The following is a 56850-nucleotide window of genomic DNA, read 5'->3' on the forward strand; positions in this document are numbered from 1 at the left end:
GTCTGCATGACCCGCAGCTCCTGGAGCAGGTCGTCGAACTTGCGATCGAGGCGTTCCTCCTCGGTCTCGTCGCGGCCGTCCACCGTCAGTGGTCCCGCAGGGCGCGGACCAGCTCGGACTTCTTCATCGACGAGCGGCCCTCGATCTCGAGCTCCGCGGCGCGCTTGCGGAGGTCGGCGACCGTCCAGTCGTCGTACGACGGCGACGAGCCGCCCTTCCTCCCGACGGCCTTGCGTGACGTGTTGGCCGCGGCGTTGGCGATCCGCGCGGACTTCTCCTTGCTGTTGCCCTCGTCGCGCAGTGCCTCGTAGAGGTCGTCGTCCTTGACGCTCGGACCGGGCTTCTTCGTGGCAGGCATGGCGCACTCCTCTCGGGTGGGTCGGGTCGACATCTCACCCGTTCCCTCCGAGGCCCGCCACGATGCGTCTCGCTACCGTGGCGGCATGACCGACCGTGCCCTGCTCGACGAGCTCATCGCCCAGGAGCAACGCCTCGTCTTCGACGCCTTCGGTGCCGACGACGCGTGGGAGCTCGGCGCCGCGCTGCGGGAGACCGCACGCGACCGGGGCCTGCCGGTCGCCATCTCCGTGCGACGCAACGGCCAGCGGCTCTTCCACGCCGCGCTCTCCGGGGCGTCCGCCGACAACGACGGCTGGCTCGAGCGCAAGTGCGCGGTCGTCGACCGCTACGGCTGCTCCTCGCTCCGGGTCGGCGAGCAGTTCCGGGTCGCGGGCAAGTCCTTCGAGATCGACTCGCTCCTGGACCCGACCGTGTACGCCGCCCACGGCGGCGCCTTCCCCATCCTGCTCCGCGGCACGGGCTGCATCGGCACGGTCGCGGTCTCCGGCCTCCCGCAGCTCGACGACCACCGGCTGGTCGTCGAGGTGCTCGAGCAGCGTGTCGCGTCCTCTCCGTCACCCTAGGGCGCCGGAGGCCAACAGACCGACCACCAGGACCGCGACGCCCAGCCGGTAGAAGACGAAGAGGTCGAAGCTGTGCCGCGACACGTAGCGGAGCAGCCACGCGATCGTGGCGTAGGCGACCATGAACGACACGACGGTGCCGACGACGACCGGCCCGGTGCCGACTCCCCCACCGACCGCGTCCTTGAGCTCGTAGAGTCCCGCCCCGGTGAGCGCCGGGATCGAGAGGAAGAAGGACAGTCGCGTCGCGGCCACCCGGTCGAGCCCCCGGATCAAGCCCGTGGAGATGGTCGCTCCCGACCGGGAGAAGCCGGGGAAGAGCAGGGCCAGCACCTGCGCCGTACCGACCACGACGGCGTCGACGAGCGTGATCTCCGACTCCGGTCTCGTGTGCGAGCCCACGCGGTCGGCCACCCACATGAACGCACTGCCGGCGACCAACGACGCGGCGACCACCCACAGCGAGGCGAGCGGCCCATCGATGTAGGACTTCGCAAGCAGCCCCACGACCACCACCGGGACCGTCGCCCACACGATCCACCACGCGAAGCTGTAGTCAGGGTCGGTACGGCGCTCCCGGCTGACCAGGCCCCGCAGCCAGGCCGTCGCGAGCCGCAGGATGTCGCGCGCGAAGTAGACGAGCACCGCGGCGATGGCCCCCATCTGGATGACCGCGGTGAAGCCGACGACGCTGTCGTCGGCGACGTCGAGACCCAGCAGTCCCTCGACGATCTTGAGGTGCCCGGTCGAGGAGACCGGGAGGAACTCCGTCAGGCCCTCGACGACGCCGAGGAGCGCGGCCTGCCACAGGTCGATCACGCGTCGGCATCCACGGGGATCGGCCGCTGGATGTCGTGGCCCGAGCGGTGCGCGTAGGCGACGAGGACGGCGATCGCCACGGCCAGGATCGCGGTCAACCGCAGGTCGCCGAAGCCCAGCCCGCCGCCGATCTCGTGGTCCTTGCCGATCCAGTCGGCGAACGACGCACCGAGCGGACGGGTCAGCACGTACGCCGTCCAGAAGCACAGCGTCGCGTTCGCGCCGAGCCGCCAGGCGACGAGCGGCACCATCATCGCGGCGAGGAAGAGCAGCCCGGCAGCGAAGAAGCCGAGGTCCATCGTCAGGCCGACGAGGTCGCCGACCGCCGTACCGAGGGCGAACGTCGCCAGGACGGTCGCCCAGTAGAAGCGCTCCCGTCTGCGGGTGTCGATGTGGTGGATCGACAACGTGCCCTCGGACCGGTGCCACCACGTGAACAGCACCGCGACGGAGCCGGCGTAGAACGCCGAGGTGACGTAGTAGGACAGGCCGGTCGCCACGTGCAGGACGTCGGCGACGATCGTCCCGAAGACCGCGATCATCGAGACGCAGAACCAGTACGTCGGTGCGTGGTAGCGGTCCGAGCGCAGCTGGAGCCACAGGGCGAGGAAGAACCCGCCGACCCCGATGACTCCCCCGAGCACCAGGCTGGTCTCCCCGAGGCCGTCGGAGGCGGCCTCGCCCATGCCGGTGGTCAGCACCTTGATCACCCAGAAGAGGGCGGTGATCTCCGGGACCTTGGCGGCGACGGGTTCGAGGCGCGAGCGGCGGGAGCGGGCGGTGGTGGGCGCGTCGAGAGCGCGGGAAGTCGAGGGCACGGCCGCACGCTAGGGACCGCTCCCTGCACACAACCTGACTGCTGGCACGGCTGTGGCCCGGCAGGCGGTCATCCGCCCGCCGGGCCACCGGCAGACCAGGGTCAGTCGGCGGTCTCGCCGTCGCCGTCGCCGGCGTCGCTGGCGTCCTGGTGACCCGGCTCGTTCGGGTTCGCGTCGGGACCGGTGTCGGTCGCGTCGTCGTTGGTCTCGGCCTCCTCGGCACCGTCGACCTCGCCGACCTCGGTGCCGTCGTCGTCGATCTCACCGTCGCCGTCCGACTTCTCGGTCTGCGAGTGGCCGGAGCCGCGGGGCGAGTCGGCGGTCGCGGTCATCACGCCGCCGATCCCGACGGCAGCGATGACGGCGGTCGCGGCGACCAGGGCCGCGTTGCGCTTGAGGTGCTTCATGTTTCCTCCTGTGGGATCTGAGCTGACACCACCACTGTCGGCCGCCGTCGCTGTGAGGCCGCTGAGAGAACCTGAGAGCGCTGTCAGGTCGATGCGTCACCCTGGGCGCGTGCGAGTGCTGCTGGTGGAGGACGAGAAGACGCTGGCGCGCGCCCTCCAGCGCGGGCTGAACGCCGAGGGCCTGCTCACCGACGTCGAGCACGACGGGCAGTCCGGACTGGCTAGCGCACTGTCGACGACGTACGACGTGGTGGTCCTCGACATCATGCTGCCGGGGCTGAACGGCTACGACGTGTGCAAGCGGATGCGCGAGGCCAACGTGTGGACGCCGGTCCTGATGCTCAGCGCCAAGGACGGGGACTACGACCAGGTCGATGCGTTCGACCTGGGGGCCGACGACTACATGGTCAAGCCGTTCTCGTTCGCCGTCCTCGTGGCACGCCTGCGCTCGCTGATCCGTCGGGGCGTCGTCGAGCGACCACCGGTGCTGACGGCCGGAGACCTGCACCTCGACCCGTCGACCCGCGCCGTGGGACGCGGTGAGGTGGAGCTGTCGCTGACCCCGCGCGAGTTCGGGCTCCTGCACTTCCTGATGCGGCACAAGGGCCTGGTCGTCTCGAAGCTCGACATCCTCCAGGCGGTCTGGGACGTTCACCATGACGGCGCCGACAACCTGGTGGAGGTCTACATCCGCTACCTGCGCCGCAAGGTCGACGTGCCGTTCGGACGCTCGGCCATCCAGACCGTCCGCGGCTCCGGCTACCGGCTCGCGAGCGACGGCGGATGACACGGGTGGGTCGACGGCGCCGCGTCTCCGTCCGGATGCGTACGGCGATCGCCGCGTCGCTGGCCGTGGCGGTCGCCCTGATGGTCGTGTCGGTCGCCGGGGTCGTCCACCAGCGTCACCAGCTCGTCGACGGCGTCGCCGTCGTCGCCCAGGACCAGGCGGAGACCGTCGCCGCGGCGTTGGCTGGCGGCGCGTCGCCGGCCGAGGCCGTCGCCACGCCCGCCGGCGGCGAGTCGGTGCTGGTCCAGGTGCTCGACGCCGACGGCACCGTGCTCGCAGCCAGCCACTCGCTCGAGGGCGAGCCGGCGCTGGTCGCAGCCTCCGGGTCGACCCAGCCGACCCGGCACGTGCTCTCGGGCCTCGACGACGAGGAGGACCGGTACCTCGCCCTGGTCGTCACGGCGACGGACGGGCGATCGGTGGTCGCGGCCCAGAGCCTGGAGACGGTCGACAACGCCACCCGGTCCACGATCGGGCTGCTCGCGGTCGGTGACCCGTTGCTCGTGCTGCTGGTCGCGCTGCTCACCTACGTGCTTGTCGGCCGTGCGCTGCGGCCGGTGGAGAGCCTGCGCGCCCAGGCCGCGGAGGTCACTGCTGCCGACCTGTCTGCGCGGCTCCCGGTCCCGACCACCGGAGACGAGGTCGAGCGCCTGTCCGTCACCCTCAACGAGATGCTCGCCCGGCTCGAGACGTCCGTCGACGCACAGCGTCGCTTCGTCGCGGACGCCTCGCACGAGCTGCGCAGCCCCGTCGCGACGATCCGGACGCTGCACGAGGTCGCCGAAGTCGCCGGTACCGGCGCGGACTGGTCGTCGGTCTCGGCGGACGTGCTCGCCGAGACCGAGCGGCTCGAGCGACTGGTCGCCGACCTGCTCCTGCTCGCCCGGTCGGGCACGTCCGCGCCGCCGGCGTACGAGCTGCTCGACGTGAGCGAGGTGGTGCGCGCTGAGGCCGGGCGGGCCCGGCGGGTGGCTGTGGCGACCCGCATCGAGCCGGACGTGCTCGTCGTGGGCCGTCCCGACGCACTGGCCCGCGCCACCCGCAACCTGCTCGACAACGCCGAGCGGCACACACGCTCGCTGCTCGCGGTCACCCTGACGGCCACCGCCGCGACGGTACAGGTCCGGGTCCGGGACGACGGCGACGGGGTCCCGCCCGCCGACCGGGAGCGGGTCTTCGAGCGGTTCGTGCGGCTCGACGAGGCCCGCACCCGCGACGACGGCGGATCCGGGTTGGGGCTCGCGATCACCCGTCTGCTGGTGCAGGAGCACGGCGGCACCATCCGGCTGGAGGACGCGCCGAACGGCGGCGCCGAGGTCGTCATCGAGCTCCCTCGGGCGTCGGTCGAGGTCTGACCCGGCAGTCAGGTGGGTGGCAGGCGGGCGTTCGTAGCGTGCGAGCGTGATCCCGTCCCTGACGCCGTACCTCACCAGCCTCGGCCCCGCTGCTCTACTGGTCGTGATGGTGATCGTCTTCGCCGAGACCGGTCTGCTGGTCGGCTTCTTCCTGCCGGGCGACTCGTTGCTGTTCACGGTCGGCGTGCTGACCTCGGCGGGCGTGCTCGGGCTGCCGTTCGGGCTGGTGGCGCTCGGCGTCCTCGTCGCGGCGTTCGTGGGCGACCAGGTCGGCTACCTGATCGGGCGGCGCGGTGGCCCGCGGGTGTTCAGCCGCCAGGAGTCGCGGTTCTTCTCCCAGGCCCATGCCGACCGGGCCCAGGCGTTCTTCGCCCGGCACGGCTCGAAGGCCGTGGTGCTGGGCCGGTTCGTCCCGGTCGTGCGCACCTTCACGCCGGTCGTCGCGGGTGTCGGCCGGATGCCGTACCGACGGTTCCTCGTCTACAACCTCGTCGGCGCCCTGGCCTGGGGCGTGGGCGTGCTGACGGCCGGCTACTTCCTCGGCGGCGTGCCCTTCGTGGCGGCCCACGTGGAGGTGATCGTGCTCGGTGTCGTCGCCCTCTCGCTCGTCCCGGTCGCGATCGCGGCCGTGCGGCACCGCCGATGCGGCGACCCGTCGGAGATGATGGCGGACGAGGACCCGTCGCCGGTCCCGGAAGCTGCGGCGGGCGCTCGCGGACGCTGACCGACGATCGGGTCGACCCACGGAGGACCTCGTGCACTCGCTCCACCGTTTCCTGTGCCTCGTGTTCGCGACCTGCTCCCTCGCCGCGTGCGGTGGGACGGAGGGCGGCTCGACGAGCCCGGCCAGCCAGCCGACGACCGCGGTCACCAAGCTGCTGGTCGTCGTCGTCGAGAACCACTCGCTGGCCGAGATGCGTCGCGAGATGCCGTACACCTTCCGCCTGGCTCGGAGGTACGGCTACGCCACCCACTACCGGGCGATCACGCACCCGTCGCTGCCCAACTACCTCGCGATCGCGGGCGGCAGCACCTTCGGTGTCACCGACGACTCCTCGCCGGCCAGTCACCCCGTCCACGGCCGCTCGGTCTTCGGGCAGGCCCGCGCGCTCGGCAGGACCGCGGGCGTCTATGCCGACGGGATGCCCGGGCGTTGCGCTCGCGAGCCCGGCGGGGGTCGCTACGCGGTGAAGCACAACCCGTGGGCGTACTTCGTCGACGAGCGCCGGGCATGCCTGCGCCACGACGGCTCGATGGCTGGGTTCGCCGCGGATGCCGCGGGTGGCGACCTCCCGAACGCCGGCATGGTCGTGCCGAACCTGTGCCACGACGCGCACGACTCCGACTGCACGCTCGCCGATGCCGACCGGTGGCTGCGGTCCACCCTGAGGCCGGTGCTGCGCGGCCCCGACTTCCGGTCTGGCCGGCTGGCGGTCGTGGTGACGGCGGACGAGGACGACAGCTCCCAGGGCAACCGCGTGCTGACGGCCGTGCTGCACCCGAGCCAGCACGCGCACGTCGTCCGCGCGCGTCTCGACCACACCAGCCTCACTCGCCTGTACGACGAGGTCCTGCGAGCGCCGCTGCTGCGCGGTGCCCGCCGGGCACCGGACCTCGCTGCAGCGTTCGACCTGCCCGTCGGGCCCTCCTGATCCGACCCGGTCCTAGCCGCGCGGCAACCGGATCACGAACCTGGTGCTGACGTCGTCCGGTGCCACCGCGACGTCACCGCCGACCGTGCGCGCGATCCGGCGGGCGATCGCCAGCCCGAGCCCGGCGCCGGAGCCGGAGGCCGACGTACGTCCCGGCTCGAAGATCCGCTCGGCCTCCTCGCGCGCGACGCCCGGTCCGTCGTCGTCGACGTAGATCTCGATCGCACCCGACGTCCCCCGGGCGGTGACGTGCACGCGCGCGCGGGCGAACCGCAGGGCGTTCTCGACGACCGGGCTGACCGCCCGGACGGCGAGTGCGTGCGGCAGTCCGAGCCGCGCATCCGTGACGTCGACGTCGAGCGTCCGCTCACCCGTGCCGGCGTGCTCGGCGACGTCGCGGAGCACCTCGGCCAGCGAGCAGTGCGACGCGGTCACGATCTGTGCCTCGTTGCGGGCCAGCTCCAGCAGCGCGGTGATCGTCGCCGACATCCGCTGGCTGGCGGCCGAGATCTCCTCGACGTCGCGCTGGGTCTCGCCCGGCAGGATGTCGCGCAGGAGGATCAGGTCGGCCATCCCCTGGATGGTCGTCAACGGGGTCCTCAGCTCGTGGGCCAGCTCCGAGGTCAGCCGCTGCTCCGACCGGATCGCCGAGGCGACCTTCTCGAGGAGCTGGTTGAGGGTCGCCGCCAGGGCGGTGAGCTCGTTGTCGGGCTCGCCGAGGTCGAAGCGCCGGCTGAGGTCGTGCTCGCTCCACTCCGCGGCGGTCTCCGCCATCACCGTCACCGGGCGCAGCGCGCGCCGGGTCGTCCAGGCCGCGATCGCGGCGGCCGCGATGGTCGTCAGCAGTCCGGTCACCAGGGTCACGATCAGCGCGAGGCGCTCGGCCTCTTCGTAGGGCTCCAGACGCTCGGTCACGATCACCACGCCGGACGCGCCACCGGTGGCCGTGAACGGGTCCGCGAGGATGCGGCCGTGCTCGGCGTGGGTCTCGACGGTGCGCGTGTCGACCGTGGCGAGGTCGGCGTAGTGCTCGCTCAGGCTGTCGGGCGGGTCGCCGGCGACGAGGGTGCCCTGGTCGTCGTACACCGCGACCCCGGCGTCCAGCTGGGTGCTGGGGACGACGAGCTCACCGGACGAGCCGGTTGTCGCCGAGCTGATGACGGCGTCGGCGCGGTCCTGGAGGACCCGGTCGACGTCGCTGTTGGTGATCCGGGCGAGCACGACCTGCACGACCAGCGCGAGCAGCAGCATCGCCACCGCCGTGATGCCGGCGGTCAGCAGGATGATCTGCCGACGAAAGGAGCGCGGCGGGCGTGGCCACCTCACCGGATGCGGAACCCGACGCCGCGCACGGTCTCGATCGAGACCGGCGAGCCGATGGACTCGAGCTTGGTGCGGATCCGGCGCATGAAGGAGTCCACGGTGTTCTCGGCCACGACGGCTCCTTCCGGCCAGGCTGCCGCGATCACGGTACGCCGCCGCACCACCTCGTCGGGCCGCGACGTGATCGCGGCCAGCATCCGGAACTCGGTCGGTGTCAGCAGCACCTCCCCGGACGGCGTACGCGCTGCGTGGCGGGCTGGGTCGAGGTCGAGGCCCGCCGTCGTGGACAGCGGCGGCCGGCCGCGGCGGCCCAGCGCCTCGAGCCGGGCGATCAGCTCCTTGAGCTCGAACGGCTTCGCGACGTAGTCGTCGCCGCCGGCACCGAAGCCGGCCAGCCGGTCGTGGGTCGCACCGAGGGCGGTGAGGAAGAGGACGGGCGCGTTCTGGCCGGCCGAGCGCAGCGCCTGGCACACGTCACGGCCGTCGGAGTCGGGTAGCCCGATGTCGACGACCATCACGTCGATGCCGCTGTCGGCGCCGAACAGCCTCAGCGCCTCGCCGCCGTCGTGCGCCATCACCGTCTCGTGCCCGGCGAAGCGCAGGGCCTCGGCGAGGAGCCGGCGGATGGCCGGGTCGTCCTCGCACACTCCGATGATCATGCCGCCCATTCTCGACCCGCCAACCTGCCAACAGCCTGAACGCCCGGGCGGGAGCGGCGGGTCGGGTAGACGGTGAGCATCCCGAGACCGACCGCCGCGATCCCGATCGCCAGCCCGGCGACGTCGTCGACGACGAAGTGCCAGCCGAGGTAGACCGTCGCGACCACGGTGAGCACGAGGTATCCGGCGAGGACGGCCGCGGTCCGCCGCAGGCCGTAGTAGACCGCCATCAGCACGATCACGGTCGTGACCCCGACGTGCAGGCTCGCGAACGCTGACACCTGGGCGAACGCGTCATGGGCCGACGGGTCCGCGAGCAGGTGGGCGCGTTGCTCCATGTAGGCGGCCTGCGTGGTGGTGACGATCGTGTGCGGCAGACCGGCGAAGTCCTGGGGCCGGTCGTCGAAGGGACCGAGCGACGGGACCAGGTAGTAGGTGGCCACGCCGAGGATCCACACCCACATCGCCGACGCGAGGAACACGGCACCGTCGCGCAGGCGGTCGACCCCGACGACGGCGGCGACGAACGCGATCGACACCAGTGTCGGGAACGACTCGTAGACCACCACCAGGACGTACGCCGACCAGTGCTCACCGAGCACCGAGTGCAGCAGCACCGCTGGCGAGTGGCCGAGGAAGAGCGCTTGGTCGACACGGGTCAGCGCGTGGTCGCGGGGTGCGTTGAGGACGTCCCAGCTCTTCAGGTTGTGATAGCTCGCATAGACGACGTGGTAGGCCAGCAGCGCGGCCGCCGCGACGAGCAGACGCCGAGCGGGCCAGCGACGCCGCAGCGTCTCGAGCACCGGGCCGGGTGCGCGTTCCCCGCGCGGCACCCGTCGTACGGCGTCCAGGACAGCGAGCACCGCGAACGTCCCGGCCGTGATCGCGATCCGGACCCGGAAGATCTCTCCACCCGGGTCGCGGACCGGGATCCCGACCACGGAGGAGCGCCAGAGCGTCACCAGGGCGAACACGAGCGCGATCGCCCACATCCGCAGGAGCCAGCGCGGGACGGGCGAGAGGAGGGCGGGCACCCGCAGAGGTTCGTGCCACGGACCTGCAGCCCGCCTGACCAGGACGTGCCAGACAGTCAGGTGGCGTTCAGGAAGCGCGCCCGACCCTGGGCGCGTGACCATGACGACGACCGGACGCTGGGTGCTCGGCGTCTGCCTCGCGCTCGCCCTGCTGACCGTGGTGCTCCCCCTGGCGACCGGCGTTCCCTGGGCCAGCGCCTGGACCGTGGTCGCCGCCATCCCAGCGCTGGAGCTCGCGGGGCTGGTCGGCCTCTGGGCGCTGGGACTGCTGTCCCACACGATCACGCTGACCGCCGCCCTGCCGACGCTGACGCACCGCCGGGCGCTGACGCTGAGCCTCACCGGCAGCGCGGTCGCCAACGTGCTGCCGCTCGGAGGCGCCGCCGGCATCGCGCTGAACGGGCGGATGGCCAGGCAGTGGGGGTACGGCGTCGACCAGTTCGCCGCCTTCACCGTGATCACCAACGTCTGGGACGTGCTCGCCAAGCTCGCGCTCCCCCTGACCGTCGTCCCCGTCATCGCCCTCGCCACCGGGGTCTCGATCGGGCCCGTTCTCGGCCCCGCGATGCTCGCCTCCGTCGGCCTCGCCGTCGCGTGCGCGGCGATCGTCGCGGTGCTCTCCGGGCCGTCCGTCGCCGGGCTCGTCGGCGGCCTCCTCGAGCGCGCGGCGCACGGCGTGCTGCGGGTGGCGCGCTCCTCGCGCCGGGTGCGCCTGCGCGCCGCGCTGGTCGATCTCCAGGCGACCTGCAGCGCCGTCGTACGGGCTCGGTGGATGCGGCTGAGCCTCGGCATGGTGCTCTACACGGCACTGCTCTTCGCTCTGCTCTGGGCCTGCCTCGCCGTCACCGGCGCCGCGCTGGCACCGGCTGCCGTGCTGGCCGGGTTCGCCGTCGAGCGCCTGCTGACGCTGGCCGGTCTGACCCCGGGCGGGGCCGGGGTCGTCGAGGTCGGCCTCACCGGAGCCCTGATCGGTCTCGGCGGCGCGGCGGCGAGCGTCGTCGCGGGCGTGCTGCTCTACCGCGCGCTCACCTACGGCCTGGAGATCCCGGTCGGAGGTGCCGGGCTGGCGGTGTGGCTCTGGCTCCGACGCCGATCCGCGACCGGACCCGTCGAGGCGGTGGCGTGATGCGGATCGTCCACGTCAGCGACTGCTACCTCCCGCGTCTCGGCGGGATCGAGATCCACCTGCGTGACCTGGTCCAGCACCAGCGCGCGGAGGGCCACGACCCGCACGTCATCACGACGACACCAGCGGCACCCGACGTCGTCGACGAGCCGTGGGTGCACCGCGTCGAAGCCGCCACCGGCCCCCTGGGCGGGCTGGTCCGTGCCGACGCGGACCTGCGTCGACTGCTCGAGGACCTGACCCCCGACGTCGTCCATGTGCACGTCTCGGTGCTGTCGCCGTTCGCCTCGACCGCGGCCCGGCGTGCCTCGTGGCTCGGCTTCGCGACGCTGGTGACGGTCCACTCCATGTGGTCGCGTCTCGGCCCGCTGCCCGCAACGGCGCACGCCCTGCTGCGACTCGGCTCCTGGCCGCTGGCCTGGTCGGCGGTGAGCGAGACCGCGGCCGCACCCCTGCGCAGGATGCTCGGCCCCGGCACGCCCGTGCACGTGCTGCCCAACGCCGTCGACCCGGCGTCCTGGCGGCCGGGTGGCGTGCCGGGCCCACCCGCCGTCCCGACGGTCGTGAGCGTGATGCGGATGACGCGCACCAAGCGCACGCTGCCGCTGGCCCGGATCCTGCTCGACGTACGCCGACGGGTGCCGGCCGAGGTACCGCTGCGGGCCGTGCTCGTCGGCGACGGCCCGCAACGACCCGCCCTGGAGCGCCTCCTGCGACGGCACCGGATGGACGACTGGGTCGAGCTGCCCGGCCGCCTCGACCGCACGAAGATCCGCAGCGTGCTGGCCGATGCCTCCGTCTTCGTCGCACCAGCCGAGCTCGAGTCGTTCGGCATCGCCGCTCTCGAGGCCCGCACCGCCGGACTGCCGGTGGTCGCCAGCTCGCTGAGCGGCGTCACCGAGTTCGTCGAACACGAGCGCGAGGGACTCCTGGGCGCCACCGACGGCATGCTCGCCACCCACATCGCCCGACTGGTCACCGACGCGTCGCTGCGCGAGCGGATCGCGCAGCACAACGCGACCGTGCCCCCGCGGCACGACTGGGTCGAGGCCCGCCGTCGCACCCACGAGCTGTACGCCCAGGCGGCCGCCACGGCGCGGATGCCCGTCCGCGGCCTGGCCCGGGTGAGCGCAGCATGACCGGCGCCCGCTTCACCGTGGTCTCCTTCCACGCGCATCCCGACGACGAGGCGCTGCTGACCGGCGGCACCCTCGCCCGCGCCGCGGCGGAGGGACATCGGGTGGTCCTGGTCGTGGCGACCGCCGGCGAGGCCGGCCTGGCCTCGCCGCTCGAGCTGGCCGATCTCGCCGAGCGCCGCACCCGCGAGCTGGCGGCGTCCGCGGCGGCGCTCGGCATCGCCCGGGTCGAGGTGCTCGGCTACCGCGACTCCCGGTTCGCCGAGGTCGACCTCGACGAGGCCGCGAACCGCGTGGCGGACATCCTGCGAGCGGAGCGGGCAGATGTCCTGACGACGTACGACGCGGCCGGCGGCTACGGCCACCCGGACCACGTGCAGGTGCACCGGGTCGGGCGGCGCGCGGCCGAGCTGGCGGGCACCCCGGTCGTGCTGGAGGCGACCCTCGACCGCGGCCTGATCGACCGCGTGGTGCGGACCCTCCGACATCTGTCGCGCGTGGTGCCCGTGCCGGAGCTGCCCGACACGAGCCGTGCGTTCACCGCACGTGCCGACCTCACCCACGAGGTCGACGTACGCGCCCACCTGGACGCCAAGCTCGCCGCCCTCCGGGCCCACGCGTCACAGGCCGGCGGAGGGCCCCGCACGCTCGCCCTCCTGCTCCGCCTCCCGAAGCCGCTGGCCCGGCGAGTCCTCGGCCGCGAGTGGTTCCGCGAGGTCGGACGACGGCCTGGCGAGCACCTGGACGACGACATCTTCGCCAGCCTCCGACGGTCAGGTGCCTGGCAGGTTCCCGGCGCCACTCTCGCACCATGACCACCACTCCCGCGCGACGCTGCCTCGTCGTCGTCCCCACCTATGACGAGGCGGAGACCATCGAGGCCTTCCTCGACCAGGCGCTCGCTGCGACCACCGAGATCGACGCCGACGTCCTCGTCGTGGACGACAGCAGCCCCGACGGCACCGGGATGCTGGTCCGGCGGCACCCGGCGTTCGGGCGCCGGGTGCACCTGCTGTCGCGGGAGAGCAAGGACGGACTCGGGTCGGCGTACCGGGCCGGATTCGCGTGGGCCGCCGAGCGCGGGTACGACGCGGTCGTGCAGGTCGACGCCGACGGCTCGCACCCCGTCGACCGGATCACGACCATGGTGCTCGCGCTCTTCCGGCACGACCTGGTGATCGGGTCCCGCTACGTCTTCGGGGGCTCGACCGCGGGGTGGACGACCGGGCGACGGCTCCTCTCGACGGGCGCCAACCGCTACGCCCGCCTGGTGCTCGGACTCCGCACCCGGGACGCGACCGCCGGCTTCCGCGCGTGGCGCACGACCGCCCTCCTCGACCTCGGCGTGCTCGACTCGGAGTCGAGCGGCTACTGCTTCCAGATCGAGAGCACCTGGCGCGCCGAGCGGGCCGGCGCCCGGGTCCTCGAGGTGCCGATCACCTTCACGGAGCGCCGCGCCGGCGCCTCCAAGATGTCGCGGCGGGTCGCCGAGGAGGCCCTGGTCCGCGTCCTGCAGTGGCGGGCCCGCGAGATCGCGGGCGTGGCCGGCCCCGCCCGCGCCGTCGAGGCCGGCAGTGCCGCCTGACGCCGGGTCGACCCGCGCTCGGCGACTGCTCCCGAGCCGCGAGGTCCTGACCTTCCTGGCCGTGGGCGGCGCCGGGTACGTCGTCGACGTCCTCGCCTTCAACTGGCTGCGCGGGCAACCTCTGACCGGCAGCCTCGACCCGGCGGTCTCGAAGGTGCTCGCCGTCTGCGTGGCCATGGTCGTCACCTATCTCGGCAACCGGCTGCTGACCTGGCGGGACCGCTCGAGCGACACCCGCCGCGAGGTGATCACCTTCGTCGTGCTCAACCTGATCGGGCTCGGCATCGCCGTCGCGACGCTCGTCCTCAGCCACGATGTCCTCGGCTTCACGAGCCCGCTCGCCGACAACATCTCGGCCAACGTGATCGGCCTCGGCCTCGGCACCGCCTTCCGCTACTGGTCCTACCGGCGCTTCGTCTTCAACACCGCCCCCGAGCCACGCGCGACCCCGGTGCCCGTCGCGCCGCCCTTGCTCGCCTGGGACGAGCCCCAGCGCGTCCACGTCGTCACCGGCAGCTACGGGGCGGGCCACGACGCCGCCGCCCGTGAGATCGCCGAGCGTCTGACGACCGCCGGCCACCACGTCCGCACCTGGGACGTCGTCGACCTCTTCCCCCTCGGGCTCGGCCGGCTGCTCCGGTCCGCGTACGTCCTGCAGCTGCGGATCGTCCCCGGGTCCTGGGGAGCGATCCTGCGTCGGCTCGAGCCGGGCACCCGGCCACACCGGCTCGCGGCCCGCCTGCTCGCGATCCCTGGCACCCGGATCCTCGAGCGCGTCGCCGAGGCCGATCTCGTGATCTCCACCCACCCGTTCGCGAGCCAGGCACTCGGCCGGCTCCGCGCGACCGGACGCCTGTCCGTCCCCGCGGTCACCTACCTCACCGACGCATCGGTGCACCCGCTGTGGGTGCACCCCCACATCGACCTGCACCTGGCCCTGCACGAGGTCACGGCCGCGCAGGCACGACACCTGGGCGGCCGGACCACCGTCATCCAGCCGCTGCTGCCGGAGTCGTGCCTGCGCCGGTCGTCCGAGAGCGCCGCCGACCTGCGGTCGCGGCTCGGGCTCCCGGTCGAGGCCGACATCGCCCTCGTGGTCGGCGGTTCCGAGGGCGTCGGCGACCTCGAGCGGTCCGCGCTCGACATCGCCGCCACCGGGCTGGCCGTGCCCGTCGTCGTCTGCGGACACAACGAGTCGCTGCGGCGGCGGCTGGACGCCCACCCCGGCATCGTCTCGCTCGGCTGGCGCAGCGACATGCCGGACCTGCTGCGCGCCAGCAGCTGCGTCGTGCAGAACGCCGGGGGCTTCACCACCCTCGAGTCGCTCGCCGCCGGCGTACCCCTGCTCAGCTATCGCTGCCTGCCCGGCCACGGCGAGACCAACGCCGCCGCCCTGGAGGCGTCCGGTCTCGCCCCGTGGGCGCGCGACCCGGAGGCCCTGCCCCTGCTGCTCGCCCGCGCCGTGCTGGCCGATGGCGCTCCGGCCCTTCCGGTCACCGCGGCACCCGACCTCGTCGGCGCACTCTCGGGTGCTCCCCTGGCGGTGGCCGGATGAGCTCCGCCGTCAACGTGCTCGTGGCCGGGGTCGGGCCGCTTCGGCGTCGGGTCCGCCCCGGGCTCGCCGGCATCGGCCCCACACCCCACATCGCGCTGACGTACGACGATGGGCCGGACCCGGTCTCGACGCCGGCGTTCCTGCGCCTGCTGGACCGGACCGGCCAGCGCGCCACCTTCTTCGTCCTCGGCGAGCACGCCGTGCGGCACCCCGTACTGGTCCGGGAGATGGCCGCGGCCGGCCACGAGCTCGCGGTCCACGGCTGGGACCACCGGTGCGTGCTGCGCGAGCGCCCCGACGCGCTGCGCGAGGGAGTGCGGCGGACCGCCGGAATCCTGGGCGACCTGATCGGCGCGCCCGTCCGCTGGTACCGCCCGCCGTACGGCGTCCTCAGCCCGGCGGCGCTCGCGGCGGCACGGGACACCGGGCTGCGCACCGTGCTCTGGTCGGCCTGGGGCCGGGACTGGGAACGCCGGGCCACCCCGAGCCGCATCGTCACCACCGTCGACCGGACCCTGCGACCCGGCGGCACCCTGCTGCTCCACGACACCGACCGGACCGCAGCAGCCGGTTCGTGGCGGCGGACCCTGGCGGCGAGCGAGCTGCTCCTCACGCGCTGGGCCGCGACCGGCGCCGACGTCGGCCCGCTGCGTGCGCACGGGTTGCGACCGGAGCGGGTGCCCGCATGACGTCCGTCCTGGCCCACCCGGTCCGTCCACCCGACCCGACCGGGCTGGTCCCCCGGCGGGGTGCGGTCGCCCTGGTCGCGGCCGTCGCCGCGCTGCTCTGGCTGCCGAACCTCGCCCGCCCGCTCTCCTCCGACGAGGGCGGCTTCCTGCTCGTCGCCTCGCAGTGGTCACCCGGCACCTCGTTGTACGGCGACTACTGGGTGGACCGGCCACCGCTCCTGATCGCCGTCTTCCGGCTGGCCGACCTGGGCGGCGGCCTGCTCGCCCTCCGCGTGATCGGGCTCCTGGCCGTCATGGTGTCGGTCCTGCTCGCCGGACGGATCGGCAGCGTCGCGGCCCCCGGCGTACGCCGCGCCCCGGTGCTGGTCGCCGCGACGGCCGCGGTCTTCGTCACCACGCCCCTCTTCGGGGCCAGCGAGGTCGACGGCGAGCTGCTGGCGGTCCCGTTCGTGCTCGCGAGCGTGCTCTGCACGCTGGAGGCGCTGCAGCGACCCGGCTGGCGGTGGTGGGCGGGCGCCGGTGCGACGGCGATGGCTGCCGTGCTGGTCAAGCAGAGCATGGCCGACGGCTTCGTCCTGGCCGGCGTCGCGGTCCTGTGGCTCGCCACCCACCGGCGGGCGCGCGACGCGGTCGACGCGATCGCCTACGTCGGGCTCGGCGCTGTCGCCTGCCTCGGGGTGGCGCTCGCCTGGGCCGCCGCGCACGGCACCGGGCCGATCGGGCTGTGGCACGCGGTCGTCACCTTCCGTGCCGAGGCCGCCTCGGTGATCTCGGCGAAGTCGAGCCCGGCGACGTCCCACCGGGCCCTTGCCCTTGCGACGTCGTTCCTCGCGAGCGGTGCGATCGTCGTCCTCCTGGCGGCCTTCCTGCCGAGGGGACACCGCCCGGTCACCGGACCCGACCTCCGGGTCCTCGCGACCGCCGTCCTCGGCTGGGAGGTGATCGGGATCGCGTTCGGCGGCAGCTACTGGCTGCACTACCTGCTCGGACTGGTCCCCGGCCTCGTGCTCGCGGCGAGCGCTGTCGCGGCGTACCGGCCTGCCCGTCGTCGCCTCCTCGTCGCAGGGCTCGCGTATGCCGCCGTCGCGGGGATCGTGTCGACCGCTGGCCTGGCCGTCCACGACAGCACCGTCCCCTCCGACGTCTCGGTCTCCCGCTACCTCGCCGCTCACAAGGCGCCCGGCGACACCGGCGTCGTCGGGTTCGGCAACCCGGCGATCCTCGAGGCCGCCGGCCTGGACAGCCCCTACCCCCAGCTCTGGAGCCTCCCGGTCCGGGTGCTCGACCCGAGGCTCGCCGACTTCACCCGGGTGATCGCCGGACCGCACGCACCGACCTGGGCGGTCGTCAACGGCACCTCCCTCGCCACGTGGGGCGTCGACGCGAGCCGTGCGCAACCGGTCTTCGACCGCGAGTACCGGCTCGTCGACGTGGCAGGCGACTACCGGGTCTACCACCTGCGGTAGCGGCCTACACCAGCGTCGCGACGACCACCCGGCCGACGACCACCAGCCCGGTGGTCCACGCCGCAGCGGTGGCGACCGACGCGGCGGCGTACGTCGCCGTCGTGCGGGCCCGCCCGAGGAGGTGGAGCGGGTCGCGCTGCGGCGGCGTGCCGCCGAGCCGGGCGACCTGATCGCCGGCGGTGGCCGCGACGGCCAGCCACAGCGCCACCACGGCCGCGGAGAGGTGGACGCCCTCGACGTACGTCGCCGCGCCGACCGCGGCCACCAGGCAGTCGGCGCCCGCTCCCAGGCGCACGCCGACACCGTGCTCGGCCACCAGCACGGCCATCAGCACCAGCAGCGCCGTCGACTCGTAGACCGGGACCATCCACGGGACGCTAGGCGTGGGCACCTGCCGCGCACCTGACTGCGACCGGTCAGGTTGTCGGCAGGCTCCGCAGTCAAAGGTGCCACCATGACCCAGCACCCGACGACAGTCGAACGCGGCGACGTTGCTCGCCAGATGCTCAACAAGGTCCCCGAGGTAACCATCTGGTTCTGGGTGATCAAGATCCTCTGCACGACCGTCGGCGAGAGCTTCGCCGACTGGATCAACATGACGCTCGGCGTCGGCCTCGTGAACACGGCGATCCTCTTCACCGGGATCTTCGCGGTGGTCCTCACGGTGCAGATGCGCCTGCGCCGCTACGTGCCGTTCCCCTACTGGCTCACGGTCGTCGTCGTCAGCGTCACCGGGACCCTCTACACCGACATCCTCACCGACCAGCTGGGCGTCCCGCTCTGGTTCAGCACCACGGTGTTCGCCGCGCTGCTCGCGGTCGTCTTCGGGGTGTGGTGGGCGCGTGAGCGGACCCTGTCGATCCACAGCATCGTCACGGTCCCGCGCGAGGCCTTCTACTGGCTGGCGGTCCTGGTGACCTTCGCCCTCGGCACCGCTGCCGGAGACTGGACCCTGGAGCTGACCGGCTGGGGCCCCGGCAAGTCGGTGCTGCTGCCGCTCACGCTCATCGGCATCGTCACGCTCGTGTGGCGGCTGGGGGCCAACGAGGTCCTCACCTTCTGGCTCGCCTACATCCTGACCCGGCCGCTCGGCGCCAACATCGGCGACTGGCTCGCGACCCCGTCGAGCGAGAAGGGCCTCGGGCTCGGCACGTTCGCCACGAGCATCGTCTTCCTGGCCGCGATCCTCGGCACCGTCATCTACCTGAGCGTCTCGCGCGCCGACGTCATCGAGGGCCACGACGCCCGGCCGACCGGACGCTACGCCCGACCCGAGCGGCAGAAGGCACTGCTGGGCGTGCTGGTCGCGGTCGGACTGGCCACGCTCGGCCTCCTGGCCTGGGCCAACCAGCAGCCGCACACCAGCGCCCTGGCCGCCGAGGAGGGCAGCGCGCCGAGCTGCTCCGGGTCGCCGCTGAACCAGAGCCAGGCGAAGGAGCACGTCGCCACCAGCTTTCCAGCGGAGTCCGTGAGCAACTACCGCACCATCGCCACCGACACGCTGGCGCTGGTGGAGTCCGGGGACGACGCCGGTGCCTCCAGTCGGGCCACCGACCTCGAGACGGCGTGGGACGACGAACAGGACTCGCTGCAGGGCAAGGACTGCCAGGCGTGGACGTACGTCGACCAGCAGATCGACCCGGTCCTCTCGGCCGTGCGGGCGTCCCACCCGGACCCCGCCACCGAGCAGCAGGCCTTGAACGACCTGCTGGCCACGCTCGGCTGAGGACGACGCCGGCTCCCTCGTCGGGAAGTGACGAGGGAGCCGGTGTCGGTACGGGAGCGGGCCGGGTCGAGCGGCCGGCGCCCGGGATCAGAGGATGTAGAGCATCTCCTGGTAGGTCGGCAGCGACCACAGGTCGTCGGCGACGAGGCCCTCGAGGGTGTCGGCCGCCTCCCGTACGGCGAGCATCGCCGGCAGCACGTTGTCGCGGGCGTACGTCGCCTCATCCAGGCCACTCAGGTCGTGCATCGCGTGGATCGCGGACGCCAGGTCGGCGAGCCCGGCCCGCAGGTCGGCGATCGGCGCCGAGACCGCGCGCAGCGTCGCGACGTCCGCCTCGACGCCGGCGGCGGTGAGGGCGGCGACGTTCTGGGCGAGCTCGGTCTGGTAGCGCAGCGCCGACGGCAGCACGATCGTGGTGCCCATCTCGAGGGTCAGGTTCGCCTCGACGCCGACGGTCAGGCAGTACTGCTCGATGCCGACCTCGTAGCGGCTCTGCATCTCGCGCTCGTTGAAGACGCCGTACGTCGCGAACAGCTCGATCGCCTCGTCCGAGACCAGCTCCGGCAGGGCGTCGACCGTGGTCCGCAGGTTCTTCAGGCCGCGCTGCTCGGCCTCGATCGGCCACTCGTCGGAGTAGCCGTTGCCGTTGAAGATCACGGCGCCGTGGTCGCTGATGATCGTCGTGAGCAGCGCCTGCACGGCCTCGTTGAAGTCGGTGCCCTCGGCGATCGCCGCCTCGAGCGTGGTGGCGCAGTGGTCGAGCGCCTCGGCCATGATCGTGTTGATCACGACCATCGGAGCGGCGACGGTCTGGAGCGAACCCGGGGCGCGGAACTCGAAGCGGTTGCCGGTGAACGCGAAGGGGCTGGTGCGGTTGCGGTCGCCCGGGTCCTGGGTGAGGTTCGGCAGCGTGTCGACGCCGATCATCAGCGTGCCGCGCTCCTTCGAGTGCGTCGCGCCGCCCTTGGCGATCTGGTCGAACACGTCGGCCAGCTGGTCACCCAGGAAGATCGAGATGATCGCCGGCGGTGCCTCGTTGGCGCCGAGCCGGTGGTCGTTGGACGCCGAGGCGACCGAGACCCGCAGCAGCCCGCCGTACTTGTGGACCGCGCGGATGACCGCGGCGCAGAAGACCAGGAACTGCGCGTTGTCGTGCGGGGTGTCGCCGGGCACGAGCAGGCTGCCGAGCTCGGAGTTGCCGACCGAGAAGTTCACGTGCTTGCCGGAGCCGTTGACGCCGGCGAAGGGCTTCTCGTGGAAGAGGCACTCCATCCCGTGCTTCTTGGCGACGGCGCGGAAGGTCGTCATCAGCAGCTGCTGGTGGTCGGAGGCCTCGTTGGCGCGCTCGAACATCGGGGCGATCTCGAACTGCCCGGGTGCCACCTCGTTGTGCCGGGTCTTGGCCGGGATGCCGAGCTTGAAGAGCTCCCGCTCGGTGTCCATCATGAAGCCGAGCACGCGCTCGGGGATCGCGCCGAAGTAGTGGTCGTCGAACTCCTGGCCCTTCGGCGGCTTCGCGCCGAAGAGGGTGCGGCCGGCGTTGAGCAGGTCGGGACGGGCCAGGAAGAAGTGGCTGTCGACCAGGAAGTACTCCTGCTCCGGGCCGCAGTAGGACACGATCCGCTCGACGTCGTCGTGGCCGAAGAGCTTGAGCACCCGCTCGGCGTGCGCGGCCATCGCCTGCTGGGAGCGCAGCACCGGCGTCTTGTGGTCGAGCGCCTCGCCGGTCATCGAGATGAAGACCGTCGGGATGCACAGCGTGTTGCCGTTCGGGTTCTCGAGCACGTACGCCGGGCTCATCACGTCCCAGCCGGTGTAGCCGCGCGCCTCGAACGTGTTGCGCAGGCCGCCGTTCGGGAACGACGACGCGTCCGGCTCGCCCTGCACCAGCGTCTTGCCCGAGAAGGACGCCAGCGCCGTACCGTCGCCGACCGGGTCGAGGAAGCTGTCGTGCTTCTCCGCGGTCAGGCCGGTGAGCGGGTAGAAGACGTGCGCGTAGTGGGTCGCGCCCTTCTCCAGCGCCCAGTCCTTCATCGCCGACGCGACCGCGTCCGCGACGTCGGGGTCGAGCGGCGTCGACTTGGCGATGGTCCCGAGCACCGACTTGTAGACGGACTTCGGCAGCCGCTTCTGCATGACGTTCAGGCTGAAGACGTTCTGGCCGAAGATCTCGCCCGGCTCCTCGCCGGGGTCGAAGCTGATCGCGGGCGGGACGTAGGACTCCACGTCGGTGATCGCCTGCAGACGGACCTTGTTCGCGCTCATGTGACTCGGGCTCCCTGCGTCGTACGCCGCTCCCCACGGCTGGTGGTCGGGAACGTACGGGGGTCACGTGTCCGGGCTGTTTCGGCACCGTGACGGCCGGGAGCGCGATTTCGACACGTGCCTGTAACCCGCCGACGGGTGGCGCCGGCTATGGTCCTGCTCGACCCGGTCAAGACGCCGGGCTCAAGAAAACGACAAGATCACTGCCCGATCACGGAACGATAACGGGTGCGTTCGTGGCATCATCCGTCCCCATGGAGGGAGTTCCGCAGCCGGTCCGGCGCGCCGTCGTGGTCGAGGACGACCGCGACATCCGTGAGCTGATCACACACACGCTCACCGACCTCGGCATGGAGGTCACCGCGGTCGACACCGGCCCCGGAGGCGTCGAGGCCGTGCGCACCGTGAACCCCGACCTGGTGACCCTCGACCTCGGCCTGCCGGGCATCGACGGCATCGAGGTCTGCCGGCAGATCCGCGAGACGACGGACGCCTACATCATCATGGTCACCGCCCGCGCCGACGAGATCGACCGCCTGCTCGGCCTCGAGACCGGCGCCGACGACTTCATGGCCAAGCCGTTCAGCCTCCGCGAGCTCCAGGCCCGGGTGAACGCGATGTTCCGCCGCCCGCGCCCCAGCGTCCCCGCCGACGGCACCCCCTCGGAGGTCCTCGTGTACGGCGGCCTGCGCGTCGACATCTCCGCCCGCCGGGTCTGGCGCGAGGGCGAGGAGCTGCTGCTCACCCGCACCGAGTTCGACCTGCTCACCGAGCTGATGCGCAGCCCCGCCAAGGTCGCCACCCGCGAGGACCTGCTCAAGGCCGTCTGGGGCACGCCCTGGATCGGCGACACCCACGTCGTCGAGGTCCACGTCGGCAACCTGCGCCGCAAGCTCGGCGGCTCCCGCTACATCCGCACCGTGCGGGGCGTCGGCTACCGCATGGAGGAGCCGGTCCCCCAGACCTGAGCGACTCGTCGTACCGGCCCCACGCAACGTCATACGGACGGTGCATCCATTCGCTCCATCCGTATGACGTCCTCACGGCCAGCACCGGCGTGGGATCCTCGGATGCATGAGCTCCGATGTCGACCCGTGGTGGTTCACGCTGGTCGACGCGCTCGGCGAGATCGGTTCGGTCGACGTGCGTCAGCCGTCCGGGCTGATCGTCCGAGGTGAACGAGCCGACGGCACTCCGTTGGTCGTCGACATCGTGATGACGCCCGACGAGTGGGACGACCTCGTGTCGATCTCGTGGGGTGTGGTCGCGACGGCCGCGCACCACGTACGGGGCCTCGTGCTGGGGCAGCCACCCGACCTCCGCTACCTCGTCTACGACTGCTACCAGCTCGTGCCCTGCGACGCTCCGGAGCTGCCGGTGCCGGAAGGCCGAGCCCGCCTGGAGGAGCTCTCCTCGCAGCACCCGGACGGGATCATCCCCGGAGGGGGTTGGTACGCCCACCCTCCCGGCGAGGCGTGATCCGCCGGCCCTACTCCCAGAACACCCGGTCCACGACGGCGCGCGCGAGCCGCGTGTAGCGCAGCTGGTCGTTGACCATCGCGTCGGAGGAGCCGGGCGGGTAGCCCAGGATCGAGGCGACGGCAGCGCGCTCGCGGAAGTCGCGGGGCAGCTCGTCGGCGGGCTTGCCGCGCACCAGCGTGACGGCGTTGCGGACCCGGCTGACGCGGCGCCAGGCCTGCTGCAGCACGGCGGCGTCGTCCTCGCTGACCAGGTCGGCCTCGCGGGCGGCGGCGAGGGCCTCGATGGTGCGCGACGTGCGCAACCCCGGCACGGCTCCGGCGTACCGCATCTGGAGCAGCTGGATCGTCCACTCGATGTCGGCGAGGCCACCGCGCCCGAGCTTGAGGTGCGTGTGCGGGTCAGCGCCGCGCGGCAGCCGCTCGGAGTCGACGCGCGCCTTGATCCGGCGCACCTCCATGACGTCGTCCTGCGAGATGCCGTCGGGCGGGTAGCGCAGCGGCGCGATCAGCTCCTCGAACCGGACCCGCAGGTCGTGGTCGCCGACGACCGCGTCGGCGCGCAGCAGCGCCTGCGCCTCCCACACCTTCGACCACTTCGCGTAGTACGCCGCGTAGGAGTCGAGCGTGCGCACCAGCGCGCCCTGCTTGCCCTCCGGACGCAGGTCGGCGTCGATCTCCAGCGCCGGGTCCTGCCCCGGCAGCGCGAGCAGGCGGCGCAGCTCGTTGGCGACGGCCTGGGCGTACGACGCCGCGACCTGCGGGTCGGCGCCCGGCAGCGGGTCGTGCACGAACATCACGTCGGCGTCGCTGCCGTAGGAGAGCTCGAACCCGCCGTACCGGCCCATCGCGACGACGGCCATCCGGGTGGGTGCCTCGTCCAGCTTCCGCTGGGCCAGGGCGACCCGGCCCGCGACCGCGAGCGTCGACTCCAGGGTGGCGTCGGTGAGGCGGGACAGCCCGGCGCCCACGTCGGCGACGTCGGTCTGGCCGAGCAGGTCGCCAGCCGCGATCCGCAGCAGCTCGCGCCTGCGGATGCCGCGGATCGCCTTGGCGGCCGTCTCGGGCTCGTGACGGCCGGCCAGCGACAGCATCTCCTCCGTCAGCGCCTCGGCCGACAGCGGCTGGAGGTCGCCCGCGAGCATCCTGACGCCCTGCGGCTCGCGCTCGAGCAGGTCGGTGGCGTAGCGCGAGGTCGCCAGCAGTCGGGCCAGTCGCTCGGCGACCTGGCCCTCGTCGCGCAGCGTCGAGAGGTACCACGGCGTCGCGCCGAGGGACTCGCTGATCCGCCGGAAGCCGAAGAGCCCGGCGTCCGGATCGGGCGCGTCGGCGAACCACGACAGCATCGCGGGCAGCAGGGTCCGCTGGATCTGGGCGGTCCGGCTGACACCCGAGGTCAGCGCCTCGAGGTGGCGCAGCGCCGAGCGGGCGTCGGCGAAGCCGAGCGCCCCCAGCCGCCGCTCGGCGGCCTCCGGCGAGAGCCGCGCCTCGTCACCGGGGATCCGGGCCACGGCGGTCAGCAGCGGCCGGTAGAAGAGCTTCTCGTGCAACCGCCGGACCTCGCGGCGGTGGTGCTGCCAGGTCTTGTCGAGGATGCCGACGGGGTCCTTGAGGAAGTTCATGCTGCGACCGAGGCGGCGCAGCGCGACCTCGTCGTCGGGCACCACGTGGGTACGCCGCAGGCCGTGCAGCTGGATGCGGTGCTCGAGGGTGCGCAGGAATGCGTAGGCCTCGTGCAGCGCCTCGCCGTCCTCGCGGCCGACGTACCCACCCTCGGTGAGCGCGGCGAGCGCGCTCAGCGTCGTGGGCTCGCGGATCGTGTCGTCGGCGCGGCCGTGCACGAGCTGGAGCAGCTGGACGGCGAACTCGACGTCGCGCAGCCCGCCGGCGCCGAGCTTGAGCTGGCGCTGGGCCTCGCGGGCGGGGATGTGGTCGATGACCCGGCGCCGCATCGCCTGGGTGTCCTGCACGAACCCCTCGCGCTCAGCGGCCGACCACACCATCGGCGCGGTCATCTCGACGAACTCGCGACCGAGCTCGAGGTCACCGGCGACGGGCCGGGCCTTGAGCAGGGCCTGGAACTCCCAGGTGCTCGCCCACCGCTCGTAGTAGCCGCGGTGGCTGGCGATGGTGCGCACCAGGGGGCCGGCCTTGCCCTCCGGGCGCAGGTTGGCGTCGACGGGCCAGATCGTGCCCTCACCCGTGTGGTCGGAGCAGACCCGCATCAGCTGGCTGGCGAGCTGGGTCGCGGCCTTCAGCGCGGCGTTGTCGTCGACCGGGCCGTCGGCGCCCTCGACCGGGGCGTAGGCGTAGATGACGTCGACGTCGGAGACGTAGTTGAGCTCGTGGCCGCCACACTTGCCCATCGCGATCACGGCCAGCCGGGCCGTGGCGGCGCCCGGCCCGACCCGCTGGCGGGCGATCTCCAGCGCGGCCTCCAGGGTGCCGGCGGCGAGGTCGGACAGCTCGGCCGCGGCGTCGTCCACGCCGAGGTGGTGGGTCAGGTCGCGGGCCGCGAGCCGCAGCAGCTGCCGGCGGTACTCCACCCGCAGCGCGTCGACGGCCTCGGCGTCCGGCAGCCCGGTCACGGCCGCAAGCAGCGCCTCCTGCATCGCCCACGCCGCCGGCCGGGTCGAGCCCAGCGACGGCTCGGTGAGGTCGCGCCAGTGCTCGGGGTGGCGGACCAGGTGGTCCGAGAGCGCCTCGCTCGCGCCGAGCACGCACAGCAGCCGCATCGCGGTGCCCTCGTCGTCGACGAGCGCCTCCACGAGGGCGCCCGGGTCGTCGACGACCTCGCGCAGGCGCAGCAGCCCGGAGAGCGCCGCGTCGGGGTCGGCGGTACGACCCAGCAGGGCGAGCAGCGGCTCCGCGGCCTCGTCGAGGCGGAGCAGGTCGTCGAGGGCGGCGTCGGGGTCCTGGAACCCCAGTCGCAGCAGGTTGCCCTTGCTGGTCGCCGCCCGGGTCATCGCACCAGCGCCGCGAACCCGGTGGCGAGGGGCCGCCAGGCCTCGTCCAGCTCGGCCCGGGCCGCGTCGATCTCACGGATGGCTGCGTCGGTGTCGATGCCGACGGTCCCGTGCCGGGTGCGGTCCTCGTCGGCCCAGGTCGCCAGCCCGGCGGCGTCGACCTCGGGGTGCAGCTGCACGCCCCACATCGCCGGCCCGTACCGGACCGCCTGCACCTCGCCGTACGGCGTCTCCGCGAGCAGGGTCGCGCCCTCGGGCAGGGCGAGGACCAGGTCGTCGTTCCACTGCACCCCGCGCCGGGGCGTGGCGAGCGGACCCATCAGCGCGTCGCCTGCGGCCGCGTCGGTCCAGCCGACGTCGAGCAGGCCGACCTGCTGGCCGCGCGGGTTGCGCCCGACGCGACCACCCAGGGCCGAGGCGATCAGCTGGTGGCCCAGGCAGATGCCGAGCGTCGGCAGCCCGTTGCCCTGCGCCTCGCGCAGCAGCTCCTTCACCGGCCCGAGCCAGTCGTGCTTCGCGTCGTCGTCGGCGCCCATCGGGCCGCCCAGCACCACGAACCCGTCGTACGACGTGAGGTCCGGCAACGGGTCGCCGGCGTAGGGCCGCACCACGTCGAGAGTGCAGCCGGCGTCGGCGAGCCAGGCGTCCATGAGCGCGGCCGGGCAGTCGGCGTCGTGCTCGATGACCAGGAGCCGCCCGGTCACGACGGCTCCCGCTCGGGCGCGACGACCACCACGAGCAGCCCGACGCCGGTGATGGCGGTCAGCAGGCCGATCCAGATCGGGATCAGCGGCACCGACAGCACGACGGTCGCCACGCCGGTGACGATGCAGAGCCTCCGCGCCGGACCGGTCCGGCCGCGCACGGCCTGGAGCGCCACGCCTCCGAGGACGGCCAGCACCAGAGCGATGCCGAGCACGATCAGGCCGTACTGGAGGTAGTCGCCGAAGACCAGCGGCAGGCCGAGGAGGAAGAGCACGAGCGCGAACCCGAGGACGACGTAGAGCAGCCGCCGGATCCCCTTGGCGCGCTCGTCGGAGATCGCGACGTCGCTCATCAGATCACCGGGAGCATGCGCTCCCGCTCGTAGGCCGACACCTGTCCGCGGTAGTCGTCCCACTCCGCGCGCTTGTTGCGCAGGAAGAAGTCGAAGACCTGCTCGCCCAGGGTCTCGGCCAGCAGCTCCGAGCCCTCGGCGATGTTGATGGCGTCGTACAGGCTGCGCGGCAGCGGGTCGATGCCCAGGCTCTTGCGCTCCCGCTCCGAGAGCGACCAGACGTCGTCCTCGGCCTCGCGCGGCAGCTCGTAGCCATCCTCGATGCCCTTCATGCCGGCGGCCAGCACGACGGCGTACGCGAGGTAGGGGTTGCAGGCGGCGTCGAGGGAGCGCAGCTCGATGCGGGTCGACTGCCCCTTGAGCGGCTTGTACATCGGGACCCGCACCATCGCGGAGCGGTTGTTGTGGCCCCAGCAGATGTACGACGGCGCCTCGGCGCCCCACAGCATCCGCTTGTAGCTGTTGACCCACTGGTTGGTGATGCAGCTGATCTCCGGGGCGTGCTTGAGGATGCCGGCGATGAAGCTGCGGCCGGTCTTGGACAGCTGGTACTCGGCGCCGGCCTCGAAGAACGCGTTGTTGTCGCCCTCGAAGAGCGAGACGTGCGTGTGCATGCCCGAGCCCGGGTGCTCGGTGTAGGGCTTCGGCATGAACGACGCCCACAGTCCCTGCGTCAGCGCGACCTCCCGGACGACGGTCCGGAACGTCATGATGTTGTCGGCGGTCGAGAGCGCGTCGGCGTACCGCAGGTCGATCTCCTGCTGGCCCGGCCCGCCCTCGTGGTGGCTGAACTCCACCGAGATGCCCATCTGCTCGAGCATCCCGATCGCCTCGCGGCGGAAGTCGGCGCCCATCGACTGGGCCGTGTGGTCGAAGAAGCCGCTCCGGTCGGCCGGGACCGGCGGCGCACCGTCCTCGGGGACGTCCTTGAAGAGGTAGAACTCGATCTCGGGGTGCGTGTAGAACGTGAACCCCTTGTCGGCCGCCTTGCTCAGCGTCCGCTTGAGCACGTGCCGCGGGTCGGCGTACGACGGGGAGCCGTCGGGCATCACGATGTCGCAGAACATCCGGGCCGTCGACGGGCCCTCGCCGCTGCGCCACGGCAGGATCTGGAAGGTCGACGGGTCCGGCTTGGCGAGCATGTCGGACTCGTAGACGCGGGCGAAGCCCTCGATCGAGGAGCCGTCGAAGCCGATGCCCTCCGAGAACGCCTGTTCCAGCTCGGCCGGAGCCACCGCGACCGACTTCAGGAACCCGAGCACGTCGGTGAACCAGAGCCGCACGAACCGGACGTCGCGCTCCTCGAGAGCGCGGAGGACGAAGTCTTCCTGCTTACCCATGGCAGCAGCCTATTGGCTGGTGGTGCGGCCCCGGGCGATGGTCCGCCGACGGGCGGCGACCGTCCGTCGTCGTACCTGACGCACGGGTCGTCTGACGCCGGATCCGGAGCTCCTGCGTCAGGTACGTCGCTCCCCCCACACCGGTCCGGACGTCAGTCGGCGCCCCGACCTGTCGTCGCAACGCAATTGCGCTACTCCGGCAGCGCGGCAGCGGACGAGCCCCCGGACGTACGTCGCCAAGCGGCCAGCCCGAGCGCCCCCAGGGCGAGCGGGCCGCCGATCGTGAAGACCCGCCAGACCACCAGGCCCGCGACGGCGACCGCCTCGACGTCGGCCCCGGCGTGCTCGACGATCGCGGCCAGCACGAGGGCGTCGACGATGCCGATCCCGGAGAACGGGAAGAGGGTGAAGGGGTAGGCGAAGAGGTAGGCGATCGCGATCTCGACGATCGGCACCTCGGCGTTCTCCAGGCCCACGAACCGCAGCGCCATGACCAGCATCGTCAGGTCGACGACGAGCATCGCGCTCAGCGCCAGCAGCGACCGCGGGAAACCACGCCGGAAGCGGGCGGCGATGTCGATGCGGAACTGCACGCACGCGGCGGCCCAGGCTTCCGGGTCGACCGTCCGCCGGACGCGCCGGGCGAGCCGCCCACCCGTCGTACCGACCCGACGCGCGAGCGCCTCGCTGCGGATCACCAGCAGCAGGCCGACGAAGATCGAGACCGAGATCGCGACACTGACCAGGTCGGCCCAGCGCAGGCCGACCTCTCCCCCGGTGACGGCGAGCAGGACGAAGCCGACCGCGGGCGCGCCGAAGCGCACGATGTAGAACGTCAGCGTGTTCATCAGGGTGCCCGCGAGGCCCTTGGCGACCGGCACGCCCCACGACGAGAACATCGCCATCCGCAGCGCCACGTCGCTCGGCGGCGGCGCGATGGTCGACATCAGGATGGCGACCTGGTCGTTCTGGGTGGCGCGGTACGCCGAGACGCCCGGGATGTAGAGCGACAGCGGCAGCGCGTTGAGCACCTGCCGCAGCAGCAGCACGACCAGCAGGACCGGGAACTGCCACCACGCGAGGTGCTGGAGCGCGCTGCGCACCTCGCCCCAGTCGACCCGGCCGATCAGCCGGATGACGAGGGCGACGACCACGACCGCGACGACCAGCAGGAGGCCGCGCACCAGCCACCGGCGACGGGTCGGCGTCATTCGGCGGTCATGTCGATCGTCACGTCGTCCGAGGTGAGCGTCAGCGTGTGGTCGTCGAGCTCCGCCCCCACGCCGTCCTCGAGCATGCCCTGAAGCCAGTCGTCCTGGGCAGCCAGGTCGTCCGGGCAGCCGATCGTCGTCGATGCCCACTCCCCGGCCGCGCGCAGCGTGCCGCCGTCGATCTCGTAGCGTCCACCCGACGTGTTGCAGCCGGCGTTGGTGCTCACCCGGTCGCCGTCGAAGACGAGCGTGATCGCGGTCTCCTCCACCAGGTCGCGGCCGCTCACGCTCGTCGAGGTGTACGTCGTGCCGTCGAGGTCGTCGGCGGACAGGCCGGAGTCGCAGGCGCTCGTCAGCCCGACGGCCACCGCGACCACCGCCACCCAGCTCCCGACCCGCATCAGAAGTCGACGGGCTCCCGGATGATCGGACACGTCATGCAGTGCCCGCCGCCGCGACCGCGGCCGAGCTCGGCGCCGACGATCGTGATCACCTCGACACCGGCCTTGCGCAGCAGGGTGTTGGTGAGCGTGTTGCGGTCGTACGTGAAGACCACGCCCGGCTCCAGGGCGACCGCGTTGTTGCCGCTGTCCCACTGCTGCCGCTCGGACTGGTAGACGTCGCCGCCGGTGTCGATGACCTGGATCGACGGCAGCCCCAGCTCGCGGGCGACCACGTCGACGAACTTGGCCGAGCCCTCGTCGCGGACCTCGACGCCGGGCGCCTTGTCGGACGGCGTCAGCGTGAACGTGTGCACCGCGTCCATGATCGTCGGGTAGAGCGTGACGATGTCGCGGTCGACGAACGTGAAGACCGTGTCGAGGTGCATGGCCGCGCGCAGCTTCGGCATGCCGGCGACGATCACGCGGGTCGCCGCGCCCTGGTCGAAGAGCGCCTTGGCGACCTGGGTGATGGCCTGCCGCGAGGTGCGCTCGCTCATGCCGACGAGCACCACGCCGTTGCCGACCGGCATCACGTCGCCGCCCTCGAAGGTGGCCTGTCCCCAGTCCTGGTCGGGGTCGCCCCACCAGACCGTCGACCCCACGAAGTCGGGGTGGAACTGGTAGATCCCCTTGTAGATCAAGGTCTCCTCCTTGCGGGCCGGCCAGTAGAGCGGGTTCATCGTCAGGCCGCCGTACAGCCAGCAGGTGGTGTCGCGCGTGTAGAGCGTGTTGGGCAGCGGCGGCATCAGGTACTCGCGCGCGCCGGTCGACTCGCGCGCCAGGTTGACGTAGTCGGTGCGGAAGTCGTCGGGCAGGTCGTTGGTCGCGAGGCCGCCGATCAGGAACTCCGACAGCTCGCGCTCCGGCAGCGACTCGAGGTAGGCGCGGGTGTCGTCGACGAGCCCGAGGCCGACCTGGTTGGGGACGATCTTGCGGTCCAGCAGCCAGTCGCGCGCCCCGGGCACGGCGAGGGTCTGGGCGAGCACGTCGTGGAGCTCGACGACCTCGACCCCGCGCTGGGTGAGCTTGTTGACGAAGTCCGCGTGGTCGCGCTGGGCGTTCTCGACCCACATGACGTCGTCGAACAGCAGCTCGTCGTTGTTGCTCGGCGTGAGGCGCTTGTGGGCGAGGCCGGGCCGGCAGACCAGCACCTTGCGGAGCCGGCCGACCTCGGAGTGGACGCCGTACGTCGCGGAGACGGACATGATGGTGGTGTTCCTTTCAGAGGGTGATGCGGCCGGTCCAGAGCCCGATGGCTCCGATGATGCCGCCGGTGACGATGAGGGCGAAGAGACCGATCTCGGCCGGCGAGAAGAGCCGCCGCCCGTGCTCGCTGCGGGCCTTCACGTAGAGCAACGACGCCGGCGCGAGGATCACGGTCATCAGCAGCACGAACTTCATGCCGGCCGCGTCGAAGAGGAAGATCGTGTACGCCGTGGCCGCGCCGGCGACGATGGTCTCCTTGCGTCGGGTGCCGGCCGCGACGCCGTCGTACGACTCCCCCGTCAGCCCGAGCTTGAGGGCGTACGCCGCGGCCAGGAGGTAGGGCAGCAGGGCCAGGCTGGTGGCCAGGTCGAGCATGAAGTTGAGGGCGTCGGTGACGAAGAGCGTGAGGGCCAGCAGGCCCTGGACGGCGAGCGAGGTCACCACGAGTGCGGTGATCGGGGTGCCGGCCTCGTTCTCGCGACCCAGGAACTCGGGGAAGTCGTCCTGGCGGGCCGGGATGTACATGACCTCCGCGGCCATCAGCGTCCAGGCGAGGTAGGCGCCGAGCACGGAGACGACGACCGCCACACTCATGAAGATCTCGCCCCAGTGCCCGACCTGCGACTCGAAGACGCTGACCATGGACGGCTGCCGGGCGTCGGCCAGCTCGGGCTGCGGCACGACCGCGTAGCTCGACAGCGTGACGAGGGCGAAGATCGAGAGCACGCTGAGGAAGCCCATCACGGTCGCCCTGCCGACGTCCTCGCGCCGCTTGGCGTAGCGGGAGTAGACGCTGGCGCCCTCGATGCCGATGAAGACGAACGTCGTGATGAGCATGGTGTTGCGGACCTGCTCGTTGAGGTCGCCGAGGTCGCCGTACCCGGTGGCGGTCCAGTTGTCGGCGAAGACGCCGGCGTTGAAGTAGAAGAACATGACGACGATGAAGACCAGGATCGGGATGATCTTGAAGACCGTGACGATCTGGTTGATGACGGCGGCGTCGCGGACCCCGCGGGCGATCAGGTAGTGGAACAGCCAGACCCCGGCCGAGCCGAGCGCCGCGGCGAGGACCGTGTCACCGTCGCCGAAGCCGTCGAAGAAAGCACCGAGCGTCGCCCCGATGAAGACCCAGTAGAAGGTGTTGCCGGCGATCGAGCTGGCCCAGAAGCCGATCGCGGAGTTGAAGCCCGCGTAGTCGCCGAAGCCGGCCTTGGCGTAGATGAACACGCCGGAGTCGAGCTCGGGCTTGCGGATCGCGAGGTTCTGGAAGACGAACGCCAGCATCAGCATGCCGGTGCCGGCGACCGCCCAGGCGATCAGCGAGCCGAGGATGCCGGTCGCGACGCCGAACCGCGCAGGCAGGGAGAAGACGCCCGCACCGACCATGCCGCCGACCACCATCGCGGTCAGCGTGGGGACGCTCATCTTGGCGACTGCGCCGGCGGGCGCCTCGTCGGTGTGAGTGGTCATGCCGTCTCCTCCTGGAGCTCGGTGGGTTCGATCTTCTCGATCTTGAAGCCGGTGACGCCGTACAACACGCTGAGGGCGGGACTGGCGTAGCAGAAGACGGCGTACGGCAGGTAGAGCAGCGTGGACACGCCCAGCGTGGCACCCATGAAGGCGCCGCAGGAGTTCCACGGCACCAGCGGTGAGGTGACCGTCCCGCTGTCGGCCGCGAGCCGCGAGAGGTTGGTGGGGGCGAGGCCGCGGCGGGCGAACTCGAACCGGAAGATCCGGGCCGGCAGCACCAGGGCGATGTACTGGTCGCCGGCGACCAGGTTGAGCCCGAAGCCACAGGCGAAGACGGTGAGGAAGAGACGGCCCGTGCTCGTCGCCGCCGCGATCATCGGGTCGACGAGGCGGTTGATCAGGCCGAACTCCTCGAGCATCGCGCCGAAGGTCACCGCGCCGATGATCAGCCAGATGGTGAGCAACATGCTGTCCATGCCGCCGCGCGAGAGCAGCCGGTCGACGTCGGGGATGCCGGAGCTGATCGTGAAGCCGTTCGCCATCGCCGACCAGACCGCCTTGAGCGACTCGACGACCACGTTGCCGCTGCCCGCGACGAAGTCGGCGTACACGTCGGGCTGGAGGAACGCGCCCAGGACGCCCGCGAAGAGCGTCGCTGCGAGGAGGGCCAGGGAGGCCGGCACCTTGCGGATGGAGAGGTAGCCGAGGAGCACGATCGGGAGCAGTGCGAGCGGCGTGATGTTGAAGATCTCGTTGAGCTTGTCGAGGTCGGAGGTGGTCTCGGCGTCGGAGACCGTGTCGGGCCCGGTGAGGCCGAGGACGAAGAACACGACCAGGGCGATCAGGAAGGCCGGGACCGACGTCCAGACCTGCCGTCTGATGTGCTCGTAGACGTCGACCTTGACGATCTGCGCGGTCAGGATCGTCGTCTCGGAGAGCGGGGACGTCTTGTCGCCGAGGTAGGCACCGGAGATGACGGCCCCGGCGGTGATCTCGGGTGACACCCCGATCAGGCCGGCGATCCCGACCAGGCCGACGCCGATCGTCGCCGACGTCGTCCACGAGCTGCCGATGCTCAGCGCGACGATGCCGCAGATGATCGCCGAGGCAGCGTAGTACCACCCCGGCGAGAGCACCTGGATGCCGTAGTAGACGAGGGTCGGGATGGTGCCGCTGAGGTTCCACACACCGATCAGCGCGCCAACGGCGAAGAGGATGAAGATCGCGCTGGTCACCGACGCGACCGCTCCCCGACCGGCCTCCTGCACGGAGGTGAACGGGTGCCCGTTCTTCATCGCGATCAGCGCCGCGACCGCGCAGCACAGCAGCAGCGCCACCTGGATCGGCCCGTCGAGCGCGTCCAGCCCGAACAACGCGAGGGACCCGGCGATCAGGAGGGCCAGCGCCGCCAACGGGAGCAGTGCGTCGGCCAGCGAGGGCTCCCTCAACCCGGTCGGGCCGTCGGCCTGCGCCACGTCTCCTCCTGCGCTCGGCATGGTCAACACCCGAGCACCACGATGCTGGCGCAGGTCGTCCGCGCCCCGCCTCACCCGGTCCGGGCGAAACAGGCGGTGAGGCGCCCCGCGAAAGCCGCTAGCGGCGCAGCTGGACCGTGCGCACGTGCTTGCCGATGCGCAGCTCCGCCCGGCGCAGGTCCTGCGCCTTCAGCACTTTCCTGCCCGACCGGGTGGGGCGCAGCAGGACCGTGCCGGAGGTGCCGGCCGCGACGGAGAACGCGCTCGTCGCGAGGACGGTGTCCTTGCGCAGCGTGCGTCCCGCGACCCGCTGCCCACGCGTCGCGACCAGGGCCACGGTGCCGGTGCACCGGGTGCTGCCGGAGCCGCAGTGGACGGCAGCGGTGGTCCGGCCACGGGAGCCGACGGTCACGGCCCGTGAGGCCGGCGAGGCGACGGAGCTCACGCTCGCCGCAGGCCCGGCGGCGGCGGGCGGCGCGAGCACACCGACCGGGGCGTCGGCGACGGTCCGGGTCTCGAGGCACAGCAGCGACAGCTCGGCAATGAGCGGAGCCGAGGTCGGGTTGAAGAGCCGGGTGGCCCGGACCTTCGCTCGCGGCTCGGCACCGGCGCGGACCAGCCCGTCGTCGATCGACCAGCCGCCGACGATCCCGCGGGCGAGGTCGCCGCAGCTCGTCTGGGCCTCGATCGACTGCCCCGCCGGGACGGTGACGGTCTGGGTCACCGGCGTCAGGTCGAGGCGGTGGTCGTGGTCCGAGCCCAGCAGGACGTTCGAGAGGCAGCGCACGGAGAAGTCACCGGTGGTGGCCGGGTCGGCGCCCGACGGCACCACCACGAAGGTCCACGACGACGTGCCGCTGGGCGCGCTGCGTCGTACGACGGCCGAGCCGTCCAGCAGGTAGCCCGGAGCGACCGGCGAGGAGCCGGCCGCACAGGTGAGCGTCGTGGTGGTCGGACCGCTCAGCGCGGTGGTGCCGGACTGCGACGGCTCGAAGGTCAGCGCGTGCGAGTGCCCCTCGACCGTCGAGGTCCGGGCCTGCACGCAGTCGGCGAATGCCTTGCCCTGGGCGCGCCCGGTCGCGTGGTTGGCCATGGTGACCGTCCACGTGTCGAGGCTCGTCGGGCGGGACTCCAGCACGACCACGTCGGCGAGCGTCCCGGTGCCCTGGTCGACGGCGTCGACCCGACCGGAGCCGTCGCTGGCGAAGTAGCCGCTCGGGCAGGTCACCGAGAACGTCCGGGTCTGGCCGGCGTCCAGGTCGGCCTGGGTCTCGACGCGCTGCTCGTCGACCTGGTGCTGGTCGTTGACGTCCTGCGTGATGACCGGCGGCAGGACCACTGCCTTCACCGTCAGCGGGACCTGCGCGGTCGTGCCGGCGACGTTGGCGGTGTCGGTGGGCGTGAACGTCGCGTGCAGGACGTGCCCACCGACCGCGAGCACCTGGCCGAGCGCGGGCGCGGTGCCGTCGTCGACCGTGTACGTCGTGGTGCCGGCCTGGTCGGCCTGCGCCGACAGCTGGGTGGCGCTCAGCGCCGTGCCGCTGACGACGTCTGCGGGCGGGGTCCAGCTCAGGTGGGAGACCGCCTTGTCGACGTGGACGGTGACCGTCGCCGTCGCGGGCGCCCAGCCCTGGTCGACCGGGGTCCAGGTCGCGGTGAGCTCGTGGTCACCGGCGTCGAGGCCGACGCCGTCGGCGGGCGTGCCGTCCGCGAGGGCGTAGTCGATCGTCCCCTCGGGAGCTCCGTCTGTCTCGAGCACAGCGTCGAGCTGCGTCTCGTCGAGCAGGGTGCCGTAGCCGATCGGGGCCGGGGTGTCCCAGCTCAGGGCCGCGGTCGCCTGGGCGACGTGGAAGGTCCGGCTGACCGGACCCCCGGCCAGGTGGTTGCTGTCGCCCGCCTTCGTGACGGTGACGGTGCAGTCGCCGGCGGCGGTGACGGTGACCTGGAGCCCGCTGACCGTGCACGCGCCAACCGCGGACGCGTCGACTGCTCCGGGGCCGCTGTCCGTGATGTCGAGGGCGAACGGCGCGACACCGTACGTCGTGTCCGGGAGCGCCCCCAGGCTGACGGACTGCGGGGCCTGCTGGACGGTGACCGCCCGGGTCGCCACGGCGCTGGTGTGGTTGGCGGGGGTGGCCGGGGTGAAGGTCGCGACCACCGACTGGTTCGGGCCCGCAGCCAGGACCGTGCTGCCGGTGACCGGGGTGCCGTCGACGGTGTACGCGACCGTGCCGGGCACGTCGCCGGCCGCCGTGAGCACGCCGGCCAGCGTGTCGCCGTACGTGATCGTGCTCGGCGGGGTCCAGGTGATCGTGGACGTCCGCTTCGCCACCGTGACGGACGCCTGGGCGGTCGGGGCCGCCGAGAACGAGCCGGTGGCGGCCTGGTTGGCGAGCAGGACGCAGGAGCCGGCGCCGGTGATCGTCACGGTGGCGGTGGCGGTCGTGGTGCCGCTCGGCGAGCCGACGGTGCAGGCGCTGCCGGCCTGGGCCGAGATCGTCGTCTGACCGCCGCCGCTCGTGCCGGTCGCCGTCACCGGGAACGGCGCGTCGCCGTACGACTTGGCGGTCGGGGTGCCCGCCGCGAACGCGACGGTCTGCGCCGCCGGGACGACGTTGATGCTGCGCGTGACCTGGCCCGAGCTCCAGTTCGCGGCGGTGTTGCCGCTCGGGACCCACGTTGCGGTGACCTGGTTGGTGCCGACCGGGATCGTCGCGTTCGCATTGACGACGTTGCCGCCGGCGTCCCGGTAGGTCCAGGTGCCGGAGAGGCCGCTGGTGCCGATCGCCGCCGTCATGGCCTGGCCCCAGAGGGTGCCGAAGGAGTACTGGCTGGCCGGGTTCCAGGTCGCGGTCGGGTTGCCCTTGGCCACGTTGATCGTGATGGCCTGGGTCGTGGTCCTCCCGCCGGGGTTGGTCGCCGAACAGCTACCACCGTTGTATCCCGCCGTGAGGACCGAGCCGGCAGGCGGCGAGCAGGTGGCCGCGTAGGTGCCGTAGGTGTTGTCGTAGCCGTAGACGTTCCAGGCCGGGACGGTGGCGCCGTTGGCGGTGTCGGCCGTGAGGTTGAGCGTGTTGCCGGACGGCAGGTTCATCAGGGTCGGCGAGGTGCTCTGGACGCTGATGTTCCAGGTCTGCGTCATCTGGCCGCCGCTCGACAGGTAGAAGCCGACCTGGATCGTGTAGGTCGGCGAGGTCGTCACGACCCGGTTGGTGAAGTTGCAGTTGCCGGTCGCGAAGTTGCCCCCGAACGTGTTCGTGTAGTTCGGGGCGTCCGGGAAGTTGGCGAAGCAGCCGGTGATGCGGGCGCCGAGGAAGGTGTCGGCGCGGCCGGTCCACGCGAACGAGACCGTCTGACCCAGGGTCGCGGTGGCGGGCGGCGGCGTTGTCCAGGAGATGGTCTGGAGCGCCGACGCCGGTGCCACGGGCACCACCACCAGCACCGCTGCCGTCAGCAGCCCCGCCAGACCTGCCCGCGTCCACAACCGGGCGCGCAACCTCGTCAACACAACTCGTTCCCCCCACTAGGTGCCGCCGTGACGGTAGGGGGTCGCCCACCTCGTGGAGCCGCCTTTTCCGGCCATGGCAGGGATCGGACAGGCCGGTCTATGCCACCCTCCCCCCGGACGGGTGAAGCGGGCGGCAACGGTCGGTCCGGCGGCCGCCCCTGTGCTAGCCGCTAGCGTTCGACCCAGACCCGCGGCTCGCCCGGTGCCGCGCTCATCTGGTCGAACTTCGGGACCCTGTTGAGGGTGCTCGGCTGGTAGGGCACCAGCACGACGAGCGCGATCCCGTCCCGGTGCTCGAGCTCGACGCGCACCGCGTCGGACCCGTCGACGAGGACGTCGACGACGAAAGCGGCGGCACGGTTGTCGGCCGCACTCGCGCGCGCCCCGTCGTACAGGCCCGCGAGGACCTGGTCCGGCTGCTGCCGACCGTCCAGCCCCGGGTCGGCCGCGGTGAGCGACGCCTCCCCGGTCGTCGAGACCGAGGCACCGAAGGGATAGAACTGCCCGTTCTTGCCGAGGAGCTCCTGGGCCAGCGGCAGGACGAGGTTGAGCAGGCCGTCCAGGTCCTCCTGCGCCGAGGCCGATGCCGTGTCGCGCCAGGTCGTCATGTCGGAAGATCCTGGCACACGGCTCAGACCGACGAGGAGCGCCGTCGGCGCCCGGCGCGGCGTCACTCCGTCGGGACCGACTCGAGCTGGGCGAGCCACGCGGCGGGCGCGGCGTCCGAGGGCATCCGCCAGTCACCGCGCGGCGACATGGTGCCGCCGGCGCTCACCTTGGGACCGTTGGGCAGCGCCGAGCGCTTGAACTGGCTGGCGAAGAAGCGCTTCGTGAAGACCTCGAGCCAGTGCCGCACCTGTGCGAGGTCGTACGCCGAGCGGCGTTCCTCGGGGAAGTTCGGCGGCCAGTCCCCCGCCGCCGCGTCGCGCCACGCGTGCCAGGCGAGGAAGGCGATCCGGCTCGGCAGCGCACCGCGGCGCAACACGTGGAAGAGCGTGAAGTCCTGGAGCGCGTAGGGGCCGACGGTCGCCTCCGTCGGCTGGGCGCCGCCCGGCACGAGCTCGGGGGTGATCTCCTGCTCGACGATCTCGAGCAGCAGCTCGGTGGCGTCCTCGTCGACCAGCCCGCTGGCGGCCACCCACCGGATCAGGTGCTGGATCAGGGTCTTCGGGACACCGGCGTTGACGTTGTAGTGCGACATCTGGTCGCCGACGCCGTACGTGCACCAGCCGAGCGCGAGCTCGCTCAGGTCGCCGGTGCCGAGCACGATGCCGCCGCGGTGGTTGGCGAGCCGGAAGAGGTAGTCGGTGCGCAGCCCGGCCTGGACGTTCTCGAACGTGATGTCGTACGTCGGCTCCCCGTCGGCGAACGGGTGGTCGATGTCGGCCAGCATCTGCCGCGCGGCCGCGGTGATGTCGAGCTCCTCGAAGGTCACCCCCAGCGCCTTCGAGAGCCGCGTCGCGTAGCCCTTGGTCAGCTCGCCGGTCGCGAAGCCCGGCAGCGTGAACGCGTGGATGTCCGAGCGCGGCCGGCCCAGCCGGTCCATGGCGCGCGCGGCGACGATCAGCGCGTGCGTCGAGTCGAGCCCGCCACTCACCCCGATCACCACCTTGGGATTGCCGATGGCGTGCAGCCGCTGCTCCAACCCGGACACCTGGATGCTGTAGGCCTCATAGCAGTCCTGGGCCAGCCGCTCGGCGTCGTCGGGCACGAACGGGTAGCGGTCCACCTTGCGGCGCAGGCCGATGTCGCCGGCCGGCGGCCGCAGCTCGAAGGCCACGGTGCGGAAGTGCCTTCCTCCGGTGATCGAGCCTGTCGAGATCTCGTGGGTGCGCCGGTTGTCGTCGAAGGTGCCCTGCCGCATCCGGTCCTGCCGGATCCGGTCCAGGTCGACGTCCACGACCGTGCGGCGCGGACCGTCGGGGAACCGCTCGGACTCCCCCAGCAGGTCGCCGCACTCGTAGACCATCGTCTGCCCGTCCCACGACAGGTCGGTGGTCGACTCGCCCTGGCCCGCGGCCGCATAGACGTACGCCGCCGAGCAGCGCGCGCTCGCACTGCGGGTGAGCAGGTGCCGGTCGTCGGCGCGGGCCACGGTGATCGGGCTGCCGGACAGGTTCGCGAGCACGGTCGCCCCGGCGAGCGCGGCCTCGGCGCTCGGCGGGATCGGCACCCACATGTCCTCGCAGACCTCGACGTGCAGGCGCAGGCCACGCACGTCGGTCGCGCCGAAGATCAGGTCCGGACCGAACGGCACCTCGACCCCGCCGACGACGATCGTGCTGCCCCTGCGGTCGTCACCCGGGGCGAACCAGCGCCGCTCGTAGAACTCGCGGTAGGTCGGGAGGTAGGACTTCGGCGCCACCCCGAGCACCCGTCCGGCGTGGACGACGACGGCGCAGTTGAGGACCCGCGTCCCGTGGACGAGGGGCGCACCGACGACCAGCACGGTCCGCAGGTCCGTCGTACCGGCGACGAGGTCGCTGATCGCCTCGCCGACCGCGTCCAGCAGGGTGTCCTGGAGGAAGAGGTCGTCGATCGAGTAGCCCGTCAGCGAGAGCTCCGGGAAGACGGCGACGGCCACACCGTCCGCGTCGCACGCCCGCGCCTGCTCGAGGATCCTGCTGGCGTTGGCCGCCGGGTCGGCGATCGCGACCGGCAGCGTGCAGGCCGCCACCCGGGCGAAGCCCTGGGCGTAGGCGGAGTAGAAGTCCACGTCGCGAGTCTAGGGCTGACCGGCCGAGCGATGAGTCCGTGGACCGGCGTCGGTCTGAGGGTCATGCCCGAGATCAGCACCTGCCTGTGGTTCGACGACAACCTGATGGAGGCGGTCGACTTCTACACGACCGTCTTCCCCAACTCCGAGCGGCGCGGGGTCTCCCACTACGAGGACGGCCGGGTGCTCGCCGCCGAGTGGACCCTCGACGGCCGGCCGTTCCGCGGCATCAACGGCGGCCCGGTCCACGCCGGCTTCACGGAGACGGTCTCGCTCAGCATCAGCTGCGCCGACCAGTCCGAGGTCGACTACTACTGGGACAACCTCGTCGCCGGCGGCGAGCCCGACCAGTGCGCCTGGCTCAAGGACAGGTTCGGGCTGTCCTGGCAGGTGGTGCCGGTGCGGCTCTACGAGCTCGTCTCCGACCCCGATCCCGTCCGCGCCCAGGCCGCCGTCGCCGAGATGATGACGCAGCAGAAGATCGTGATCGCCGACATCGAGGCGGCCGTCGAGCGGGCCCAGGCTCAGCCCAGGTAGCGCGCCGACCCGACGCTCACCAGGCGCAGGCCGACGCCGCGCACGCCGTCGACCTGGAGCGGGCTGTCGACCTCGGCGAGCTTGCGGCGCAGCCGCTTCACGGTGCTCTGCACGTGCGACCGGCTGCCCTGGTGGTCGTTGTGCCACACGTGCCGCTGGAGCCACGCGAAGGTCCGGATGTGGCCGTCGGCCTCGTGCAGGCTCACCAGCAGGTCGTGCTCGAGCGGTGACAGGTCGGTCTGCCGGTCACCGCAGGTCAGCACCCGCGCGTCCGAGTCGATGTCGAGCGCGACCTCGAGGCCGTCGTACGCCGTCGGTGCGGGGCGCTCCAGGGGGCAGGGGTCGGGCTCGACGAAGGACACGTCGCGGAGCAGCAGGCGGACCGCCTCGCGCACCGAGCCGACCAGCAGCACCGGCGCACTGCCCCCGACCGCGTCGGCGATCCGTATCCGATCCGCAGCCGTGGGCGCCACCGCGATCACGATGGCAGGTCCGTCGACGGATCCGTCGGCAGTGCTGTCGGCAGAGCGCAGCCGCTGCCCCTCCGGAACCACACGGACTGGTCCTTCTCCCCGAGCGAGAGACACCACCCGTTCCTTTCCAAGGTAAAGACACCTTCCTGCATCGCCCCGGGCAGGTCAAGGACGGCGATCGTCCGTCCCCGACCCCGGGTCGCCGCAGGTTTGCCCGCATCGCGCCCGCATCGACCGCGACTTGACCGTCGTACGGCGTTGTCGCGCCCCCGGCGTCTCCCTAGCGTCAGGCGGGCCGGGCGACCACTCGGGGTCGCCCGTTCTCGGGAGGACCACTCGCATGTCATCACGCCTGCCCATCCCCCGCCCACCCGGCCGGACCGGACGATCCCGGCGCCGCCTCGTGGAGCTCGCCAGCCTGCTGCTCGTCGTGAGCGGCCTGGCACTCGCCGTCCCCGACGCCGCCGGCGCGGCCCCGTCGGGCGACCCCCAGCTCGGCAAGATCAAGCCGAAGCTCGCCCAGCAGCTGGAGAGCAAGGGCGCAGCGACCTTCTGGATCCGGTTCGCGGAGCGACCGGACCTGTCGAAGGCGCCCACCATCAAGGACCGCACCGCACGCGGCCAGTACGTCGTGGACCGGCTCACCAAGGCCGCCCGGGACAGCCAGGCAGACGTCCGCGCGCTGCTGGACGACGAGGGCTCGTCGTACCAGAGCTTCTGGGCGACCAACGCGATCCGGGTCCAGGCCGGCAGCCAGGCCCTCGCGGAGGACCTCACCGCGCAGCCCGAGGTGCAGGCGCTCTACCCGACCTTCGACTACCGCCTCGAGCAGCCCAAGAAGGGCACGGCCGTGCACGGCCCCGACGCCGTGGAGTGGGGCGTCGCCAACATCAACGCCGACGACGTGTGGAGCGAGTTCGGCGACACGGGTGAGGACATCGTGGTCGGCAGCATCGACTCCGGCGTGCAGTACGACCACCCGGCGCTGGTCAACCAGTACCGCGGCAACAACGGCGACGGTACGTTCACCCACGACTACAACTGGTTCGACGCCAGCGGCACCTGCGGTGACGCTCCCTGCGACAACGACGGCCACGGCACCCACACGATGGGCACGATGGTCGGCGACGACGGCGCCGCCAACGAGGTCGGGGTCGCCCCCGGCGCCAGGTGGATCACCGCCAACGGCTGCTGCCCCTCGGACGAGGCACTGATCTCCTCCGGTGAGTGGATGCTCGCACCCACCGACCTCGAGGGCGAGAACCCCGATGTCAGCAAGCGGCCCGACATCATCAACAACTCGTGGGGCACCCAGGTGCCCAGCAACGACCCGTTCATGGAGGACGTCGAGGAGGCGTGGGCCGCGTCCGGCATCTTCGGCAGCTTCTCCAACGGCAACAACGGCCCGGCCTGCGAGACCAGCGGGTCGCCGGGCAGCCGGACCGTCAACTACTCCGTCGGCGCGTACGACGTGAACAACGCCATCGCCGGCTTCTCCTCGCGGGGCGCCGGCCAGGACGGCGAGATCAAGCCCAACATCTCGGCGCCGGGCGTCAACGTGCGCTCGAGCGTGCCGGACAACGCCTACGCCAGCTTCAGCGGTACGTCGATGGCCTCACCGCACCTGGTCGGGGCGATCGCCCTGCTGTGGTCGGCCGCGCCGTCGCTCCGCGGCGACATCCCCGGCACCCGCGCGCTCCTGGACGACACCGCCCTCGACGTGGACAGCACGACCTGCGGCGGCACGGCCGACGACAACAACGTCTTCGGTGAGGGTCGTCTCGACGCGCTCGCCCTCCTCCAGGCCGCTCCGGTCGGCGAGACCGGCACCCTGTCCGGAACCGTCACCGACGACGGCACGGGCGACCCGATCGGCGGCGCCACGGTGGCGGTCGACGGCGAGTTCGACCGGTCGACGACGACGGCGGCCGACGGCAGCTACTCGCTGCGGCTGCCGACCGGCGACTACGCCGTGACGGCGTCGGCGTTCGGCTATGGGTCCGAGGACGCGAGCGCGACGATCACGGCCGACACCGTGACCACGCGCGACTTCGCGCTGACGGCCGCGCCGTCCGTCACGGTCCGCGGCACGGTCACCGACGGGGGCGGCCACGGCTGGCCGCTCTACGCGAAGGTCGACATCGCCGGACCGGCTCCGGACGTGTGGACCGACCCGACGACCGGCGACTACAGCGTCGACCTGCCCAGCGGAGCGACGTACTCGATGACGGTCACGGCCGACCTGCCCGGCTACCTGCCGAGCACGGCGGACGTGGCGGTCGGCGCCTCCGACGTCACCCACGACGTGGCGCTCCAGGTCGACGACAGCACCTGCACGGCCCCGGGTTACGTGTTCAACACCGCGGGCGTGACGGAGGACTTCTCCGGTGAGGCGCTGCCGGACGGCTGGACCGTGACCGACGGGCTCGACAACGGCCAGGTCTGGACGTTCGACGACCCGGGCGGCCAGGGCAACCTCACCGGTGGCGAGGGCGGCTTCGCCATCGTCGACAGCGACAACTACGGGTCGGACGGCGAGCAGGACACCTCGCTGGTCTCGCCGGTGGTCGACATGTCCGACCTGACGGCGCCCGTCGTCGGGTTCGCCCAGGACTACAACAACCTGGGCGACTCCGCGGACGTCGACGTCAGCATCGACGGCGGCGACACCTGGGAGACGGTCCTGCACCAGACGACCGACGTCCGGGGTCCGCGCACCGACGTGATCCAGCTGCCGATGGCGGCCGGCCAGTCGCAGGTGCAGGTCCGCTTCCACTACTACGACGCGTCGTACGCCTGGTGGTGGGAGGTCGACGACGTCTTCGTCGGCAACCGCACCTGCGACCCGGTCGAGGGTGGCCTGGTGGTCGGCAACGTGCGCGGGTCGACCGGCCGCACCGGCATCAACGGCGCGACGGTGACCAGCATCGACCAGCCGGCCGACAAGGCGACGACGAAGCCCACGCCGGACGACCCCGCCGTGGACGACGGCTTCTACCAGCTGTTCTCGTCCCTGACCGGACGGCACCCGTTCGAGGCCGCGGCGAAGCAGCACCAGTCGCAGCGCAAGACGGTGAACGTGCCGCGCAACCGGACGGTGGCGGCCAGCTTCCGACTGGCGGCCGGGCACCTGACGGTGACGCCGACCAGCATCGCCACGACCGCGAAGCTCGGCGGTGCCCCGAAGTCCGGCACGTTCACCCTCACCAACGACGGCACCGCACCGGTGAACGTCGAGCTCGGTGAGCGCGACGGCGGGTTCGTGATGCAGCGGGCCGACGGGACCAAGCAGGACCTCTCACAGCTCTCGAAGAGCGAGGGTGCTCCCCTGCAACGGCTCAAGGCTCCGGTCAGCCTGACCTCGACCGGGTCGGGCAAGGCGGCGGCCACCTCCGCGGCAGCGGCCGGGACGCAGGACGCACCCTGGACGGACCTCGCCGACTACCCGAGCGCGATCATGGACAACGCCGTGGTCAACGTCGACGGGACGATCTACTCGATCGCCGGCGGCGACGGCTCGGCGTCGACGGCGGCCGTCTACGCCTACGACCCGGAGTCCCTGGCCTGGACGGCGAAGGCCGACCTGCCGGGTGCCCGCAACGCGGCGGCAGCTGGTGTGGTCGACGGCAAGATCGTGGCGGCCGGAGGATGGGCCGACGGCGGTCCGGCGACGGACACCTGGGTCTACGACCCGTCCGCGGACAGCTGGACCGCCGTGGCCGACGCGCCGACGGCGCTCTCGGCGTCCGGCCAGGCCGTGCTCGACGGCAAGCTCTACACGGTCGGCGGCTGCACCACGGCCGACTGCCTGCCGATGTCGAACGCCGTGGCGGCGTACGACGCGGCCAGCGACAGCTGGCAGGAGCTCGCCGACTACCCGGACTCGGTGGCGTTCGCGTCCTGCGCCGGGATCGACGGGCAGGTCATCTGCACGGGTGGCAACGACGGCAGCGCCGCGAGCACCGCGACGTACGCCTACGACCCGAGCTCCGACAGCTGGAGCCCGGTGGCCGACGCCCCGGTCGACCTGTGGGCGGCGGCGTCGGCGGGGGCGGGCGGCCAGCTCGTCGTCACCGGCGGCGTCCAGGGCGGGGCGATCACGAACGCCGCGTTCGCCTACGACCCGGGCAGCGACAGCTGGACCGACCTGCCCAACAGCAACGTCGCGCGCTACCGCGGCGGCGCGGCCTGCGGGTTCTACAAGGTCGGTGGCTCGCAGGGCAGCTTCGATGCCACGCCGGACAGCGAGATGCTGCCGGGGCTCGAGGACTGTGCGGCGGGTGGCGCGGACGTCGGGTGGCTCTCGGTCGACCCGACGACGGCGACGCTCGACCCGGGTGAGTCGGTCACGGTCACCGTCACCACCGACCCGAACGTGCCGCAGCCGGGCGTCTACACGGCCGCCGTCACGATCGGTGAGGACGCACCGGGCAACGTCGAGCCGGTCGCCGTCTCGATGACGGTCACGCCGCCGGCGGCCTGGGGCAAGCTGGCCGGCACGGTCAAGGGAGCCTCCTGTGCGGGAGCCACGGCACCGCTCGGCGGTGCCACGGTGCAGATCGACTCGTGGGCGGGGTCGTGGACCCTCGTCACGGGCGCCGACGGCGGCTACGCGCAGTGGTTCAACGTCGGCGCGAACCCGCTCCAGCTGATCGCCGCCAAGGACGGCTACGCACCGCAGACCAAGAAGGTGCGGCTCACCAAGGGCGCGACGGTCCGCGACGACTTCACGCTCAAGAAGGCGAGGTGCTGACCAGGACCCACTGACTCGAGACAGCCAGGACCCGCTCCGATCCCATCGGAGCGGGTCCTGCTCATGGGAGTACTCGCTTCGCTCCGTGCGCGCACGAGGCACAGGCCGCACTGTGTTGCATGGCTCGCTCGCTACGCTCGCTCACGCCGACTCCTGCCACGCCGTCTGCTGGGTGAGCCGGATCCCGAGCCAGCCCTCCAGCCCGACCGCGCCGTCGGCGGTGACGTCGAGGCCGCGCGAGCCGGTCCGTCGTACGACCCACTGCCGATCGAGCAGGGCCGCCGCCACCGCGGCGCCCACACCGCCGGAGACGTGCGGGCGGCGCTCGGTCCAGTCCGTGCAGGCGCGGACGACGGGCCGCGGCGCCGAGCCCAGCACCGCCAGCGAGACGTCCACCTCGGCGAGCACGCGCTCGGCACCCGTGCCGAGGGCGAGCGTCTCCGGGTGCAATGCGTCGCGGCGGACCAGACCGTCGGTCACCGCCACGCCCAGCACGCCGGCCAGGTGGTCGTAGCACATCCGGGCCCGGCGCAGCCGCCGCTTGCTGTTGGCTCCGCGCAGCGACGTCACCGGCGTCGCGGGCGCGAGCAGCTGCATCGTCTCGAGCATCTCGGCAACCTCGACGGACGCGAGCCGGTAGAGCCGCTGCCGCCCGGAGGCCGCCACCTCGACCAGGCCACCCTCGCGCAGGCGCTTGAGGTGGGCGCTGGTGAGGGACGGCGAGGCGTCGGCCGCGCGGGCGAGGTCGGAGGCGCTCGTGGCCCCGCCACCCAGGAGGCAGAGCAGGATCGCGGCGCGCACCCGGTCGCCGACGAGGGCTCCGACCGCTGCCAGGTCCGTGTCGCCGTTCATGGTCCGAACCTAGCCCCGCAACCCTTCAACCGGGATTGAAACGACCGTGGCCTACGGTCGACGGGTGACCTTCCGTCCCTGGCAACGCGTGTCCCTCGCCATGTTCGCCGTGGGCTGGGGTGCCAACCAGTTCTCGCCGATGCTGCTCGCCTACCGCGACGAGCTCGGCATGTCAGCCCAGGCCCGCGCGCTGCTCTTCGCGCTGTACGCCGTCGGCCTGATCCCCGCCCTGCTGATCGGTGGGTCGGCCTCGGACCGCTGGGGCCGGCGCGCGGTCGTCGTACCGTTCGTAGCCCTCTCCCCCGTGGCCACCGCGCTGCTGATGGTCTGGAGCGACTGGGTCCCCGGGCTGGCGGTGGCGCGGCTGCTGGCCGGGATCAGCTCGGGCGTCGTCTTCGGCGCCGCGAGCGCGTGGATGGCCGACCTGTCCGTCGACGACGCGCCCGGCACGGGCGCCCGACGGGCGGCGCTGTCGCTCTCCGCCGGCTTCGGCCTCGGCCCGCTCGTCGCAGGCGTGGTCGCCGAGCTCTCCGCACATCCGCTGGTCGTGCCCTACCTGCCGCACCTGGTGCTCGGGGTGGTCGCGCTGGTGGTGCTCCTCCCGGCTGCCGGTCCGGCTCCGGCCTCGGCGGTACGCCGGCCACTCGTCAGCCTCCCCGCCGTCACCCGCGGTCGGCGGTTCCTGCTGACCGTCGCACCGACGGCGCCCTGGGTCTTCGGCTGCGTCGCGATCTCCTTCGCCTACCTGCCGAGCGTCGTCGACGCACCCACCGAGGGCGCGCTCGCGTTCGCCGGGATCCTCACCGGCGTGGCCCTCGGGACCGGTGTCGCGGTGCAGCCCCTGGCGCGCCGGCTCGACGACCACCGGCCGCTGCTCGCGGGACGGGTCGGGATGGTCTGCGCGACGGTCGCGCTGCTCGTGGGGATCGCGGCGGTCACGGCCGACAGCCGGGTGCTGCTGCTGGTCGCCGCGCCGCTCTTCGGCGCCGGCTACGGCTGCGGCCTGGTCTCCGGGCTGCGGGAGGTCGAGCGCCTGGCGCCGCCCGACGAGCGCGGGGCCGTCGTCGCCGTGTTCTACGGGCTCACCTACCTCGGCTTCTTCGCGCCGTACCTGCTGGGCGCGGTCGCGGGCACCGGCCTCGGCGTGCGGGGCGCGCTCGGTGCCGCGATCGCCGTCGCCGTGGCCGGTCTCCTCGTCGTCAGCCTGGCCGGTCGTGACCAGCGACACAGCGTCGCCGGTGCCTCCCGGGGCTAGCCTGAGGAACGGTCCGTGGACTCCATCAGGGAGCTGCGAGATGACGTTGTCGGGAGTGAACATGTCTGAGGAGACGGCGCCGTACGGCACCGGTCCGGCGAAGCCGGAGAGAGCGGCCGCGATCAAGCGGATCCGCACCCACCACCTGCGCGAGATGAAGCAGCGCGGCGAGAAGTTCGCGATGCTCACGGCCTACGAGCAGTACGCCGCGCAGACCTTCGACGAGGCCGGCATCGAGGTGCTGCTCGTCGGTGACAGCGCCTCCAACAACGTCTTCGCCAACGAGACCTCGCTGCCCGTCACGGTCGACGAGCTGATCCCGCTGGTCCGCGCGGTCACCCGCTCGGCGCACCGCGCGCTCGTGGTCGCCGACCTGCCGTTCGGCTCCTACCAGGCCTCGCCCGAGCAGGCCTACCTGACCGCGGTGCGGTTCATGAAGGAGGCCAACGCGCACGCCGTGAAGCTCGAGGGCGGCGTCGAGATGGCTCCCCAGGTCCGCAAGCTCACCGAGGGCGGCATCCCGGTGATGGCGCACATCGGCTTCACCCCGCAGTCCGAGCACAACCTCGGCGGCTACCGGGTCCAGGGTCGCGGTGACGCGGCCAAGAAGGTCGTCGAGGAGGCCCAGGCGATGGAGGAGGCGGGTGCCTTCGCCGTCGTCATGGAGATGGTCCCCGGCGACGTCGCCGCCGAGGTCACCGCCGCCGTCGGCATCCCCACCATCGGCATCGGCGCCGGCCCAGGCTGCGACGGCCAGGTGCTCGTGTGGGGCGACGCGTTCGGCTTCCGCACCGGCAGGATGGCGCGCTTCGTCAAGCAGTACGCCGACGTGCACGGCGTCCTGCTCCAGGCGGCCCAGGACTACGCCGCCGACGTCAAGGCCGGCACCTTCCCGGGGCCCGAGCACACCTTTTAGCTCCGGTGGTTGAGGTGCGAGCGAAGCGAGCCTCGAAACCACCACACGCATGACACCTGTCATGGGGAGTCCGTGACGCTCGTGTGAGGCTCGCGGGGTCGTACGGCGGCAGGCTGGGGCCATGACCTCCAGCACCGCTCCCCTCACCTCGACCCGGACCGCCGCCGTACGGCTCTCCGGCGTCACCAAGGACTTCGGCCCCGTGCACGCCGTCCAGGGCATCGACCTCGAGCTCCAGCAGGGCGAGATCGTCGCCTTCCTCGGGCCGAACGGCGCGGGCAAGACCACGACCATCGACATGATCCTCGGGCTCTCGAAGCCCACGACCGGCACCGCCACGGTCCTCGGGCTCGAGCCGCGCGAGGCGATCGCCCGCGGGCTCGTGTCCGCGGTGATGCAGACCGGCGGGCTCCTCAAGGACCTCAGCGTCCGGGAGACCGTCCAGTACACCGCGAGCCTCTTCGCGAACACCCGCGACGTCGACGACGTGCTGGCCGACGCCGGCATCACCGAGATCGCGGACCGCAAGGTCGCGAAGTGCTCCGGCGGTGAGCAGCAGCGGCTCCGCTTCGCGATGGCGCTGCTCTCCGACCCGTCCCTGCTGCTGCTCGACGAGCCGACCACCGGCATGGACGTCGAGGGCCGCCGCGCCTTCTGGTCCGCGATCCGGCGCGACGCCGAGCAGGGCCGCACCGTCCTCTTCGCGACGCACTACCTCGAGGAGGCCGACCAGTACGCCGACCGCATCGTGCTGATCAGCCACGGCCGGATCGTCGCGGACGGCACCGGCGCCGAGATCAAGGCCCTCGCGAGCGGGCGCACCGTCCGCTTCACCCTGCCCGACCCGGACCCCGAGACCTTCGCCCGCATCGCCGGCGTCGACGGCGTCGAGGTCCGCGGCGACACCGTGATCCTCCATTCCAGCGACAGCGATGCCGTCGCCCGTCACCTGCTCACCACCACCGACGCCCGCGACCTCGAGATCAACGCCAAGGGACTCGAGGACGCCTTCATCAGCCTGACCGGAGATGCCTCATGAGCACGACCACCGTCGACCCCACCGCCCGCAAGGTCCCGCCGCTCGGCGGCTTCAACCTGACGATGCTCCGCATCGAGCTGATGCGGATGCTGCGCAACCGGCGCACCGTGATCTTCACCCTGGTGCTGCCGGCAGCGCTCTACTTCGCGATCACCGGCAGCGACAAGGACTGGGACAAGCCGGCCGGGTCGGGCAACCAGGCGGCGTACATCCTGATCTCGATGGCGCTGTACGGCGCCGCCCTCACCGCCGCCTCCTGCGGTTCCATGGTCGCGCTCGAGCGCGCTCTCGGCTGGTCGCGCCAGCTCCGGCTGACCCCGCTCAACCCGGTCTCGTACATCCTGGTCAAGGCACTGGTCGCCCTCACCATGGGTGCGTTCGCGATCGCCGTGGTCAACGCCTGCGGGATCTTCCAGGGACGCGCCGAGATGCCGACCGACGTCTGGGTCGTCTCCGCGGTCGTCACGCTCTTCTGCACCTTGACCTTCGCCGCACTCGGCGTCTTCGTCGGCTACGTCGTCCCGGGCGAGAACGCCATGCAGATCCTCGGTCCCGGCCTCGCCCTCCTGTCCTTCCTCGGCGGTGTCTTCTGGCCGCTGACCGAGGGCAGCGCCGTCTGGCACGTCGCCGTCTTCACCCCGATGTACGGCGTCGCCGAGGTCGCCCGGGCCCCGCTCACGCACGAGCTGCCCTGGTACGCCGCCGTCAACGCCGCTCTCTGGCTCGCCATCTTCGTCGGCGGCGCCGCCTGGCGGATGGGCAAGGACACGGCCCGCGTATGACTAGCCTGAGCGTCGTGAGCCAGGAGGAGTGCCCCGCGCCGGCCACCGGACCCTCGGTGCGGATGGCGCGGATGACGCCCCTCCTCTCCGGCATCTGGCTCTTCTTCCTGCTCGAGCCGATCGGCGAGGGCTGGCGCCACCGCGACGAGCTGAGCGGGGTCCTCGGGATCCTGTGCACGGTGCTGTTCGGCGCGGTCTACATGGCCCTGTGGCTGCGCAGCCGGGCCGACCGGCAGCGGCTGATGACGCAGCCGGCGCGGCGCGCCGCGGTGCTGTACGTCGGCTCGCTGGTCGTGCTCGGTGCGCTGATGACGGTCCTGCTCGGCGGCTACGGGCTGGCGAGCACGCCGTACATCGGCGTCGCCTGCGTGATGGTCTTCCCCTTCCGGGTGGCGGCGACGGCCGTGCTCGCGCTGATCGTCGTCGACGTGGTGCTCTTCGCGGTCAACGACTGGGGCAGCTCGACCGGGCTGGTGTTCGGGGTGGTCGCCGCCTCGGTGGCCGTCCTCGGCCTGCGGATGGTGATGAGCCGCAACATCGAGCTCCTCAGCGCGCAGCAGGAGAACGCCAGCCTCGCTGTCGAGAACGAGCGCACCCGCTTCGCCCGCGACCTGCACGACATCCTCGGCCACTCGCTGACGGTGATCACCGTGAAGGCCGAGCTCGCCCAGCGGCTCTTCGACGTCGACCCCGAGCGGGCCCGCACCGAGATCGCGGACCTGGAGCGGCTCAGCCGCGACGCGCTGGCCGACGTACGCCGTGCCGTGGAGGGCTACCGCGAGCTGACGCTGCCCGGTGAGCTGACCCGGGCCCGCAACGCGCTCGCGGCGGCAGAGATCGAGGCGCACCTGCCCAACTCCACCGACGAGGTGCCGACCGAGCTCCGGGAGCTCTTCGCCTGGACCGTCCGCGAGGGCGTGACCAACGTGATCCGCCACTCCGGTGCCCGCACCTGCGAGGTCCGGCTCACCCCGACCAGCGCCGAGGTGCGCGACGACGGGACCGGCAGCGACACCGTGCACCCCGGCGGCTCCGGCCTCGCGGGCCTGCGCGAACGTGCCGCCGGCGCCGGCGCCACCGTGGTCGTCCGGCACCTCTCCCCGGGCTTCTCGCTCGAGGTGGTGCGAGCGTGACCATCCGCCTCCTGCTCGCCGACGACCAGGCCCTCGTCCGCGGGGCGCTGTCCGCGCTGCTCAACCTGGAGCCCGACCTCGAGGTCGTCGCCGAGGTCGGCTCCGGCGACGCCGTGCTCCCGGCGGTGCTCGAGCACCGCCCCGACGTGGCCCTGCTCGACGTCGAGATGCCCGGGCTCGACGGCATCGCCGCGACCGCGGAGGTGCGCGCCGGCGCCCCCGGCACCCGGGTGCTGATCGTGACCACCTTCGGCCGGCCCGGCTACCTACGCCGCGCCCTCCAGGCCGGGGCCTCCGGCTTCGTCGTGAAGGACACCCCCGCCTCCCAGCTCGCCGACGCCGTACGCCGGGTGCACGCGGGCCTCCGCGTCGTCGACCCGTGCCTGGCCACCGACAGCCTGCTCGCCGGCGAGTCACCCCTGACCGCGCGCGAGACCGAGGTCCTCCAGGCCGCCCGCGACGGCTCCCCGGTCGCCGCGATCGCCGCCCGCCTCTTCCTGTCCGAGGGCACGGTCCGCAACCACCTGTCGTCGGCCATCGGCAAGACCGGCGCCGCCAACCGCGCCGAGGCGGTGCTGACCGCTGAGGGCAACGGCTGGCTCTGAGTCGCCTCGCCCGGACGTCATACGGACGGAGCATCCGCTTGCCCCGCCCGTATGACGTCCCGCGGACCGGCAATTGCCCACAGCGACTGACCTGACGGCGCTCTCCACAGGGGTCGCCACCGCGACCGCCACGGGCGGCCGGCAGCGGTGATCCTGCGGTCATGCCCCGACAGGTCACGTACGACGACGCTCGGTTCGTCACGGCCCGCGAGCTGGCCGCCGACCAGGGTGGCGTCCTGTCCCGCCGCCAGCTGTACGGCCTCGACATCACGCGGTGGGAGGTCCGCGGCCAGGTGCGGGCGCACCGGTGGCAGCTGATCGGCGACCAGTCGGTCCACCTCACCAACGGCCCGCTCTCCGAGGAGGGCGAACGGTGGGCGGCGGTCTTCCAGGGCGGCCCGCGAGCGTGTCTCGACGGTGGGTCGGCGCTGATCGCGGCGGGGCTGGAGCGCTACACCCTCGAGCGGGTCCGGGTGTCGGTCGCACGCGGCGCCCGGGTCCGTCGCAACCGTCGCTTCAACATCCGCCAGACCCGTCGGTGGGCGGAGAGCGACATCGTCCGCGTCGGGATCCCCCGGACCAGGACCGCGACCGCGGCGATCCGCGCGGCCCTGTGGGCGCGCACCGACCGGGAGGCGACGTACGTCCTGGTCCTCGCCGTGCAGCAACGCATCGCCTCCGCGCACGACATCGGCACCGAGCTGCTCCGGGTACGCCGCGACAAGCGCCGGGTGCTCCTCCACTCCGTGGTCAACGAGCTCCTGGACGGGGCACAGTCGCTGGGCGAGATCGACGTCGCCGTCCTGCTGCGGCGTCGCGGGCTCCCGGCACCCACCCGCCAGGCAGTGCGCAAGGACAGGCGGGGCCGGTACTACCTCGACCTCTCCTGGCCCGACTACCGGCTCGTCGTCGAGATCGACGGCATCCACCACGCGTGGGTGGAGAACGTGGTCGGCGATGCACTGCGGCACAACGCCATCGCCCTCGAGGGCGACACCGTGCTCCGAATCCCGCTGCTCGGCCTGCGACTGCAGCCGGACGCGTTCCTCGACCAGATCGAGGAGGGCCTGCGGGCGGGCGGCTGGGCGCTCGCGGCGTGATCTCATCTTCGCTGGGTACGGTGCCAGACATGCGCTCCCTCGTTCTCGGATCTGTCACGGCTCTCGGGCTCGCTCTCACGCTCACGAGCACGCCGGCGGTCGCCCAGCGGCCGGCCGACCACCAGGCCAGGAAGGCGGCGTACCCCGCCCTCAAGGTCACGCGCCTGGTGACCGGGCTCGACCACCCGTGGGACGTCAAGTCCCTCGGCGGCGGGCGTCTGATCTACACCCAGCGCGAACGGGCGACGCTGACGACCTGGGCCAAGGGGCACAAGCACCGGGTGAAGTTCCCGAGCAGCTCCGTGTGGGTGAGCGGTGAGACCGGGCTGATGGGGCTCGAGGTCGACCCCGACTACGCCACCAACCACCGCATCTACACCTGCCAGGGCGGCAACACGAGCGGCGGCCACGACGTCCGCGTCATCGCCTGGCGCCTCAACGCGAAGGCCACCAAGGCCACCCGCATCAAGCAGCTGGTGGGCGGCTTCCCGACGACGTCCGGTCGCCATGGCGGCTGCCGCCTGCTGATCGACGACGCGGGATCGCTCCTGGTCGGCACCGGCGACGCGGCCACCGGCACCAACCCCGAGGACACGACGTCGCTCGGTGGCAAGACGCTGCGGCTCAACCGGATGACCGGCGCCCCGTGGCCCAGCAACCCCTTCGTCGGCAGCAAGAACCGCAACAAGCGCTACGTCCACACCTACGGCCACCGCAACGTGCAGGGCCTCAGCCAGCGTGCCGACGGCTCGCTGTGGTCGATCGAGCAGGGCACCGACCGCGACGACGAGGTCAACCGCCTCCGCAACGGCGGCGACTACGGCTACAACCCGGTCCCGGGCTACAACGAGTCCGTCCCGATGACCGACCAGGGCCTGCCGGGCAAGCAGATCGGCGCCGCATGGCACTCGGGCTACCCGACCATCGCGACCTCCGGCGGCGGCTTCGTGTACGGCGCGGGCCTGGGCGCCTACAACGGCACCCTGGCGGTCGCCGCGCTGAAGGCCGAGCGGGTGCTCTTCCTGACCTTCTCGAAGGCGGGCAAGCTCCAGCGGGTCAAGGTGCCCGCGGCGCTGCGGCACTTCGGCCGGATCCGCACGGTCGTCGACGGGCCGGGGTCGACGTTCTTCGTCACCACCGACAACGGCGGCGGCAGCGACGCGATCCTGCGGGTGCGCCCGCGGCACTGATGGTCTGATCCATCGTCGTCCTTGGTCCGATATCGCTGCAGGCGCCCGGACGTGGCCGTTAGCGTGCGGCCATGTCACGCGACCGACGACTCCGGGGCTCGATCATCCTCCTCGCCTGCCTGAGCGCGGGACTGCTCGGGCTGAGCCCGGCGTCGGGTCCGGCGCTCGCCGCGTCGGAGCCGACCGGCCGGATCACGGGCACCGTGACGGGTCCGGGTGGCGTCCCGCTCGAGGGGGCCACGGTCTCGGCGTACCCGGTGCACTGCCCGAACGGCTGCGCCGGGTACACCGACTCGACGGACGCCGACGGCAGCTATGAGGTGGACCTGCCTGCCGGCGCCTACATCCTGCTGATCCAGCAGGGCTTCGGCTACCTCGCCGAGTACTACGACAACCAGCTCGAGCAGGAGGACGCCACCCAGGTCGTGGTGGCCGCCGGCGGCACCGTCACCGGTCGGAACGCTCAGCTGGAGCACGGCGGACACCTGACCGGCACGGTCACCGGGCGGGGCGGGCGTCCGGTGAAGGGCATCACGGTCACGGCCTACCGCAAGGCGCGGGGTTCGTGGCAGTACGTCGGCCAGGAGTCCACCGCCCGCAACGGCAGCTACCACGTCGACGACCTGCTGAGCGGCACCTACCGGCTCCGGTTCACCGACGACGCCGAGCCCGGCTACCTCCCGGAGTACTCCGACAGCGTCGTCCTGGACGAGGACGCGACCGTCACCGCGCTCGACGCGCGGCTGGCGTGGCCGCGCACCCTGCGCTCCGTCAAGGCGCCGAAGGTCACCGGGAAGCCGCAGGCGGGCGCGACGCTCACGCTCGTCCCCGGCACGTGGTCGCCGCGCAAGGTCAAGGTCGAGGTCCTCGGGTGGTACGCCGACGACCTCTACCACTGGCTCAACGGCCAGCACGCCAGGAAGATCCGGCTCGTCGGCCGGACCCTCGCCCAGGCTCGGGGCCACGTCCTGCTGGTCCGGTTCCAGGTGAGCGCCCCTGGCTACATCACCGTGGACAGGACGATCGGCGTGGGCAAGGTGACCGGCTGAACGCTGCCGCTTGGAGGCGTCAGGCAGGCTGAAGGCTCCTGACCCCCAGACCTGACGGAGCCCGCGGAGCCCACGGTGGACACGCAGACCCTGATCAACCTCTTCCTCGTCCTGGCGTTCGTCGTGGTCGGTGGCGTCTTCGCCGGCACCGAGATCGCCCTCGTCTCCCTCCGTGAGGGCCAGATCAGCGCGCTCTCCGAGCGTGGTCCGCGCGGCGCCCGCGTGGCGCGGGTGGCCCGCGACCCCAACCGATTCCTCGCGGCCGTGCAGATCGGTGTCACCGTCGCGGGCTTCTTCTCCGCGGCGTACGGCGCCTCGACGCTCGCGCCCGACTTCGCACCGGTCCTGGAGAACGCCGGCCTCAGCGAGACAGCGGCCGACACCGCCTCGCTGATCCTGCTCACGCTGCTGATCGCCTACCTGTCCCTCGTGCTCGGCGAGCTCGTCCCCAAGCGGCTCGCCCTGCAGCGGGCCGTCGGCGTCGCCTACGTCACCGGTGGTCCGCTCGACCGGTTCGCGGTGCTGATGCGCCCGGTGGTCTGGCTGCTGTCGATCTCGACCAACGGCATCGTCCGCCTCTTCGGAGGCGACCCCTCGGCGACCTCCGAGGAGCTGAGCGACGAGGAGCTGCGCTTCCTGGTCGACCAGCACGAGGGCCTCGCCGACGACGAGCGCAAGATCCTCACCGACGTCTTCGACGCCGGCGACCGGTCGCTCAGCGAGGTGATGCGACCTCGCCGCGACGTCGCCTTCCTGGCCGTCGAGTGCACCGTGGCGCAGGCCGTCGAGGCCGCGCTGTCCCATCCCTACTCGCGCTTCCCCGTCATCGGGACCAGCCAGGACGACGTCCTCGGCTTCCTGCACGTGCGCGACCTGCTCGGCGCGGACCCGCAGCGCCGCATCCGCGGCCTGACCCGCGAGATCCTGCACCTGCCCGCCACCAACCGGCTGCTCCCCTCGCTCGCCCGGAT

At 72.2% G+C, this 56850-nt stretch carries 51 protein-coding genes (2 of these 51 only partly in view); 27 read left to right on the forward strand and 24 right to left on the reverse strand.

What is annotated here, in order from left to right; translation table 11 throughout:
* Positions 1-83, reverse strand: partial view of a DUF6328 family protein gene (locus tag ACFPYL_RS18815; protein ID WP_379157805.1) — the 5' end (the start) only. Its footprint begins 385 nt before the window's first position; only the first 83 of its 468 coding nucleotides appear in the window; its start codon is at positions 81-83; its stop codon lies off the left edge, out of view.
* A 2-nt stretch (positions 84-85) separates the two neighbouring features.
* The gene (locus ACFPYL_RS18820; protein ID WP_379157808.1) at positions 86-358 is read right to left on the reverse strand and encodes a DUF7218 family protein; all 273 of its coding nucleotides are present in this window, start codon (positions 356-358) and stop codon (positions 86-88) included.
* 85 nt (positions 359-443) lie between these two features.
* On the opposite strand from ACFPYL_RS18820, the gene ACFPYL_RS18825 reads away from it, so the two are divergent.
* Positions 444-923: a heme-degrading domain-containing protein gene (locus ACFPYL_RS18825; RefSeq protein WP_379157811.1), complete on the forward strand. Its 480-nt coding sequence runs from the start codon at positions 444-446 to the stop codon at positions 921-923.
* Here ACFPYL_RS18825 and ACFPYL_RS18830 read toward each other — a convergent pair.
* The 3 genes from ACFPYL_RS18830 to ACFPYL_RS18840 all read right to left on the reverse strand — a co-directional run bounded on the left by ACFPYL_RS18830 (position 915) and on the right by ACFPYL_RS18840 (position 2967).
* Complete coding sequence (locus tag ACFPYL_RS18830) at positions 915-1739, reverse strand: undecaprenyl-diphosphate phosphatase (RefSeq protein ID WP_379158158.1); 825 nt, start codon at positions 1737-1739, stop codon at positions 915-917. The two genes, ACFPYL_RS18825 and ACFPYL_RS18830, sit on opposite strands and share 9 nt — an antisense overlap.
* Positions 1739-2560: a COG4705 family protein gene (locus ACFPYL_RS18835; RefSeq protein ID WP_379157813.1), complete on the reverse strand. Its 822-nt coding sequence runs from the start codon at positions 2558-2560 to the stop codon at positions 1739-1741. The genes ACFPYL_RS18830 and ACFPYL_RS18835 overlap by 1 nt, the downstream gene beginning before the upstream one ends.
* Before the next feature lie 101 nt (positions 2561-2661).
* On the reverse strand, positions 2662-2967 hold the full coding sequence (locus ACFPYL_RS18840; protein WP_379157816.1) for a hypothetical protein: 306 nt from the start codon (positions 2965-2967) through the stop codon (positions 2662-2664).
* 109 nt (positions 2968-3076) lie between these two features.
* On the opposite strand from ACFPYL_RS18840, the gene ACFPYL_RS18845 reads away from it, so the two are divergent.
* Genes ACFPYL_RS18845 through ACFPYL_RS18860 form a run of 4 tightly spaced genes read left to right on the forward strand, consistent with a single transcriptional unit; the run spans position 3077 to position 6761 of the window.
* Positions 3077-3754, forward strand: a complete 678-nt coding sequence (locus ACFPYL_RS18845) for a response regulator transcription factor (RefSeq protein WP_379157819.1) — start codon at positions 3077-3079, stop codon at positions 3752-3754.
* A gap of 5 nt (positions 3755-3759) precedes the next feature.
* Positions 3760-5109 carry an ATP-binding protein gene (locus tag ACFPYL_RS18850; protein ID WP_379157822.1) on the forward strand — a complete coding sequence of 450 codons (1350 nt, stop codon included), beginning with the start codon at positions 3760-3762 and terminating at the stop codon, positions 5107-5109.
* A 46-nt stretch (positions 5110-5155) separates the two neighbouring features.
* Complete coding sequence (locus ACFPYL_RS18855; protein ID WP_379157825.1) at positions 5156-5833, forward strand: DedA family protein; 678 nt, start codon at positions 5156-5158, stop codon at positions 5831-5833.
* Positions 5834-5864: 31 nt separating this feature from the next.
* Complete coding sequence (locus tag ACFPYL_RS18860) at positions 5865-6761, forward strand: alkaline phosphatase family protein (protein WP_379157828.1); 897 nt, start codon at positions 5865-5867, stop codon at positions 6759-6761.
* Positions 6762-6773: 12 nt separating this feature from the next.
* Here ACFPYL_RS18860 and ACFPYL_RS18865 read toward each other — a convergent pair whose 3' ends face one another.
* From ACFPYL_RS18865 to ACFPYL_RS18875, 3 genes are read right to left on the reverse strand one after another with little or no spacing between them, the layout of a single operon-like run.
* Positions 6774-8087 carry a HAMP domain-containing sensor histidine kinase gene (locus ACFPYL_RS18865; RefSeq protein ID WP_379157830.1) on the reverse strand — a complete coding sequence of 438 codons (1314 nt, stop codon included), beginning with the start codon at positions 8085-8087 and terminating at the stop codon, positions 6774-6776.
* Positions 8084-8743, reverse strand: coding sequence for a response regulator transcription factor (locus ACFPYL_RS18870; protein ID WP_235547921.1), 660 nt, complete (start codon positions 8741-8743; stop codon positions 8084-8086). The genes ACFPYL_RS18865 and ACFPYL_RS18870 overlap by 4 nt, the downstream gene beginning before the upstream one ends.
* Positions 8740-9777, reverse strand: coding sequence for a phosphatase PAP2 family protein (locus ACFPYL_RS18875; protein ID WP_379157833.1), 1038 nt, complete (start codon positions 9775-9777; stop codon positions 8740-8742). The genes ACFPYL_RS18870 and ACFPYL_RS18875 overlap by 4 nt, the downstream gene beginning before the upstream one ends.
* A gap of 100 nt (positions 9778-9877) precedes the next feature.
* Here ACFPYL_RS18875 and ACFPYL_RS18880 point away from each other — a divergent pair, with 100 nt between their 5' ends.
* From ACFPYL_RS18880 to ACFPYL_RS18910, 7 genes are read left to right on the forward strand one after another with little or no spacing between them, the layout of a single operon-like run.
* The gene (locus tag ACFPYL_RS18880; protein ID WP_379158161.1) at positions 9878-10903 is read left to right on the forward strand and encodes a lysylphosphatidylglycerol synthase domain-containing protein; all 1026 of its coding nucleotides are present in this window, start codon (positions 9878-9880) and stop codon (positions 10901-10903) included.
* Entirely contained in the window at positions 10903-12042 is a 1140-nt protein-coding gene (locus ACFPYL_RS18885) for a glycosyltransferase family 4 protein (RefSeq protein ID WP_379157836.1), read from the forward strand. The genes ACFPYL_RS18880 and ACFPYL_RS18885 overlap by 1 nt, the downstream gene beginning before the upstream one ends.
* Positions 12039-12854: a PIG-L deacetylase family protein gene (locus tag ACFPYL_RS18890; RefSeq protein ID WP_379157839.1), complete on the forward strand. Its 816-nt coding sequence runs from the start codon at positions 12039-12041 to the stop codon at positions 12852-12854. Before ACFPYL_RS18885 ends, ACFPYL_RS18890 begins: the two co-directional genes overlap by 4 nt.
* Positions 12851-13624, forward strand: coding sequence for a polyprenol monophosphomannose synthase (locus tag ACFPYL_RS18895; RefSeq protein ID WP_379157842.1), 774 nt, complete (start codon positions 12851-12853; stop codon positions 13622-13624). The genes ACFPYL_RS18890 and ACFPYL_RS18895 overlap by 4 nt, the downstream gene beginning before the upstream one ends.
* Positions 13614-15179, forward strand: a complete 1566-nt coding sequence (locus tag ACFPYL_RS18900) for a GtrA family protein (protein ID WP_379157845.1) — start codon at positions 13614-13616, stop codon at positions 15177-15179. Before ACFPYL_RS18895 ends, ACFPYL_RS18900 begins: the two co-directional genes overlap by 11 nt.
* Positions 15176-15868: a polysaccharide deacetylase family protein gene (locus ACFPYL_RS18905; RefSeq protein WP_379157848.1), complete on the forward strand. Its 693-nt coding sequence runs from the start codon at positions 15176-15178 to the stop codon at positions 15866-15868. Before ACFPYL_RS18900 ends, ACFPYL_RS18905 begins: the two co-directional genes overlap by 4 nt.
* A complete protein-coding gene (locus tag ACFPYL_RS18910; protein WP_379157851.1) occupies positions 15865-17334 on the forward strand; it encodes an ArnT family glycosyltransferase in 1470 nt (489 codons plus the stop codon). The genes ACFPYL_RS18905 and ACFPYL_RS18910 overlap by 4 nt, the downstream gene beginning before the upstream one ends.
* A 4-nt stretch (positions 17335-17338) precedes the next feature.
* On the opposite strand, the gene ACFPYL_RS18915 is transcribed toward ACFPYL_RS18910, so the two are convergent.
* On the reverse strand, positions 17339-17701 hold the full coding sequence (locus tag ACFPYL_RS18915; RefSeq protein ID WP_379157854.1) for a hypothetical protein: 363 nt from the start codon (positions 17699-17701) through the stop codon (positions 17339-17341).
* An 87-nt stretch (positions 17702-17788) separates the two neighbouring features.
* Here ACFPYL_RS18915 and ACFPYL_RS18920 point away from each other — a divergent pair, with 87 nt between their 5' ends.
* Positions 17789-19060, forward strand: coding sequence for a COG4705 family protein (locus ACFPYL_RS18920; RefSeq protein ID WP_379157857.1), 1272 nt, complete (start codon positions 17789-17791; stop codon positions 19058-19060).
* An 87-nt stretch (positions 19061-19147) separates the two neighbouring features.
* Here ACFPYL_RS18920 and ACFPYL_RS18925 read toward each other — a convergent pair whose 3' ends face one another.
* Positions 19148-21325, reverse strand: a complete 2178-nt coding sequence (locus tag ACFPYL_RS18925) for a glutamine synthetase III family protein (RefSeq protein ID WP_379157860.1) — start codon at positions 21323-21325, stop codon at positions 19148-19150.
* A 254-nt stretch (positions 21326-21579) separates the two neighbouring features.
* On the opposite strand from ACFPYL_RS18925, the gene ACFPYL_RS18930 reads away from it, so the two are divergent.
* Together ACFPYL_RS18930 and ACFPYL_RS18935 are read left to right on the forward strand one after the other, a co-directional pair.
* Positions 21580-22293, forward strand: a complete 714-nt coding sequence (locus ACFPYL_RS18930) for a response regulator transcription factor (RefSeq protein WP_379157864.1) — start codon at positions 21580-21582, stop codon at positions 22291-22293.
* A gap of 106 nt (positions 22294-22399) precedes the next feature.
* Positions 22400-22804: a hypothetical protein gene (locus tag ACFPYL_RS18935; protein WP_379157867.1), complete on the forward strand. Its 405-nt coding sequence runs from the start codon at positions 22400-22402 to the stop codon at positions 22802-22804.
* Between the two features lie 10 nt (positions 22805-22814).
* Here ACFPYL_RS18935 and ACFPYL_RS18940 read toward each other — a convergent pair whose 3' ends face one another.
* The 12 genes from ACFPYL_RS18940 to ACFPYL_RS18995 all read right to left on the reverse strand — a co-directional run bounded on the left by ACFPYL_RS18940 (position 22815) and on the right by ACFPYL_RS18995 (position 40195).
* On the reverse strand, positions 22815-25769 hold the full coding sequence (locus ACFPYL_RS18940; RefSeq protein ID WP_379157870.1) for a bifunctional [glutamine synthetase] adenylyltransferase/[glutamine synthetase]-adenylyl-L-tyrosine phosphorylase: 2955 nt from the start codon (positions 25767-25769) through the stop codon (positions 22815-22817).
* Entirely contained in the window at positions 25766-26473 is a 708-nt protein-coding gene (locus tag ACFPYL_RS18945; protein ID WP_379157873.1) for a type 1 glutamine amidotransferase, read from the reverse strand. The genes ACFPYL_RS18940 and ACFPYL_RS18945 overlap by 4 nt, the downstream gene beginning before the upstream one ends.
* Positions 26470-26826 (reverse strand): hypothetical protein, encoded by a 357-nt coding sequence (locus tag ACFPYL_RS18950; RefSeq protein WP_379157876.1) that lies wholly within the window; start codon positions 26824-26826, stop codon positions 26470-26472. Before ACFPYL_RS18950 ends, ACFPYL_RS18945 begins: the two co-directional genes overlap by 4 nt.
* Complete coding sequence (locus ACFPYL_RS18955) at positions 26826-28166, reverse strand: glutamine synthetase family protein (protein WP_379157879.1); 1341 nt, start codon at positions 28164-28166, stop codon at positions 26826-26828. The genes ACFPYL_RS18950 and ACFPYL_RS18955 overlap by 1 nt, the downstream gene beginning before the upstream one ends.
* A gap of 191 nt (positions 28167-28357) precedes the next feature.
* Entirely contained in the window at positions 28358-29377 is a 1020-nt protein-coding gene (locus ACFPYL_RS18960; RefSeq protein WP_379157882.1) for a lysylphosphatidylglycerol synthase domain-containing protein, read from the reverse strand.
* A complete protein-coding gene (locus ACFPYL_RS18965) occupies positions 29374-29778 on the reverse strand; it encodes an META domain-containing protein (protein ID WP_379157885.1) in 405 nt (134 codons plus the stop codon). The genes ACFPYL_RS18960 and ACFPYL_RS18965 overlap by 4 nt, the downstream gene beginning before the upstream one ends.
* Positions 29778-31025: an arginine deiminase gene (locus tag ACFPYL_RS18970; RefSeq protein WP_379157888.1), complete on the reverse strand. Its 1248-nt coding sequence runs from the start codon at positions 31023-31025 to the stop codon at positions 29778-29780. Before ACFPYL_RS18970 ends, ACFPYL_RS18965 begins: the two co-directional genes overlap by 1 nt.
* A 16-nt stretch (positions 31026-31041) precedes the next feature.
* The gene (locus ACFPYL_RS18975; protein WP_379157891.1) at positions 31042-32496 is read right to left on the reverse strand and encodes a basic amino acid/polyamine antiporter; all 1455 of its coding nucleotides are present in this window, start codon (positions 32494-32496) and stop codon (positions 31042-31044) included.
* On the reverse strand, positions 32493-33971 hold the full coding sequence (nhaC, locus tag ACFPYL_RS18980; protein WP_379157894.1) for a Na+/H+ antiporter NhaC: 1479 nt from the start codon (positions 33969-33971) through the stop codon (positions 32493-32495). The genes ACFPYL_RS18975 and nhaC overlap by 4 nt, the downstream gene beginning before the upstream one ends.
* 118 nt (positions 33972-34089) lie before the next feature.
* Positions 34090-37476: a hypothetical protein gene (locus ACFPYL_RS18985; protein ID WP_379157897.1), complete on the reverse strand. Its 3387-nt coding sequence runs from the start codon at positions 37474-37476 to the stop codon at positions 34090-34092.
* Positions 37477-37649: 173 nt separating this feature from the next.
* Positions 37650-38087: a hypothetical protein gene (locus ACFPYL_RS18990; protein WP_379157900.1), complete on the reverse strand. Its 438-nt coding sequence runs from the start codon at positions 38085-38087 to the stop codon at positions 37650-37652.
* Between the two features lie 62 nt (positions 38088-38149).
* Positions 38150-40195 (reverse strand): NAD(+) synthase, encoded by a 2046-nt coding sequence (locus ACFPYL_RS18995; protein WP_379157903.1) that lies wholly within the window; start codon positions 40193-40195, stop codon positions 38150-38152.
* A 63-nt stretch (positions 40196-40258) separates the two neighbouring features.
* Here ACFPYL_RS18995 and ACFPYL_RS19000 point away from each other — a divergent pair, with 63 nt between their 5' ends.
* Complete coding sequence (locus ACFPYL_RS19000) at positions 40259-40732, forward strand: VOC family protein (protein WP_379157905.1); 474 nt, start codon at positions 40259-40261, stop codon at positions 40730-40732.
* On the opposite strand, the gene ACFPYL_RS19005 is transcribed toward ACFPYL_RS19000, so the two are convergent.
* Entirely contained in the window at positions 40720-41205 is a 486-nt protein-coding gene (locus ACFPYL_RS19005) for a winged helix-turn-helix domain-containing protein (RefSeq protein WP_379157908.1), read from the reverse strand. The genes ACFPYL_RS19000 and ACFPYL_RS19005 overlap by 13 nt on opposite strands.
* A 340-nt stretch (positions 41206-41545) precedes the next feature.
* On the opposite strand from ACFPYL_RS19005, the gene ACFPYL_RS19010 reads away from it, so the two are divergent.
* Positions 41546-45958 (forward strand): S8 family serine peptidase, encoded by a 4413-nt coding sequence (locus tag ACFPYL_RS19010; RefSeq protein WP_379157911.1) that lies wholly within the window; start codon positions 41546-41548, stop codon positions 45956-45958.
* A gap of 141 nt (positions 45959-46099) precedes the next feature.
* Here the strand turns inward: ACFPYL_RS19010 and ACFPYL_RS19015 are convergent, their stop codons facing one another.
* Positions 46100-46810 carry an ArsR/SmtB family transcription factor gene (locus ACFPYL_RS19015; protein ID WP_379157913.1) on the reverse strand — a complete coding sequence of 237 codons (711 nt, stop codon included), beginning with the start codon at positions 46808-46810 and terminating at the stop codon, positions 46100-46102.
* Positions 46811-46874: 64 nt separating this feature from the next.
* Here ACFPYL_RS19015 and ACFPYL_RS19020 point away from each other — a divergent pair, with 64 nt between their 5' ends.
* From ACFPYL_RS19020 to ACFPYL_RS19065, 10 genes are all read left to right on the forward strand, one after another.
* Positions 46875-48065 (forward strand): MFS transporter, encoded by a 1191-nt coding sequence (locus ACFPYL_RS19020; RefSeq protein WP_379157916.1) that lies wholly within the window; start codon positions 46875-46877, stop codon positions 48063-48065.
* Positions 48066-48126: 61 nt separating this feature from the next.
* Complete coding sequence (panB, locus tag ACFPYL_RS19025) at positions 48127-48981, forward strand: 3-methyl-2-oxobutanoate hydroxymethyltransferase (RefSeq protein ID WP_379157919.1); 855 nt, start codon at positions 48127-48129, stop codon at positions 48979-48981.
* Positions 48982-49102: 121 nt separating this feature from the next.
* Positions 49103-50020 carry an ABC transporter ATP-binding protein gene (locus tag ACFPYL_RS19030; protein WP_379157922.1) on the forward strand — a complete coding sequence of 306 codons (918 nt, stop codon included), beginning with the start codon at positions 49103-49105 and terminating at the stop codon, positions 50018-50020.
* Positions 50017-50802 carry an ABC transporter permease gene (locus tag ACFPYL_RS19035; RefSeq protein ID WP_379157925.1) on the forward strand — a complete coding sequence of 262 codons (786 nt, stop codon included), beginning with the start codon at positions 50017-50019 and terminating at the stop codon, positions 50800-50802. Before ACFPYL_RS19030 ends, ACFPYL_RS19035 begins: the two co-directional genes overlap by 4 nt.
* 14 nt (positions 50803-50816) lie before the next feature.
* Positions 50817-51935, forward strand: a complete 1119-nt coding sequence (locus ACFPYL_RS19040; protein ID WP_379157928.1) for a sensor histidine kinase — start codon at positions 50817-50819, stop codon at positions 51933-51935.
* Positions 51932-52540 (forward strand): response regulator, encoded by a 609-nt coding sequence (locus tag ACFPYL_RS19045; RefSeq protein ID WP_379157931.1) that lies wholly within the window; start codon positions 51932-51934, stop codon positions 52538-52540. Before ACFPYL_RS19040 ends, ACFPYL_RS19045 begins: the two co-directional genes overlap by 4 nt.
* A gap of 161 nt (positions 52541-52701) precedes the next feature.
* Positions 52702-53640 carry an endonuclease domain-containing protein gene (locus ACFPYL_RS19050; protein ID WP_379157934.1) on the forward strand — a complete coding sequence of 313 codons (939 nt, stop codon included), beginning with the start codon at positions 52702-52704 and terminating at the stop codon, positions 53638-53640.
* Between the two features lie 29 nt (positions 53641-53669).
* The gene (locus ACFPYL_RS19055; protein WP_379157937.1) at positions 53670-54830 is read left to right on the forward strand and encodes a PQQ-dependent sugar dehydrogenase; all 1161 of its coding nucleotides are present in this window, start codon (positions 53670-53672) and stop codon (positions 54828-54830) included.
* Positions 54831-54901: 71 nt separating this feature from the next.
* The gene (locus tag ACFPYL_RS19060) at positions 54902-55879 is read left to right on the forward strand and encodes an MSCRAMM family protein (protein ID WP_379157940.1); all 978 of its coding nucleotides are present in this window, start codon (positions 54902-54904) and stop codon (positions 55877-55879) included.
* A 75-nt stretch (positions 55880-55954) separates the two neighbouring features.
* On the forward strand, positions 55955-56850 hold the 5' portion of the coding sequence (locus tag ACFPYL_RS19065; protein WP_379157943.1) for a hemolysin family protein. It continues 400 nt past the right edge of the window; 896 of the gene's 1296 nt are visible here — the first part of the coding sequence; it begins with the start codon at positions 55955-55957; the stop codon falls past the right edge of the window.

Source organism: Nocardioides hankookensis (assembly GCF_042658885.1).
Lineage (GTDB): Bacteria > Actinomycetota > Actinomycetes > Propionibacteriales > Nocardioidaceae > Nocardioides > Nocardioides hankookensis.

What these genes read in the sequence shown, in the direction of transcription:
- ACFPYL_RS18820 (WP_379157808.1), bottom strand. Translation starts at nt 358, where the DNA reads ATGCCTGCCACGAAGAAGCCCGGTCCGAGCGTCAAGGACGACGACCTC.
- ACFPYL_RS18825 (WP_379157811.1), top strand. Translation starts at nt 444, where the DNA reads ATGACCGACCGTGCCCTGCTCGACGAGCTCATCGCCCAGGAGCAACGC.
- ACFPYL_RS18840 (WP_379157816.1), bottom strand. Translation starts at nt 2,967, where the DNA reads ATGAAGCACCTCAAGCGCAACGCGGCCCTGGTCGCCGCGACCGCCGTC.
- ACFPYL_RS18870 (WP_235547921.1), bottom strand. Translation starts at nt 8,743, where the DNA reads ATGATCATCGGAGTGTGCGAGGACGACCCGGCCATCCGCCGGCTCCTC.
- ACFPYL_RS18880 (WP_379158161.1), top strand. Translation starts at nt 9,878, where the DNA reads ATGACGACGACCGGACGCTGGGTGCTCGGCGTCTGCCTCGCGCTCGCC.
- ACFPYL_RS18885 (WP_379157836.1), top strand. Translation starts at nt 10,903, where the DNA reads ATGCGGATCGTCCACGTCAGCGACTGCTACCTCCCGCGTCTCGGCGGG.
- ACFPYL_RS18890 (WP_379157839.1), top strand. Translation starts at nt 12,039, where the DNA reads ATGACCGGCGCCCGCTTCACCGTGGTCTCCTTCCACGCGCATCCCGAC.
- ACFPYL_RS18895 (WP_379157842.1), top strand. Translation starts at nt 12,851, where the DNA reads ATGACCACCACTCCCGCGCGACGCTGCCTCGTCGTCGTCCCCACCTAT.
- ACFPYL_RS18905 (WP_379157848.1), top strand. Translation starts at nt 15,176, where the DNA reads ATGAGCTCCGCCGTCAACGTGCTCGTGGCCGGGGTCGGGCCGCTTCGG.
- ACFPYL_RS18910 (WP_379157851.1), top strand. Translation starts at nt 15,865, where the DNA reads ATGACGTCCGTCCTGGCCCACCCGGTCCGTCCACCCGACCCGACCGGG.
- ACFPYL_RS18915 (WP_379157854.1), bottom strand. Translation starts at nt 17,701, where the DNA reads ATGGTCCCGGTCTACGAGTCGACGGCGCTGCTGGTGCTGATGGCCGTG.
- ACFPYL_RS18920 (WP_379157857.1), top strand. Translation starts at nt 17,789, where the DNA reads ATGACCCAGCACCCGACGACAGTCGAACGCGGCGACGTTGCTCGCCAG.
- ACFPYL_RS18925 (WP_379157860.1), bottom strand. Translation starts at nt 21,325, where the DNA reads ATGAGCGCGAACAAGGTCCGTCTGCAGGCGATCACCGACGTGGAGTCC.
- ACFPYL_RS18930 (WP_379157864.1), top strand. Translation starts at nt 21,580, where the DNA reads ATGGAGGGAGTTCCGCAGCCGGTCCGGCGCGCCGTCGTGGTCGAGGAC.
- ACFPYL_RS18935 (WP_379157867.1), top strand. Translation starts at nt 22,400, where the DNA reads ATGAGCTCCGATGTCGACCCGTGGTGGTTCACGCTGGTCGACGCGCTC.
- ACFPYL_RS18940 (WP_379157870.1), bottom strand. Translation starts at nt 25,769, where the DNA reads ATGACCCGGGCGGCGACCAGCAAGGGCAACCTGCTGCGACTGGGGTTC.
- ACFPYL_RS18950 (WP_379157876.1), bottom strand. Translation starts at nt 26,826, where the DNA reads ATGAGCGACGTCGCGATCTCCGACGAGCGCGCCAAGGGGATCCGGCGG.
- ACFPYL_RS18955 (WP_379157879.1), bottom strand. Translation starts at nt 28,166, where the DNA reads ATGGGTAAGCAGGAAGACTTCGTCCTCCGCGCTCTCGAGGAGCGCGAC.
- ACFPYL_RS18960 (WP_379157882.1), bottom strand. Translation starts at nt 29,377, where the DNA reads ATGACGCCGACCCGTCGCCGGTGGCTGGTGCGCGGCCTCCTGCTGGTC.
- ACFPYL_RS18965 (WP_379157885.1), bottom strand. Translation starts at nt 29,778, where the DNA reads ATGCGGGTCGGGAGCTGGGTGGCGGTGGTCGCGGTGGCCGTCGGGCTG.
- ACFPYL_RS18970 (WP_379157888.1), bottom strand. Translation starts at nt 31,025, where the DNA reads ATGTCCGTCTCCGCGACGTACGGCGTCCACTCCGAGGTCGGCCGGCTC.
- ACFPYL_RS18975 (WP_379157891.1), bottom strand. Translation starts at nt 32,496, where the DNA reads ATGACCACTCACACCGACGAGGCGCCCGCCGGCGCAGTCGCCAAGATG.
- ACFPYL_RS18990 (WP_379157900.1), bottom strand. Translation starts at nt 38,087, where the DNA reads ATGACGACCTGGCGCGACACGGCATCGGCCTCGGCGCAGGAGGACCTG.
- ACFPYL_RS19000 (WP_379157905.1), top strand. Translation starts at nt 40,259, where the DNA reads ATGCCCGAGATCAGCACCTGCCTGTGGTTCGACGACAACCTGATGGAG.
- ACFPYL_RS19010 (WP_379157911.1), top strand. Translation starts at nt 41,546, where the DNA reads ATGTCATCACGCCTGCCCATCCCCCGCCCACCCGGCCGGACCGGACGA.
- ACFPYL_RS19015 (WP_379157913.1), bottom strand. Translation starts at nt 46,810, where the DNA reads ATGAACGGCGACACGGACCTGGCAGCGGTCGGAGCCCTCGTCGGCGAC.
- panB (WP_379157919.1), top strand. Translation starts at nt 48,127, where the DNA reads ATGTCTGAGGAGACGGCGCCGTACGGCACCGGTCCGGCGAAGCCGGAG.
- ACFPYL_RS19030 (WP_379157922.1), top strand. Translation starts at nt 49,103, where the DNA reads ATGACCTCCAGCACCGCTCCCCTCACCTCGACCCGGACCGCCGCCGTA.
- ACFPYL_RS19035 (WP_379157925.1), top strand. Translation starts at nt 50,017, where the DNA reads ATGAGCACGACCACCGTCGACCCCACCGCCCGCAAGGTCCCGCCGCTC.
- ACFPYL_RS19050 (WP_379157934.1), top strand. Translation starts at nt 52,702, where the DNA reads ATGCCCCGACAGGTCACGTACGACGACGCTCGGTTCGTCACGGCCCGC.
- ACFPYL_RS19055 (WP_379157937.1), top strand. Translation starts at nt 53,670, where the DNA reads ATGCGCTCCCTCGTTCTCGGATCTGTCACGGCTCTCGGGCTCGCTCTC.
- ACFPYL_RS19060 (WP_379157940.1), top strand. Translation starts at nt 54,902, where the DNA reads ATGTCACGCGACCGACGACTCCGGGGCTCGATCATCCTCCTCGCCTGC.